Source organism: Allobosea sp. 2KB_26 (assembly GCF_052115715.1).
GTDB lineage: Bacteria > Pseudomonadota > Alphaproteobacteria > Rhizobiales > Beijerinckiaceae > Allobosea.
Genome location: NZ_JBFRHE010000001.1, coordinates 1,406,269 through 1,462,328 on the forward strand (window position 1 = coordinate 1,406,269; position 56,060 = coordinate 1,462,328).

Annotated in this window: 56 protein-coding genes (2 of these 56 only partly in view); 26 read left to right on the top strand and 30 right to left on the bottom strand. The window is 64.6% G+C overall.

Annotated features, from left to right (window positions below):
• Positions 1-677: the 5' portion of an aspartate aminotransferase family protein gene (locus AB4099_RS06800; RefSeq protein ID WP_441477466.1), read on the bottom strand. 640 nt of this gene lie to the left of the window's left edge; 677 of the gene's 1,317 nt are visible here — the first part of the coding sequence; it begins with the start codon at positions 675-677; its stop codon lies beyond the left edge, outside the window.
• A 135-nt stretch (positions 678-812) separates the two neighbouring features.
• On the opposite strand from AB4099_RS06800, the gene AB4099_RS06805 reads away from it, so the two are divergent.
• On the top strand, positions 813-1,604 hold the full coding sequence (locus tag AB4099_RS06805; protein WP_113516173.1) for an IclR family transcriptional regulator: 792 nt from the start codon (positions 813-815) through the stop codon (positions 1,602-1,604).
• Positions 1,605-1,669: 65 nt separating this feature from the next.
• Here the strand turns inward: AB4099_RS06805 and AB4099_RS06810 are convergent, their stop codons facing one another.
• The 11 genes from AB4099_RS06810 to AB4099_RS06860 form a co-directional block, all read right to left on the bottom strand.
• Positions 1,670-2,617, bottom strand: coding sequence for an ABC transporter permease (locus AB4099_RS06810; protein ID WP_113516172.1), 948 nt, complete (start codon positions 2,615-2,617; stop codon positions 1,670-1,672).
• Entirely contained in the window at positions 2,614-3,483 is an 870-nt protein-coding gene (locus AB4099_RS06815) for an ABC transporter permease (RefSeq protein ID WP_113516235.1), read from the bottom strand. Before AB4099_RS06815 ends, AB4099_RS06810 begins: the two co-directional genes overlap by 4 nt.
• Positions 3,484-3,562: 79 nt before the next feature.
• Positions 3,563-5,104 (bottom strand): ABC transporter substrate-binding protein, encoded by a 1,542-nt coding sequence (locus tag AB4099_RS06820; RefSeq protein ID WP_113516171.1) that lies wholly within the window; start codon positions 5,102-5,104, stop codon positions 3,563-3,565.
• Between the two features lie 33 nt (positions 5,105-5,137).
• Positions 5,138-6,646 carry a M81 family metallopeptidase gene (locus tag AB4099_RS06825; protein ID WP_113516170.1) on the bottom strand — a complete coding sequence of 503 codons (1,509 nt, stop codon included), beginning with the start codon at positions 6,644-6,646 and terminating at the stop codon, positions 5,138-5,140.
• Between the two features lie 243 nt (positions 6,647-6,889).
• Positions 6,890-7,870 (bottom strand): ABC transporter ATP-binding protein, encoded by a 981-nt coding sequence (locus tag AB4099_RS06830; RefSeq protein WP_113516169.1) that lies wholly within the window; start codon positions 7,868-7,870, stop codon positions 6,890-6,892.
• Positions 7,867-8,685 carry an ABC transporter ATP-binding protein gene (locus AB4099_RS06835; RefSeq protein WP_113516168.1) on the bottom strand — a complete coding sequence of 273 codons (819 nt, stop codon included), beginning with the start codon at positions 8,683-8,685 and terminating at the stop codon, positions 7,867-7,869. Before AB4099_RS06835 ends, AB4099_RS06830 begins: the two co-directional genes overlap by 4 nt.
• Positions 8,685-9,548, bottom strand: coding sequence for an ABC transporter permease (locus tag AB4099_RS06840; RefSeq protein WP_441477467.1), 864 nt, complete (start codon positions 9,546-9,548; stop codon positions 8,685-8,687). The genes AB4099_RS06835 and AB4099_RS06840 overlap by 1 nt, the downstream gene beginning before the upstream one ends.
• A gap of 8 nt (positions 9,549-9,556) precedes the next feature.
• Complete coding sequence (locus tag AB4099_RS06845) at positions 9,557-10,498, bottom strand: ABC transporter permease (protein ID WP_113516167.1); 942 nt, start codon at positions 10,496-10,498, stop codon at positions 9,557-9,559.
• A 37-nt stretch (positions 10,499-10,535) separates the two neighbouring features.
• Positions 10,536-12,134: an ABC transporter substrate-binding protein gene (locus tag AB4099_RS06850; protein ID WP_441477468.1), complete on the bottom strand. Its 1,599-nt coding sequence runs from the start codon at positions 12,132-12,134 to the stop codon at positions 10,536-10,538.
• Positions 12,135-12,357: 223 nt separating this feature from the next.
• Positions 12,358-13,668, bottom strand: a complete 1,311-nt coding sequence (locus AB4099_RS06855; protein WP_113516165.1) for a type III PLP-dependent enzyme domain-containing protein — start codon at positions 13,666-13,668, stop codon at positions 12,358-12,360.
• Positions 13,659-15,122, bottom strand: coding sequence for a M81 family metallopeptidase (locus tag AB4099_RS06860; RefSeq protein ID WP_441477686.1), 1,464 nt, complete (start codon positions 15,120-15,122; stop codon positions 13,659-13,661). Before AB4099_RS06860 ends, AB4099_RS06855 begins: the two co-directional genes overlap by 10 nt.
• A 191-nt stretch (positions 15,123-15,313) precedes the next feature.
• On the opposite strand from AB4099_RS06860, the gene AB4099_RS06865 reads away from it, so the two are divergent.
• Positions 15,314-16,828, top strand: a complete 1,515-nt coding sequence (locus AB4099_RS06865) for a M81 family metallopeptidase (protein WP_441477469.1) — start codon at positions 15,314-15,316, stop codon at positions 16,826-16,828.
• Positions 16,829-16,943: 115 nt separating this feature from the next.
• The gene (locus AB4099_RS06870) at positions 16,944-17,138 is read left to right on the top strand and encodes a DUF6494 family protein (RefSeq protein ID WP_113516162.1); all 195 of its coding nucleotides are present in this window, start codon (positions 16,944-16,946) and stop codon (positions 17,136-17,138) included.
• A 185-nt stretch (positions 17,139-17,323) separates the two neighbouring features.
• Here AB4099_RS06870 and AB4099_RS06875 read toward each other — a convergent pair whose 3' ends face one another.
• The gene (locus AB4099_RS06875; protein ID WP_441477470.1) at positions 17,324-18,298 is read right to left on the bottom strand and encodes a LysR family transcriptional regulator; all 975 of its coding nucleotides are present in this window, start codon (positions 18,296-18,298) and stop codon (positions 17,324-17,326) included.
• A gap of 68 nt (positions 18,299-18,366) precedes the next feature.
• Here AB4099_RS06875 and AB4099_RS06880 point away from each other — a divergent pair, with 68 nt between their 5' ends.
• From AB4099_RS06880 to AB4099_RS06930, 11 genes are all read left to right on the top strand, one after another.
• Complete coding sequence (locus AB4099_RS06880; RefSeq protein WP_441477471.1) at positions 18,367-19,524, top strand: NAD(P)/FAD-dependent oxidoreductase; 1,158 nt, start codon at positions 18,367-18,369, stop codon at positions 19,522-19,524.
• On the top strand, positions 19,521-19,784 hold the full coding sequence (locus AB4099_RS06885; RefSeq protein WP_441477472.1) for a 2Fe-2S iron-sulfur cluster-binding protein: 264 nt from the start codon (positions 19,521-19,523) through the stop codon (positions 19,782-19,784). The genes AB4099_RS06880 and AB4099_RS06885 overlap by 4 nt, the downstream gene beginning before the upstream one ends.
• Positions 19,777-21,063, top strand: coding sequence for an FAD-dependent oxidoreductase (locus tag AB4099_RS06890; protein WP_441477473.1), 1,287 nt, complete (start codon positions 19,777-19,779; stop codon positions 21,061-21,063). The genes AB4099_RS06885 and AB4099_RS06890 overlap by 8 nt, the downstream gene beginning before the upstream one ends.
• 3 nt (positions 21,064-21,066) lie before the next feature.
• Positions 21,067-22,473, top strand: coding sequence for an aldehyde dehydrogenase family protein (locus tag AB4099_RS06895; RefSeq protein WP_441477474.1), 1,407 nt, complete (start codon positions 21,067-21,069; stop codon positions 22,471-22,473).
• 23 nt (positions 22,474-22,496) lie between these two features.
• Complete coding sequence (gene dapA, locus AB4099_RS06900) at positions 22,497-23,405, top strand: 4-hydroxy-tetrahydrodipicolinate synthase (protein ID WP_441477475.1); 909 nt, start codon at positions 22,497-22,499, stop codon at positions 23,403-23,405.
• Positions 23,406-23,526: 121 nt separating this feature from the next.
• Entirely contained in the window at positions 23,527-24,354 is an 828-nt protein-coding gene (locus AB4099_RS06905; RefSeq protein ID WP_113516157.1) for a transporter substrate-binding domain-containing protein, read from the top strand.
• 49 nt (positions 24,355-24,403) lie between these two features.
• Positions 24,404-25,066: an amino acid ABC transporter permease gene (locus AB4099_RS06910; protein ID WP_113516156.1), complete on the top strand. Its 663-nt coding sequence runs from the start codon at positions 24,404-24,406 to the stop codon at positions 25,064-25,066.
• 13 nt (positions 25,067-25,079) lie between these two features.
• A complete protein-coding gene (locus tag AB4099_RS06915) occupies positions 25,080-25,877 on the top strand; it encodes an amino acid ABC transporter ATP-binding protein (RefSeq protein WP_113516155.1) in 798 nt (265 codons plus the stop codon).
• A gap of 7 nt (positions 25,878-25,884) precedes the next feature.
• Positions 25,885-27,033, top strand: a complete 1,149-nt coding sequence (locus AB4099_RS06920) for a saccharopine dehydrogenase family protein (RefSeq protein WP_441477476.1) — start codon at positions 25,885-25,887, stop codon at positions 27,031-27,033.
• Entirely contained in the window at positions 27,030-27,764 is a 735-nt protein-coding gene (locus tag AB4099_RS06925; protein WP_441477477.1) for an aspartate/glutamate racemase family protein, read from the top strand. Before AB4099_RS06920 ends, AB4099_RS06925 begins: the two co-directional genes overlap by 4 nt.
• Before the next feature lie 181 nt (positions 27,765-27,945).
• Positions 27,946-28,503: a L,D-transpeptidase gene (locus AB4099_RS06930; RefSeq protein ID WP_441477478.1), complete on the top strand. Its 558-nt coding sequence runs from the start codon at positions 27,946-27,948 to the stop codon at positions 28,501-28,503.
• Between the two features lie 122 nt (positions 28,504-28,625).
• Here AB4099_RS06930 and AB4099_RS06935 read toward each other — a convergent pair whose 3' ends face one another.
• From AB4099_RS06935 to AB4099_RS06950, 4 genes are read right to left on the bottom strand one after another with little or no spacing between them, the layout of a single operon-like run.
• Positions 28,626-29,369: an SDR family NAD(P)-dependent oxidoreductase gene (locus AB4099_RS06935; RefSeq protein ID WP_441477479.1), complete on the bottom strand. Its 744-nt coding sequence runs from the start codon at positions 29,367-29,369 to the stop codon at positions 28,626-28,628.
• A gap of 10 nt (positions 29,370-29,379) precedes the next feature.
• A complete protein-coding gene (locus tag AB4099_RS06940) occupies positions 29,380-30,672 on the bottom strand; it encodes an ABC transporter substrate-binding protein (protein ID WP_441477480.1) in 1,293 nt (430 codons plus the stop codon).
• A gap of 54 nt (positions 30,673-30,726) precedes the next feature.
• The gene (locus AB4099_RS06945) at positions 30,727-32,022 is read right to left on the bottom strand and encodes an ABC transporter substrate-binding protein (protein ID WP_441477481.1); all 1,296 of its coding nucleotides are present in this window, start codon (positions 32,020-32,022) and stop codon (positions 30,727-30,729) included.
• A complete protein-coding gene (locus AB4099_RS06950) occupies positions 31,994-32,785 on the bottom strand; it encodes a FadR/GntR family transcriptional regulator (RefSeq protein WP_441477482.1) in 792 nt (263 codons plus the stop codon). Before AB4099_RS06950 ends, AB4099_RS06945 begins: the two co-directional genes overlap by 29 nt.
• Positions 32,786-32,890: 105 nt before the next feature.
• Between AB4099_RS06950 and AB4099_RS06955 the strand changes: the two genes are divergently transcribed.
• From AB4099_RS06955 to AB4099_RS06975, 5 genes are read left to right on the top strand one after another with little or no spacing between them, the layout of a single operon-like run.
• Positions 32,891-34,015 carry a mandelate racemase/muconate lactonizing enzyme family protein gene (locus tag AB4099_RS06955; RefSeq protein WP_441477483.1) on the top strand — a complete coding sequence of 375 codons (1,125 nt, stop codon included), beginning with the start codon at positions 32,891-32,893 and terminating at the stop codon, positions 34,013-34,015.
• Positions 34,016-34,020: 5 nt separating this feature from the next.
• On the top strand, positions 34,021-34,896 hold the full coding sequence (locus AB4099_RS06960) for a carbohydrate ABC transporter permease (RefSeq protein WP_441477484.1): 876 nt from the start codon (positions 34,021-34,023) through the stop codon (positions 34,894-34,896).
• On the top strand, positions 34,889-35,722 hold the full coding sequence (locus AB4099_RS06965; protein ID WP_441477485.1) for a carbohydrate ABC transporter permease: 834 nt from the start codon (positions 34,889-34,891) through the stop codon (positions 35,720-35,722). Before AB4099_RS06960 ends, AB4099_RS06965 begins: the two co-directional genes overlap by 8 nt.
• A gap of 35 nt (positions 35,723-35,757) precedes the next feature.
• Positions 35,758-36,627 carry a DUF6772 family protein gene (locus AB4099_RS06970; protein ID WP_441477687.1) on the top strand — a complete coding sequence of 290 codons (870 nt, stop codon included), beginning with the start codon at positions 35,758-35,760 and terminating at the stop codon, positions 36,625-36,627.
• The gene (locus AB4099_RS06975) at positions 36,627-36,962 is read left to right on the top strand and encodes a hypothetical protein (protein WP_441477486.1); all 336 of its coding nucleotides are present in this window, start codon (positions 36,627-36,629) and stop codon (positions 36,960-36,962) included. The genes AB4099_RS06970 and AB4099_RS06975 overlap by 1 nt, the downstream gene beginning before the upstream one ends.
• A gap of 114 nt (positions 36,963-37,076) precedes the next feature.
• Here AB4099_RS06975 and AB4099_RS06980 read toward each other — a convergent pair whose 3' ends face one another.
• Positions 37,077-38,276, bottom strand: coding sequence for an aminotransferase class V-fold PLP-dependent enzyme (locus AB4099_RS06980; protein WP_441477487.1), 1,200 nt, complete (start codon positions 38,274-38,276; stop codon positions 37,077-37,079).
• A gap of 65 nt (positions 38,277-38,341) precedes the next feature.
• Here AB4099_RS06980 and AB4099_RS06985 point away from each other — a divergent pair, with 65 nt between their 5' ends.
• Entirely contained in the window at positions 38,342-39,151 is an 810-nt protein-coding gene (locus tag AB4099_RS06985; RefSeq protein WP_441477488.1) for an IclR family transcriptional regulator, read from the top strand.
• Between the two features lie 2 nt (positions 39,152-39,153).
• On the opposite strand, the gene AB4099_RS06990 is transcribed toward AB4099_RS06985, so the two are convergent.
• The 6 genes from AB4099_RS06990 to ybaK form a co-directional block, all read right to left on the bottom strand.
• Complete coding sequence (locus tag AB4099_RS06990) at positions 39,154-39,657, bottom strand: RidA family protein (RefSeq protein ID WP_441477489.1); 504 nt, start codon at positions 39,655-39,657, stop codon at positions 39,154-39,156.
• Between the two features lie 44 nt (positions 39,658-39,701).
• Positions 39,702-40,496, bottom strand: coding sequence for an amino acid ABC transporter ATP-binding protein (locus AB4099_RS06995; protein WP_441477490.1), 795 nt, complete (start codon positions 40,494-40,496; stop codon positions 39,702-39,704).
• A gap of 14 nt (positions 40,497-40,510) precedes the next feature.
• Positions 40,511-41,146 carry an amino acid ABC transporter permease gene (locus AB4099_RS07000; RefSeq protein WP_441477491.1) on the bottom strand — a complete coding sequence of 212 codons (636 nt, stop codon included), beginning with the start codon at positions 41,144-41,146 and terminating at the stop codon, positions 40,511-40,513.
• Positions 41,147-41,152: 6 nt separating this feature from the next.
• The gene (locus AB4099_RS07005) at positions 41,153-41,821 is read right to left on the bottom strand and encodes an amino acid ABC transporter permease (protein WP_441477492.1); all 669 of its coding nucleotides are present in this window, start codon (positions 41,819-41,821) and stop codon (positions 41,153-41,155) included.
• A gap of 103 nt (positions 41,822-41,924) precedes the next feature.
• Positions 41,925-42,797: a transporter substrate-binding domain-containing protein gene (locus AB4099_RS07010; protein WP_441477493.1), complete on the bottom strand. Its 873-nt coding sequence runs from the start codon at positions 42,795-42,797 to the stop codon at positions 41,925-41,927.
• Positions 42,798-43,202: 405 nt separating this feature from the next.
• Positions 43,203-43,676 (bottom strand): Cys-tRNA(Pro) deacylase, encoded by a 474-nt coding sequence (gene ybaK / locus AB4099_RS07015; protein ID WP_441477688.1) that lies wholly within the window; start codon positions 43,674-43,676, stop codon positions 43,203-43,205.
• Between the two features lie 280 nt (positions 43,677-43,956).
• On the opposite strand from ybaK, the gene AB4099_RS07020 reads away from it, so the two are divergent.
• The 3 genes from AB4099_RS07020 to AB4099_RS07030 all read left to right on the top strand — a co-directional run bounded on the left by AB4099_RS07020 (position 43,957) and on the right by AB4099_RS07030 (position 45,223).
• Entirely contained in the window at positions 43,957-44,175 is a 219-nt protein-coding gene (locus AB4099_RS07020) for a hypothetical protein (RefSeq protein WP_441477494.1), read from the top strand.
• A gap of 218 nt (positions 44,176-44,393) precedes the next feature.
• The gene (locus tag AB4099_RS07025; RefSeq protein ID WP_113516134.1) at positions 44,394-44,603 is read left to right on the top strand and encodes a hypothetical protein; all 210 of its coding nucleotides are present in this window, start codon (positions 44,394-44,396) and stop codon (positions 44,601-44,603) included.
• Positions 44,604-44,743: 140 nt separating this feature from the next.
• Complete coding sequence (locus AB4099_RS07030; RefSeq protein ID WP_441477495.1) at positions 44,744-45,223, top strand: Ros/MucR family transcriptional regulator; 480 nt, start codon at positions 44,744-44,746, stop codon at positions 45,221-45,223.
• A 143-nt stretch (positions 45,224-45,366) separates the two neighbouring features.
• On the opposite strand, the gene AB4099_RS07035 is transcribed toward AB4099_RS07030, so the two are convergent.
• Genes AB4099_RS07035 through AB4099_RS07045 form a run of 3 tightly spaced genes read right to left on the bottom strand, consistent with a single transcriptional unit; the run spans position 45,367 to position 48,588 of the window.
• Positions 45,367-46,446, bottom strand: a complete 1,080-nt coding sequence (locus AB4099_RS07035) for an HlyD family secretion protein (protein ID WP_441477496.1) — start codon at positions 46,444-46,446, stop codon at positions 45,367-45,369.
• A gap of 16 nt (positions 46,447-46,462) precedes the next feature.
• A complete protein-coding gene (locus AB4099_RS07040) occupies positions 46,463-48,133 on the bottom strand; it encodes an MFS transporter (RefSeq protein ID WP_441477497.1) in 1,671 nt (556 codons plus the stop codon).
• Positions 48,134-48,144: 11 nt separating this feature from the next.
• On the bottom strand, positions 48,145-48,588 hold the full coding sequence (locus tag AB4099_RS07045) for a MarR family winged helix-turn-helix transcriptional regulator (RefSeq protein WP_441477498.1): 444 nt from the start codon (positions 48,586-48,588) through the stop codon (positions 48,145-48,147).
• A gap of 209 nt (positions 48,589-48,797) precedes the next feature.
• Between AB4099_RS07045 and AB4099_RS07050 the strand changes: the two genes are divergently transcribed.
• Entirely contained in the window at positions 48,798-49,889 is a 1,092-nt protein-coding gene (locus AB4099_RS07050; RefSeq protein WP_441477499.1) for a tartrate dehydrogenase, read from the top strand.
• Between the two features lie 45 nt (positions 49,890-49,934).
• Here AB4099_RS07050 and AB4099_RS07055 read toward each other — a convergent pair whose 3' ends face one another.
• Complete coding sequence (locus AB4099_RS07055) at positions 49,935-50,951, bottom strand: PdxA family dehydrogenase (protein WP_441477500.1); 1,017 nt, start codon at positions 50,949-50,951, stop codon at positions 49,935-49,937.
• 80 nt (positions 50,952-51,031) lie between these two features.
• Between AB4099_RS07055 and AB4099_RS07060 the strand changes: the two genes are divergently transcribed.
• Positions 51,032-51,994: an alpha/beta fold hydrolase gene (locus AB4099_RS07060; RefSeq protein ID WP_441477501.1), complete on the top strand. Its 963-nt coding sequence runs from the start codon at positions 51,032-51,034 to the stop codon at positions 51,992-51,994.
• Positions 51,994-53,559 carry a rhodanese-like domain-containing protein gene (locus AB4099_RS07065; RefSeq protein WP_441477502.1) on the top strand — a complete coding sequence of 522 codons (1,566 nt, stop codon included), beginning with the start codon at positions 51,994-51,996 and terminating at the stop codon, positions 53,557-53,559. Before AB4099_RS07060 ends, AB4099_RS07065 begins: the two co-directional genes overlap by 1 nt.
• A 61-nt stretch (positions 53,560-53,620) precedes the next feature.
• Here the strand turns inward: AB4099_RS07065 and AB4099_RS07070 are convergent, their stop codons facing one another.
• A complete protein-coding gene (locus AB4099_RS07070) occupies positions 53,621-54,688 on the bottom strand; it encodes an isocitrate/isopropylmalate dehydrogenase family protein (RefSeq protein ID WP_441477503.1) in 1,068 nt (355 codons plus the stop codon).
• A 2-nt stretch (positions 54,689-54,690) separates the two neighbouring features.
• Positions 54,691-56,060, bottom strand: partial view of an MmgE/PrpD family protein gene (locus tag AB4099_RS07075; protein WP_441477504.1) — the 3' portion only. 49 nt of this gene lie beyond the right edge of the window; 1,370 of the gene's 1,419 nt are visible here — the last part of the coding sequence; its start codon lies off the right edge, out of view; the stop codon is at positions 54,691-54,693.

The following is a 56,060-nucleotide window of genomic DNA, read 5'->3' on the forward strand; positions in this document are numbered from 1 at the left end:
TGGTTGCACATGGCCGGTTCCATCATCACCGCCGCGACGTCGCCACGGGCAAGGCGTGCCTCGAGCGCAGCGAGGTCGTTCCAGCCGAGGATCGAAAGACCGTCGCCTGCGCTGGGGTCCTGTCCTCGGCTCCCCGCGACGGGTGTCGGCGCATCGCTAGGACCAGCCGCATTGAGGCCGGGCGCCGTCGACCACAGGATGTTGTCGAACCAACCGTGATAATGCCCCTCGAACTTGACGATGGTGCTCCGGCCCGTCGCCGCGCGAGCCAGGCGGATCGCGGCCTGCGCCACCTCGGAGCCCGATGAACCGAAGCGAAGCCGCTCGGCACTGGGAATGCGCTCGCAGATCAGCTTCGCCGCTTCGTGCTCGATCGGCGCCTGGCCGGCAAACAGGATGCCTCGCTCCGCTTGGCGCTGCACTGCCTCGATGACCCGGGCCGGGGTGTGGCCGAGCACCGTTGCCCCCATTCCGCAGTAATAATCGATGATGCGGTTGCCATCGACATCGATGAGATAGGCGCCCTCGCCCCGCTCGAAGACGAGCGGGCCCGGCGCCATGCCCAGCCTGAAATTGCTGTTCACGCCGCCAGCGATGTAGCGCGCATTCGCAGCGATCTGCCGCGCCGATTCCTCAAAACGCAGTGTTGCTGCTGGTCCGCTTCCGTTCGCTCGCACGTGCCTGTTCTCCACTGCCGATCTGTTGAGCAGACCAGAGCGCCTGAACCGTGTAAAGGAACGCGGGTTTCACCTTGCGGAATTTCCAGGAACCGGCTATCCGAAGCCTCACGACAGCCAGTATGCGGGGCGACCATGCCGAAGAGATCGGGCAACCCTTACGTCGTGCAGCCCGTGATGAAGGCACTCAAGGTGCTGGAATTCGTCGCGCGCCACGGTCACGAGATCGCGCTCACGACCGTCGGACGAGAGCTGCGGATTCCGAAGACGACGACCTTCCGCTATCTGCAAACGCTGACTGAGGCCGGCTTCGTCAGCCACAACCGCGAGACCGACAAATACAATCTCGGGCCACTGCTGCGCTCGATCGCGCGTGCCGATGCGAGCTTCAGCAAGATCCGCCAGCTCGCGCGCCCGGCGATGGTCGAGCTGATGAACGAGTTCAACGAAACGGTGAATCTCGCGGTGAAAGGGAACGGCACGATCGTCTATATCGACCTCATCGAGGCCAACCGCTCGCTGCGCATGCAGGCGCGGATCGGCGACAGCCATCCGATGCATTCGACCGCGCTGGGCAAGGCGATCCTCGCCTTTCTTCCCGAAGCAGAAAAGCTGCGCCAGCTCGACCAGCCCCTGACCGAACGAACCGGGCGCACGCTGCTTGAGCGCGAAGAGATCGAGCGCCAGCTTCGGCAGGTTGCGAAGCTCGGCTACGCGACGGAAATCGGCGAGAACGAAGACGGAGCCATGTGCGTCGGCGTGCCGATCTTCGACGACAATCACTATCCCGTCGCGGCACTCAGTATCTCGGCACCGTTGATGCGAATGCCGCGGCCCCTCGCGGCGAAAGCGGGAATGCGACTGCGCGAGGTCGCCGCGCATATCTCCAGCCATCTCGGCTCGCAGGCCGCCATCGCGTCGACCTGACAGGCATTGCCGGCGTCCGCCCTGCAGACCCAGGGCGGGGTGGGATCTCGCCATCCGCACCATCGTCAATGATATTCTATGCGCGGATCGATCCACGCATAGAGCAGGTCGATGATCAGGTTGACCAGCATATAGCCGACCAGGATCACCATGATGCAGCCCTGGATCAGCGGGTAGTCGCGGGTGCTGATCGCCTGGATGACCAGGCGTCCGAGCCCGGGATAGGTGAAGACCGCTTCCGTCACCACCGCACCGCCGATGAAGTTCGCCATCATCAGGCCGACGATTGTAACGAAGGGGAGCAGCGCGTTGCGCATGATGTGCAGGCCGACGACGCGGCTTTCGGGCAGCCCCTTGGCTCGCGCCGTACGGACATAATCCTGCTTCGCTTCGCCGATCAGCGACGCGCGCAGAAACCGCGCGAAGATCCCGGAGACATAGATACCCAGCGTCAGCGCCGGCAGGATGAGACTGCGCAGCGCATCCACCGGCGATTCCCAGAACGGCACGTAGCGCGAGGCGGAAGGCAGCCAGCGCAGTTCGACGGCGAAGAGCAGGATCAGCAGGATGCCGAGCCAGAACGTCGGCACGCCCAGCGCCAGCGCGCTCCACCCACTGAGCAAGCGGTCGAGCCAGGAATTGGGCCGCACGGCGCTTCCAACCGCGACGGGGATGCCGACAAGCAACGCCACAAGGATCGCGGCGACCGCCAATTGCAGCGTTGCCGGCAGGCGCTCCCCGATCAACGCCAGAACCGGCTGGCGGCTATGCAGCGACAGGCCGAAATCGCCGCGCACCGCCTGGCCGAGCCAGTCGAAATACTGGATCAGCATCGGCCGATCGAGGCCATAGCGCGCAATGGTGGCTGCTATCTCCTCCGGCGAGGCATTCTCGCCAACGAGCACCGCCACGGGGCCCCCCGGTACAGCGTAGATCATCGCGAATATCGCGAATGATGCGAGGAACAGCACCGGCAGCATATGCAACAGGCGGCGCAGCAGATAGCTCGTCATCGGCCCCTGCGCTCCGGCACGCCGGTATCATGCCTGTCGAGCAGGGCCGTCAGCGCACGGCCGATCGTGTCGAAGGAGAGGATCGTCAGCGTCAGCACGAGACCGGGCAGCACCGCGTAGGTTGGCGCCTCGTGCAGATAGGACTTCCCTGTTCGCAGCATTTCGCCCCAGCTCGGCGTCGGCGGTGGCACTCCGACTCCGAGAAAAGCGAGCGCCGCCTCCAGCAGGATCGCTATCGAGGCGAGCACGATCGCCTGCACGACCAGCGGACTCAGCGCGTTGGGCAGGATGGTGCGGAACATGATGTAGGACGAGCCGCCGCCGAAGCTGCGCACGGCCGTGACGAAATCGAGCTGGCGCAGAGCCATGACCTGCGCACGCGCGATCCGCGCGAAATTCGGTATTCCAGCAATGCCGACGGCAACCAGGGCGGCCGCCTGACTGCGGCCGAGCACCGCAATGAGCGCCATGGCGAACAGGATGTTCGGTAGCGCCAGCAGCACATCGATGCAGCGCATCAGCACCGAGTCACGCCAATCGCCGAAAAAGCCGGCGACGAGCCCGATCGGCACGCCGATCAACGCAGCGATAACGACAGCGCCGAAGGCGGTGACGAGTGACGTCCGTGCGCCATAGACCACCCGCGCCAGGATATCGCGTCCAAGCTCGTCGGTACCAAACCAGGCGGAAGACGATGGCGGCATCAGCGAGTCCGCCAGGTTCTGCGTCAACGGATCCAGCGGGAGCACATCGGCAAACACGGCCGCCAGTGCCACTAGCAGCAGGAAGGCGAAACTCAATGACGTGCTGCGACGGGCCGAGAGCCGGCGCAGCACCTGCAAGGTCGATCCCAGCATCGCGCTCATCGCATCGCGCCGCGCAGCCATGGGCTGCGTGACGCCGCGATTGCAGCCGGGCGAAGGCGTCCCGCCTCGCCACCCCCCATTACTTGAACCCGATCGTCCGCGCGACGAAGAGGTTGTCGATCTCGAGCGTCACCCCGGCGACCTTGTCGGAGGCAACGATCAGGCCGACCTCGTAAGAATTGGTCGGTATCGCGAAGGCTTCTTCCACCAGCACCTTGTTCAGATTGTCATAGGATGCCTTGACCTCAGCTGCTCCGCCCGACGCACCATCAACCTTGGCAATCGCCGCGACATAGGTCGGATGCGGGTGCGGGTCCTTGAGAATCGGATTCTGGGAGGTCCGGTAGATCGAGTTCGTCGTTACCCGCGACGGGAATTTCTGGACATTGCCGACCGCGCCGAAGACCGCAGCGAAATCGCCGCCCAGCAGGGCGCTGACGAATTCGGCCCCCTGGCGGATGTCGAGTTCGATCGGAATCCCGACCTTGCCGAGAGAGGCCTGCACGATCTGGCTGATCTGAACGGAGGCCTCGTCGCTGCCGTTGACCAGCATCTTCCAGTCCTTCATCTCGGCTGCCGAGAGGCCGGATGCGGCAAGCAAGGCCTTCGCCTTGTCGAGATCGTAGGCATAGGCCTTGGTGTAGCTGGCGTCGAAGGCAGGACTTGCCGGTGCCCAGGGCTGCGCCACAACCTCGCCCATGCCGGCATAGCCGACGCGCAGGATGCCCGCTCGATCCATCAGGTGGTTGAAGGCCTGGCGGTAGGATTTGTTGCGGAAGGGGCCGCGTGTCGAGTTGATACGGAAAACCTGAACGAGCTTGCCCGGGCCGGAAAAGACCTGGTAGCCCGCGCTTTTGAGGCGCGCGGCGCTGCGCGAGGAGCCGTTATAGATGATGTCGACGGCGCCGGACTCCAGCGCCGCGCTCGCCGCCGCATCCTCGCTGAAGACAGTGAAGACGAGATCCTGCACGATCGGCTGCTTCTCGCGCCAGTAGTTCGGATTGGCCTTGAGGCGCAAGCCCTGCCCGACTGCGCGGCTTACCAGGGTGAACGGTCCGGTACCGGCCGGAACCGTCTCGACCGTATCGATGCCCTTGGCCTCGATCGGGATCAGGAACTGCAGCAGATCGAGGATCTGCCGTTCCGGAACCGGGGCCTTGAAATTGATCACCACGGTCCGGTCATCGGGCGCCGACCAGTCCTTCACGATCGACATGGTCGAGAAGACGTTCTTGCCGCGCTTGGGGTCGGCTCCCTTCTGCAGCGTCGCCAGCACGGAATCGGCCTTGAACGGCGTGCCGCTATGAAAAGCCACGCCATCGCGCAGTTTCACGCTGACCGAGGTCTTGTCAGGCGCGATCGTCCACTCGGTCGCCAGGCTCGGCTCCGGCTTTCCCTCGGGCGTATACTCGATCAGGCTGTCATAAAGGTTCTTGATGACATGGAAATTGACAGTCGAGAGCTGCTGCGGATCGTAGTTGGCGAGCTCGCTCAGCACTGCGACACGCAAGGTGCCACCCTTCAGTTGCTGCGCGGCGGCCGGGAGTGACATCGCCAGGGGAGCTGCTGCAGCCAGGGCGATGCCCCCTATGCAGAATTGACGTCGCGATACGGTGGTCATCCGGCACACTCCCCTTTTTGGTTGGTCTTGGTGTCAGCTCGTCCCCGCTCCTGGCTGGGTCGAATGCGCCCGCCAGTCGCTTATTGTTTCAAGTGGATAGACGGGGCGCGGAATCCGCGCCCAAGGCAAGGTGAAGACGTCCGACTGCCCGGGCCCGCGCGTATCGGCACGAATGACCTGCGAGGAGATCGGCGCGAAATACTGGAAATTCGACGCCGTCTTGAGAACGGCCATCTTGTAGTCCGCGAGGTCGACGCCGAAGGCTTCGTAGACGCCCGGCACATTGCCCGCGACACCGCGCAATTCGCTGATCAGGAGCGTCACGGGCCCGACGTCGAAAACGACGACACGGCCCATGTCGACCTCATTCTGGTGGTTGTAGATCAGCGGCACAGGCCCGCCTCCGATCCGCCGGACCGTTCCGGTGACCTCGAGCGGCGTAAAGAAGGCCGGCGCCGCATCGCCCCCCAGTGGCAGGGTCACCCGTGCGCCCTCCCCGGCCGCGACCAGCGTCGCGACGGCCTGCGGCGAGATCAGCGGGATCAGGGCGCGGCCGCCGATGCCGAGCCTGAGGATCGCTTCCAGGATCAGGTTGCTGTCGCCGGCAGAGCCGCCGAAGACAGTATCGCCGGTGTCGCTGAGCACGACCATGCCGCGCTCCGCAGCATCGGCCTTGCGCACGGCCTCGTCGACCGAGACCGCCTCGCGGACCTGGAAATCATCGCGCATCGACCAGGCCAGGTCGGCGAGCTCGTCGGCCAGCGTCTCGGCCAGTATCTCGTCGCCATCCGTGACGATGATCGTCGACCATCCGCCCTCGGCGACATCGAGCCAGGGCTGCATCGGATAGTTCGACGCCTGCAGCACGCGTTCGTCGGCCTCGAGCTCGCGAGCCCGATCGAACCAGCGCTTCATCGGTCCCTTCGAAGTCAGGAACTGCTCTTGATGCGAAAGCAGCGGAATCTTGCGCCAGGCCATCACCGGCCGTCGCTTCTCGCTCAGGATCTTGAGCAACAGCGCCGTCCCGATCTTGCCGGTATCGAAGACGTCGTGCGGCTGGGTCCGGTGCCCGACGATCGCCGTGCAATTGGCCACGATCTTGTGGGTGATGTTGGCGTGGTGATCGAGGCCAAGCAGGATCGGGACATCGGGTCCGAGGATCGAACGGCAGAGCTCGGCCTGCTCGCCCTCGACATCGTCGATTCCCTCGGCCGCGGCGGCACCGTGGAGCTGCAGGACGAGCCCGTCGATCGGACCGACGTCCGCAAGCCCGGCCCGAATCTTGTCCTGAAAGAAATCGAACGCTGCGCGTGTGATCCGGCCGCCGGCGACGCTCCAAGCCCTTATGATCGGGATCGTCTCGACCGGAAGACCGGATTCAGCGACCGCTGCATAGTGACCGCCGATCTGCCCGATCTCGCCGAACTGATGCGCGATCTCGGCCCCTTCGTACAGGCCGAACGCTTCGAAATCCGCGAGCGTGGTCGGGACAGGATTGAAGTCGTTCGTTTCCTGCACAATGTGAATCAAGGCCAGGCGCACAGATTCCCTCCCGGAAAACGACGGTTCGCCGGCCGCAGCGGCAGACGATGTCTATTGGTCGCACACCTCGTTATTGAGCGCTCACGCCAGTTGAACCTGCCGCAATCCGCGAAAACACGGGAAAAACGTACTGACCGCATTATTCCGGGTCAAGGATTCCCTGTTTCGCAAGAAGAAACCGCCCGATCTTCACGCGGTGGGTGAAACGGCCTCCTCGACCTCATCTCGCTCGCCAGGCCCTGCCTACCTGCTCGGCCAGTAGCGGCACGAAACGCCGTGGCCAGCCGCGACTTCGTGCCACTCCGCAGTGTTGCTGCTGGCATGATCAGTGCCATGGACGCAGCCCCCGCCATCGCCCTCGAGAAAATGCAGGTCCGGGGGCGCCCGCCGGAGCCGCTCGCGTTGGCGGACAGGATCGGGCACCGGCACCGCATCCAGCAATACGCGCGTATAGGGGTGGGCAGGACTGTCATAGACTTGAGCGGCGCTGCCCATTTCGACGATCCGGCCGCGGAACATGACCGCCACGCGATGGGCGACTTCGCGAACGATCGCGAGGTCATGCGCGATGAACAGATAGGACAGGCCGAGCCTTTCCTGCAGCGACTGCAACAGGGTCACGATCTGCGCCTGGGTGCGGACGTCGAGCGCCGAGACCGGCTCGTCGCACACGATGAAATCCGGATTGACCGCGAGTGCCCGGGCGATGACGACACGCTGGCGCTGCCCACCGGAGAATTCGTGCGGATAGCGTTGCATCATTCCCGGGTCGAGGCTGACGAGGTCCAGAAGCTCCGCAACGCGCTCCTGCAGCCGGGCAGGAGGCACCGAACGATGCACCAGAAGCGGCTCGCGCAGGATCTGTCCGATCGTCATCCGCGGGTGCAAGCTCGAATAGGGGTTCTGCAGCACGAATTGCATATGGCGCCGCATCTGCCGCAATCGCGTGGCCGACATCGTGGTCAGCTCCTCGCCGAGCAGTCTCACCGAACCGGAATGCGCCTTCTGCAGCTGCAGGATGGCCCGGCCTGTCGTGCTCTTGCCCGAACCGGATTGGCCGACGAGCCCCAGCGTCTGGCCAGGGCCAATATCGAAGGACACGCGATCGACCGCCTTCAACGCCTTGCCCTCCCCCCGCGCCGGGAAGCGCACCGACAGATCGCGGACCTGAAGCAGCGGCCGCGGCAGCTCCTCGACGATTGCAGCGGGATCGAGAGCGGTCATCGCACCTGCCCGGCGCTCTGGAGACGCGGCACGGCATCGAGCAGGGCGCGCGTATAGGCATGCTGTGGTGAGGCGAAGACGCTCTCGATCGTTCCCGCCTCGACGATCTCACCGCGATACATCACATTGACCCGGTCGACCATGCCGGCGACGACGCCGAAATCATGGGTGATCAGCATCAGGGCCATGCCGCGCTCCTCCTTCAGCCGCAGCAGCAGGCGCAGGATCTGCGCCTGCACGGTCACATCGAGCGCTGTCGTCGGCTCATCGGCGATCAGCAGGTCCGGCTCGCAGGAGATGGCCATCGCGATCATGACACGCTGGCGCATCCCACCCGAGAACTGGTGCGGATAGTCGTCGAGGCGTCGCGCCGCATCGGGTATCCCGACCTGGGCGAGCAGGTCGATGCAACGTTCGCGCGCCGCCTTGCCGGACAGGCCGGTATGGTGGCGCAGCATGTCGGTCATTTGCGCGGCGATGCTCAGCACCGGATTGAGCGACGTCATCGGATCCTGGAAGACCATGGCGATGCGCCGCCCACGCAGGGCGCGCATCTCGATCTCGCTCTTGGCCAGGATATCCTGCCCCATGAAGTTGACCTCGCCGCCAAGCACGACAGACGTGCCTTCGGGGGTGAGCCGCATCAGCGCCTTGGCCGTGACGCTCTTGCCGCAGCCGGATTCGCCGACGAAACCAACCGCTTCATCGACGCCGATATCGAAGGAGATGCCGCGTACGGCCTGGATGACCTCCCGGCGCGTGGTGACGCTGGCGGTAAGGCTGCGCACGCTCAGGAGCGGGCCGGTGCCGATCATCACACGCTCCCGACATCGAGCACGTCGCGCAGGCCATTGGCCAGGACGATGAAGGTCAGGGTCGCGAACACGATGGCGGCGGCGGGTCCGATCACGGTCAGCGGCGCCAGTTCCATGAATTGGCGCGCCTCGGACAGCATGCCACCCCAGTTCGGATCCGGAGGCGGTGGACCGAGCCCGAGGAAGGAAAGGGCCGTGACCGTGAAGATCGTCTGAGACAGGGTCAGGCTGGTCGCAACAAGGATCGGGGAAACCACAAGCGGCAGGATATGGTGAAGAACCAGCCGGAATTCGCTCATGCCGATGCTGCGCGCCGCTTCGACATGGTCCCATTGCTTCACGCTGAGCACGGGCGCGCGCACCACCCTGGCCATTGCCGGCGTATACACGATGGCGATGGTGAGGATCAGATTGGGAACGGTCGGTCCCAGGGCCGCAACAACCGCGATCGCGAGAAGGAGCACCGGGAAGGCGAAGACAACGTCCAGAACGCGCATGATCACGTCATCGACCAGGCCGCCCAGATAGCCGGAGAGCAGCCCGAGAACGAGCCCCCCGACGAGTGCGATAAGGACGGCCGTGATCGTGATCAGCAGCGTCGTGCGGCCGCCGACGATCAGCCGGCTGAGGACATCGCGACCAATCGAATCCGTGCCGAGCCAGTGGCGCGCGCTGGCTCCGGCAAGCGAGTCGGGCGAGGTCGCGGAAGGATCGAACGGAGCGATGAAGGGCGCGAAGATCGTGACGATCAGCATCGCCGCCAGCATCGCCAGCCCGATCCCAAGCAGCAGGCCGCCTTGCGTGATCCGCGGTGCCTTGACCGCGCGCGACCCAAAAGCCTGCTTCTGAACTTCCTCCTGCAACCCGGCCCTCACAGCTGCACCCGCGCATCGACCCGCGCATAGGCGATGTCGATCATGGTATTGACCACGACCACGATGGCGGCAGCCGTCAGGACGATGGCCTGGATCACCGGATAGTCGCGGCTGTTGATGGAATCGAACAGGTATTGGCCCATTCCGGGAATGGCGAAGATGGTCTCGACCAGGATGCTGCCGCCGAGCAGCGCTGCGATCTTGAGGCCGGTTGCGGTGATGACCGGCGTCAAGGCGTTGCGGACGAGGTAGTCGCGCAGGATCCTGCCGGGAGGCAGCCCTTTTGCGCGGGCGACCATGACGAAGTCCTGGTTGGCCACCTCGAGGACGGCAGCGCGCGTGTTCTCCGAGATCGTGACCGAGACCGCCAGCGCCAGGGCAAGCGCCGGCAGCAGCAGGCTGCCGATATTGGCGAGCGGATCCTCGAGGAACGGCGTGTAGCCGAAGATCGAGATCTGCGGGAAATAGAGGCCGAAGAGCAGCACGATCAGCGTTGCGACCACATAGTTCGGCACAGCCAGCATCACGCCATTGTAGAGCCGGACGATCCAGTCGATCGCGCCCCGCATTCGGGCCGCGGCAAGCCCCGTCGCTACTCCCATCACCATCGAGATGATCGCGGCGAGCAGCGTCAGCTGGAAGGTCACCGCAAGCCGATCGAACAACTCCGCCCGAACCGGTTGGCGCGTCACGAAGGACGTGCCGAGATCACCGAGGAGGGCATGCCCGAGCCAGCCCCAATATTGCGCCAGCAGTGGCCGATCGAGCCCAAGGTCCTGGCGGATCGCCGCCAGAACCTCCGGCGCAACGCTTTGCGAACCCGCGGCGGCGATAGCGAAGTCGCCTGGCAGAGCCCGCATCATCGCAAAGGCGATGAAGGAGACTGCCAGCAGGATGGCGAGCATCCAGGCCAGGCGGCCCAGGACAAAGCGCGTCATTGGCCGGCGCCCAACGTGCCGAGAGGGAACACGGAAGCTATTTTTTCAGCCATGCGGTGCGCACGAAGGAGCGGATATTGGCCGCGATCGGGACGTAGTCCCTGACGTAGTTCCACCAGATCTCCCAGCGGAGCGGATACTGGTAGACCTGGATGATGTAGGCTTGGTCGGCGATATGGCGCTGGATCGCCATGTTCTTGGCCGCACGCAGGCCGAGGTCGAGTTCGGCGCGGGCTTCCAGGATCATCCTGTCGAGTTCGGCATCGTTCGATCCGGTACCCTTGCCGGTAGCGCTGTCCGACTTGATGTATTGAAGAGTGGCGTCCGAGTCCGGCGTCCAGGACAGGGCGACCGAAAGCAGTGTCGGCCACGTACCGGTGTTCCACATGGTCAACAGCGGCGCCGTCTCCATCGGCATCAGCTTGACCGTGATTCCCGCCACCTGCCATTGCTGCTGCAGGATCTGCGCGCAGGCGACGTCGAGCGGATTGGCGGCGACGATGATGTAATTGCCGAGATCGATGCCGTCGGGATAGCCGGCCTCGGCGAGCAGGGCCTTCGCCGCAGCCGGATCATGCTTGTAATAAGGCAGTTCCCCGGTGCCGTCATAACCGCCGACCTGGCTTTCCGGGATCATCGCGCCGATCTTGCCCGAACCACCCAGGATCGTGTCGAGGCAGGCCTTGCGGTCGGTCGCGAGGCTGAGCGCGCGCCGCACCCTGACATCGTTCAGGGGCTTGGCCTTCATGTTCAGCCAGACCGGAAAGGTCCGCGAGGTCTGCCCGGGAGCAGAGACCAGATTGGGAGAGGTCCGTGCGATCGCCGCCGCGACCTTCGGGTCCTTCAGCCAGGTCATGTCGATCGCGCGGGATCGCAGCGCCGAGGTCAGCGTGGCCTGGTCCTTGTAGAACTTGAACACCACCCTCGAGAGATGCGGCTGCCCCTTCTCGTAGTAGCCCGCATGCGCGGTCAGCGAGAATTGCAGGTTCGGCTGATAGGCCTCGAATGCGAAGGGGCCGGTCCCGACGGGCTGAGTGTTGAGATTCTCGACGCCGGCCGGGACGATCGCACCGTTGGGGCTGGTCGCCAGATTGCTCAGGAACGCCGCATCCGTCGCGTTCAACTGGAATTTGACGGTGTAGGGGTCGATGACGGTGACCGCCTCGATGCTGGAATAGAACGCCCGCAAGCGGCTGCCGGAAGCCGGGCTCAGGATGCGGTCGAAGGTGTGCTTCACATCATTGGCCGTGAAATCCTGGCCGTTATGGAATTTCACGCCCTGACGCAGCCGGAAGACATAGGTCTTGGGATCGGGCTGATCGTAGCTCAGCGCGAGGTCCGGCTCGATCTTCATCTGCGCGGTCCAGCGCAGCAGCCCCGTATAGATCAGGCTGGTGAAATCATAGGAGGAGAACGCCGTGAGCGTGACAGGGTCCAGCCCGATCGGGTCGGCATCGGCGCCGATGGTCAGCGTTCCACCCGAAACAGGCGCCTCGGCCGCAGCCTCGCCGGTCATGATCGCTGGCGAAAGCGCCATCGCACCGCTGGCGAGGACAAGCCGCAGGAGACTGCGGCGCGACAGCTCCTCCGCCATCTCCGGCTCGGGGGCGATCATCGGGAATGACGGAGGCTTCACGAACGATCCTTCCACACATGATCAGAGGGCATGATTTCGGCCTGAAGCCTGCAAGACGCTGATCTCCCATCAGCGCCCGCCGCATGAAGCGCGGCACCTGTCGGCGCCCGCTTCTGTCCATCCGCAGACCATCCCTCTCTCAAATCGAGGCTATGAGTCACCCGAATTCACGTCAAGGATTCCTGGTTTCACAACAAGAAACACAATGTCCACAAAGGGCCCATCAGAAGAACGTCCTCACGCCGCCGCGCACACCGTAATTGTCGTCGACGAGCATCAACAGGGCCCATTTGTCGAAGGTCGTGCAGGGATGCCCGATGCCGAAGCCGACCATGTCCCCAACTTGCAGCGGGCTGTCTTCCGGCGTGCCGAGATGACAATGCTGATCATTGAGCGCGAGAACCGTGTGCGCTGCCGGCATTGGCTCGGGCTTGCTCATGCCGTGACGGAACCAGTGCAGCGGGACCGGCATGCCCGCATCGTAGCTGATGTCGCGCTTTCCGACGGTAAGCAGGCTACGCCCGCGCTCGGGCCGGGACTGCACATAAGCCCAGACCTCCAGAGCCGGCTCGAGGCCGCCCGCCGGCAGGGTCAGGCTGGTTTCCATGACGATGCGCCGGAATGCATTGGCATAGGCTGTTGAATCATGTGTCAGGTAGCATCCCGAGCGCAGCACTTTCACGATCGGTCGCGCAAAGGACGCCGCGTTCAGTTTCTCCCCGACACGGTCGAACAGAGAGGTTCCGCCAGCGCTCAAAACCATCGGATCGGCACCGAGGAGCCCCTCGGATTCAGCCGCCAGCGCCACCCCGATCATGTCGTCGAGCAGACGGTCTGCACCGGCGGCGACACTATGCAACCCCTCGAAACACTCGAAGCCGGCGAGCTGCAGCCCGTCCGCCCCGCTGATGGCACGGGCAACTGCAATCGCCTCGTCTCGGCTGCGCGCGCCGGTCCGGCCGCCCATGAAACCGATCTCCACAAGGATACGCAGCGGATTGCCCGATGGCGGCGGAGCGCGTCTGGCCGCCTCCGCCAGCAATCCAACGCCTTCGACGCTGTCGGCGAGGCAGTACAACGCAAAGCCTTCATCCATCACGGCGTCGAGGCAGGCGGCGATCTCCAGGCGCCCAACGGGCTGGTTGGCAAGGACCACGCGCCTGACACCGAAATGGCGGCATACCTGAAGTTGCTGGATCGTCGCCACGGTGATGGCCCAGGCGCCGTCGGCGATCTGCAGATCGAAAAGCTGGGGCGCCATGGTGGTCTTGCCATGGGGCGCGATCACGAGGCCATTGCCCGCCGTGAATGCGCTCATCCAGTCGCTGTTTCGCCGCAACACGCTCTCGCGGATCACCGCGAGCGGAAGCGGCAGGTCGCCGGCCAGAATATTCCAGCCCTGCGTCCCGATATCGCCCAGGCGCAAGGCCGACATGCCGGGCGGCAGCCCCTTGCTCAGCCCATCGAGGCTTTGATTGTCGATATCGGTGAGTGACAAACGCGGCAGCGCGCGGCCGGGAGCAGTCAAAGCCATGGGTTCGGGTCCAGCGGCGAGAACGGGCGGCGGAGCTTGGTGTAGGGGATCTTGCTGGCATCCGGCGGATATGGGCCGCCGCTGTCGAGATAGAGAATGCTCGCCGCGATCGGCGCAAAGGCCGCATGAAAGTGGTTAGAGGATTTGACGACCACGACACGCTTTGCGGCCAGATCAATACCGAGATTGGTGAAGACCGGAGGGCTGAAGGTCTGCGCGCGGGTCGATGCGAGGACGATATCGAGAGTACCGATACGGATCGCCGCAGCCGCCCCGAGCGAAACCCAGCTCTGCGCGAAGGGCACCACCAGGTCGGGCGTCGTGCCTGTGACCAGCACCGTCGCATCGATCGGCCGGCCCGACGACGGCGCAGCCTTTCCCGCAAAGCGCAGGGAAATCTCGGCTCCGACCCCGGCCGCCCGGCACAGGCTCACGGCGACAGGGTCCCAGAGCGCTCCGATCGCGGCCGGCACCTCCGGCCGCCCGAGCAGCGCCTCGACCATCACCGAGGAATCGCCAGCGACGCCGCCGCCGGGATTGTCCCAGCGATCCGCGAGGATGACGGGGCGGCCATCCCGCGCCAGTGCCAGCGCCGCCTCGATGCCTTCGTCGGGCTTGTAATGCTTCGGCGCCGCACCGCTTGGGCCCCAGCGCAGGATTTCCAACCCGAGCGTCTTGGCAAGCGCCGCCGCCTTGTCCGCGTCACCATCCGCGATGACCAGCACTTTCGTGCCGACATCCGCCACATCCGCCGCCTGGAAGCCGTGAGCGACCGAAATGCTCAGGATGCCGTCCCGACCTTCCATCGCCTTGATACGGTCGACGAAACCGCGGCCGGGTTCGCGGCTTGTCATGAAGCTCGCAATTCCGCGGCAGTCAAAGACAGCGCTGACCGGTTTCACCTGCGCACGCGCTGCCCGCAGGCAGAGATCGAGCAGATCCTCGGCCCGATCGAGAAAGTCCGTATGTGGAAACTCCTTGAAGGCAACGATGATGTCGGCGGCATCGACCATCTCAGTGGTCAGATGGCAATGCATGTCGAGCTCGGCCCCGATGATGCAGTCGGGACCGGCAAGCGCTCGTGCGCGCGCCATCAGGTCGCCCTCGCAATCGTCGTAGTCGCGCGCGACCATTGCACCATGCAGCCCCAGCAGCACGATATCGACGGGAAGCGCGGCTCGAATCTGGCTAAGGATTTCATCCCGCAGGCTTTCGTAGCCTTCGCGCGAAACGAGCCCTGCAGGCTCCGCCCATGTCGCCGTACCCTCGATCAGGGTGTAGCCCTCGCTGGCGGCGCGGCGGCGGGCGGCGACCATCGGCGCCGAGCACAGCGTCGGCGTTTCCGGATGCGTGCCGGGCGGACAGTAGAAGGCCGCCTCAAAGGCGCTGCGATCGACGAAAAGCGGAGCGAATGTGTTGGTTTCTGTCGCCAGCGATGCAACGAAGACGCGCATGCAGATAGCCCCCGGCTCGGCGACACGAAGCAACCGCACCGTCCCGCTCTCCACGCCGATCTAACGGGAGGTCGCTTCCCCCTGTCAAAGCAAGCTGGTTTCTCCAGACGGAATAATGGCGCCTTGATCCGGAACGATCCGGCGTCCGAAATGGCGCCACGCCGCTTCCTGTCGAGATTGGTTTCGCCCGCATGCCACGACCCCGCCGCATCCTGCTCGCCGCGCTGTTCCACGAGACGCACAGCTTCGTCGACGAGATTACGACTCTCGCCGACTTCACGATCCGGCGCGGCGGCGAGGTGTTGCAGCGGCGCGGGGACGGTTCCACCCTCGATGGTTTCCTCGAGGTGGCCGAAGCCGAGGGCTGGGAGGTCGTGCCGACGATCGACTACACGGCCCTGCCCTCGGGCACCGTCGAACAGGCTGTCTTCGACCGCTTCCGAGACGAGTTCGACGCAGGGCTGAGGGCAGCGCTCGCGGATGGCGGTCTCGACGGCATCTGGCTCGCGCTGCACGGTGCCATGGTGACCTCGAAATGTCTCGACCCGGAGGGCGCCTTGCTCGCCCATATCCGTGCAGTGCCCGGCTGCGAGAGCCTGCCGGTCTTCGGCGTCTTCGACCTCCACGCGAATTTTACGGCGGCCATGGCTGCACATGCCAATGGCCTCGTCGCCTATCGCGAGAACCCGCACACCGATGCACGGGAATCAGCCACGCGCTCAGCCCAACTGCTCGCGCGCGCCCTCAACGAAAAGAGCCTTCCGCGCATGTTTTCATGCAACGCCCCTGTCGTCTGGCCGCCGACGGGGACCGCAACAGCCGACCGGCCGATGCGCGAGCTCGAAGCCATGGCTCGCGCGATCGAAACCGAACACCCCGCAATCTGGGCAGTCAGCGTCATCGGCGGCTATTCATTCTCCGATGTGCCGGAGGTCGGCGTCGCATTCTGCGTGGTCACCACGGGAGCCGAAGCCGAAGCACGCGAAGCCCTGGCGCGGCTCACTGAAACGGCTGTGAGCTTGCGCGCATTCGGCCTGCCGAGCGAATGGGATCTCGACGGCGCCGTCGCGGAGATCCAGCGTCTGCCGGGCGGCCCCTATATCGTCGTCGAGCCGGCCGACAATATCGGCGGCGGCGCGCCGGGCGACGGCACATCCGTGCTGCGGGCCTTCTTGCGCCATGAGGTCGAAAACTGTGCCGTCGCCGTTGCCGACGCGGCGGCGGTTGCTGCGCTCACCGGCGCCAGGCCGGGCGATATCCGCAGGATCTCAGTGGGCGGCAAGGGGAGCGCCATCGCCGAAGGCCCGGTCGAGATCGAGGCCCGGTTCGTCAGTTCAAGCGATGGCGAGTTTGCGCTGGAGGACCTGAACAGTCATCTGGCAGCCTCCCAGGGCGCCCATTTCAGCATGGGGCCCTGTGCGGTGGTGACCACTGGACGCGGGATCAGCGTGCTGCTGACCAGCCGCAAGACGCCGCCTTTCGACCTTGCGCAGTTCCGCTCGCAGGGCATCCATCCGGAGACGCTGAAGGCGATCGGCGTCAAGGCGGCCGTGGCGCATCGGCGTGCCTACGACAAGATCGCCAAGGGCAGCTACACGGTTGCGACGGCCGGCCCCTGCACCAGCAAGATCGCGTCGCTGCCCTACACACAGCTCCGCCAGCCCGTGTTTCCGATTCATGGGGATGACGCGCCGGACGATCGTTGACTGGCGCCCCGATACCAGAGGCCGACGCGCGCTCAATGCGCGCGTGCTGCCGATAGGCTCATCCGGGTGTATCACCTATGGACGCGGCCCTTGGCAGCGAGTTTGGAGAACGATCATGGATGAGGACCGTTTCAACATGGCCGTCCGGAAGTTCCTGAAGGAGGTCGGGGTGACCTCGCAACGGGAGATCGAGCGCGTCGTACGCGAAGGAGGCGTGCAAGGACGCGTTGTGCGCCTGCGCATGTCTCTCACGTCAGACGATGTGCCCTCGCTTCAGCATAGTGTCGAGACAACCATCGACCTCCGCTGAAGTCGGCTGGCGGAGTGACCCAGAAGTGCCGCCAGGGGAGCATCGGTAACCCATTGCTTCCCCTTGGTTGCCGAGGTCAATGCGCTCGCTTTCGCGAGCATTCGCCCGTTCAAGGCGTAACCCGGTGATCGCGGATGGCCTCATGCCATACTCCAAATCTGTGATAACTAAGCAAATTTCGACCTCTAATAGAATTTAATCAGTTCCGTACACAATTGCCTCAGCGATTTGACATAGGCATTATTGAATAGAAAAATTGCCTCCCCAAAATAAATCGGAATCTCCGGCAATCCATCTATATCGACCTTTGTTACATTTGGCTCCTGCTCCCCCAGGCACCATTCCGGAATGATCGCAAAGCCGAGGCCGGCCTCGACACATCGCTTGACGCTCGAACTGCCCGACGTCGAGATCGCGATCTCCATTTCGGAATCCTGTGGCCTGAGATAATCGACCGCGAGATTGCGAAGGAGCTGGCCTGGCTCATAGGTCACGAACGGCCGGCCTGTGGCCCAATCCTTGATGCTGTTCGGCGAAGGAGGGGCCCCCCAGGACGTCGGGAAGATCAGCGCCGGCCGATAGGTGCAGACGAGGTGCTGCGGAACGTTCGGGTCCCCGAAATACCGTTCGGTGATGCAGACATCCAGGCTGCCGTCCTTGATCAGTTCCGGGAGCGACGTGTCGCGCTCATAAGCCACGATCTCCACCTGGGGGTAACGCTCACGGAAGCGGGCCAGGACCGGAGGCAGGAGATAATAGAAGATGGCTTGCGGAAGCCCGATGCGCAGGACCGGACGCTCCTTGTCCAGGGTGCGGTCGAGTCGGGCGAGCATCGTGTCCAGCTCAGGCAGCAGCAACTTGTAGAGGCTGCGTCCGCGCGGCGTCAGGATGACCGTCTTCGCGCCCTGCTCCGAGACCACAAGGCGCTCTCCCAGAACCTGCTCAAGCCGCCGGACATGATTGGCGGCAGACTGATAGCTCATGCCGAGCTTGCGCGCGGCTGCGGAATAGGAGCCGTCACGCGCAACGATGAAGAACGTTTGGATGAGTGTCAGGTTGGCGTCACGCATGGCAGCCCTTCCCAGGAAAGCGACCTGCATGTCCCACAGCCAAAAGCTTTCCGCCACTTTCAAACAATGAGGCAAGTCGGGCCCGATCATTTGGATCGACCGGCGGGGCGAAGCGGAAGAGGTTCGGCGCACGTCTTCCGGGAAACAAGATCGCCGTCATGGCCCGCCCTTCCTCAATGCATGTCGCCGTAGTTGGCGCAGGAATCGTCGGCGCTGCCGCCGCCCATTTCCTCGCAGCCGCGGGCGTAAGGGTCACGTTGCTGGATGCATCAGGCCCGGCAGCCGGAGCGACCGGCGCATCCGACGGCGCGGTCTCGGTGGCGAGCAAACGCCCGGGGCCCATGATGGACCTGGCCCGTCATGCCAGGGCCTTCTATGGCCAGTTGGAAGCCGAAGGCCTGTTCAACGGGCTGTTCCATCGCCGTTCCACCTTCCTGATTGCGCAGAACGCCCTTGAAGCGGAGCTCGTGTCGCAGCACGGCGCCGACCTCGCCCTGGCCGGCGAACGCGTGATCGAGGTCGCGCGAGCCGACCTGGTGAAGCGCATCCCTGGACTTGGCGACGGCGTGACGGCTGCACTCGAAATTCCCGATGACGGCCACGCGCTTGGTTACCAGATCACCGCGCGCCTGCTGCAGCGGAGCGACATCGACGTGCGGCGCCGGGCACCGGTGTCCGAGATCGTGGTGCGGGATGGTCGTGCCGTCGGCGTCGCGCTCACGGACGAAATCCTGTCGGTGGATGCTGTCCTTGTCGCGGCCGGTATCGGATCGGCCCATCTCTTGAATCTCGGCGACATTCTCATCCCCCGCAAGGGACAGATGATCGTCACCGATCGGGCAAGCACCGGGCGCCCCGCCATCGACGGGCATCTCATGGCCGCATCCTATCTTGCGGCCAAGCGTGGCATCGTTCTGGACAGATCGCATATCGGCCTCGTCATCGATCCGCTGGTCACCGGCCAGTTCCTGCTGGGCGGAAGCCGCGAGGACAATCGCAGCGATCATCGGACCGACGCGGTGACCGTGTCGGCCATCCTGCGTGCAGCGCTCGCTCTCTATCCACCGCTCGGAGCACGGCGCGTGGTGCGAACATTCGCAGGTGTGCGCACCGCCTCCCGCGATGGGTTGCCGATCATCGGCAGGCATCCGCATGTCGATGGGTTCGTGATCGCGACCGGTTTCGAGGGCGACGGCATCTGCCTTGGCCCCTTCATGGGCGAGTCAGCGGCGCGAATGATCCTGGACCGGCCGCCCGCCGCGGATCTTTCGATGCTGACGCCCACTCGCTTCGCCAAGGGCGGGAGCACCGCATGATGACGCGGATATTCTGGAACGATTATGTCGTGCCCTTCCGCCCTGGCGAGACGATCGCAGCTGCGTTGGGCCGGGCTGGCATCATCAACCTCGGCCCGGCGGGCGGCCCGGCACGCGGGCGTGTCTTCTGCGGCATCGGCGCGTGTCAGGCTTGCGTCGTCGCCATCGAAGGAGGTGCACCGGTCGAAGCCTGCCTGACGCTCGCCCGGGATGGGCTGAGAATCGGGTCCATGCCTGCGGTGGTGGTGTCGCATGAGTGACGCTCCGATTCTCGTCGTCGGCGGCGGACCGGCAGGAACCAGCGCCGCGGCCACTCTGGCCGAGGCTGGATTGCCTGTGCTTCTGGTCGAGCAGCGCGATCAACTGGGCGGCGCGATCCATCGCCAGGCAGCCCGCGGCGCAACCCACGCCGTGCATGCGCCCGCGCGGCACCGACGCAACTGGGCCGAGCTCGCACAGCGTGTCGACGCTGCCGGCAGCCGCATCGAGTTGTGCACTGGCACCGTCTTCCTCGGTGTCGACGGAGATGGCCGCCATCTCTTCGACGATCGGGAGTCTGGTAGGGTTGTTGCCCGCAGCGTCCGCGCGGCGGTCATTGCGGTCGGAGCGGTTGAGAAGATCCACCCGTTCGAAGGCTGGGATCTGCCGGGTGTCATGACCGCCGGCGGCGCCCAGGTCCTGCTCAAGGAAACCGGCGTTCCGCCGACCGGGCCGATTCTGGTCGCCGGGACAGGCCCCCTCCTTCTTGCCGTGTCCGCACAGCTTGCCAAGGCCGGTAACCCGCCGGTCGCGGTGTTGGAGCGGGGCCGTCCGTGGGTTCGCTTCAACTCGTTGCTGCGAATGGCCTGGGCAGGACCGCAACTCGGCGAGGCGGTCTCTTATGCCGCCACGCTCCTGTCCCATCGGGTCCACTACTGGACAGGAGCCGACATCCTCTCCGTTCGCGAGGATGATGCGGGGTTGGAGATTCGGGTCAGGCGCAATGGCACGGTTCATCGCCTCCGCGCCCGGCATATGCTGGTCCATGACGGCATCGAACCCAACCGGGTCGGCATACCCCTTTCTGATCCTGGCGGGGCCGTTCCCGTTGTCCTTGCCGGCGACGGGCGTGAAGTCCTCGGCGCGGACGCAGCCATTCTGGATGGTCGCCGCGCAGCTCGCGAAATCCTCGCGCGTCTGGGAATGCGGCTTCCCGACGAGCCAGGCGAGGCCAGGCTCACGGCAGCGCGGAATGTCCAGGCCGCCCTCTCCGACCTGTTCCGTTCTGCCTTGCCGGAGCCCACGCCGGAGACGCTGATCTGCCGCTGCGAGGCGCGTCGCCTCTCCGACTTCAGATCGCTCCCGGACGATGCCTCGACTCGGGAGATCCGCCTCATGGGGCGGTTCGGGATGGGTGTCTGCCAGGGGCGTTTCTGCGGCCCGACGATCGCTGCCCTGCGCGGCGAGGCCGTGCCTTCGGCCATCCCACCACGTTGGCCCCTGCGGCCGGTGTCCTTGGCAGCACTTGCCGACCTGAAAACAGACGATCTGGAGTCCTAGACCGTGACCATCACCCTTGTGAAACGTCCCGCAGCCGCAACCGCATCCTCACAGATCGAGGTGTTCAATCCCTACTCGGGCGCCAGAATTGGTCAGATCGCGGTTGCCGATGAGGTCGCGGTCGCAAAGGCCCTGCAAGCCGCGCGCAGGGCGTGGCGGGAGTTCCGCTTCAGCACCCCGGCGGAACGCAAGGCCTTGCTCTATCGCCTCGCGGAGCTTCTCGCTGATGAAGCCGACGATATGGCCAAGATCATCTGCGCCGAAGTCGGCAAGACGATCGCGGAGGCTCGCAATGAGGTCCGCCGCGCCCAGAATACGTTGCGCCTGTCCGGCGATGCAGTGACCGTGCTGCACGGCGAGGTGCTGCCGACGGCGATCCTGCCCGGCGCGCCCAGCAAGCTCGCGTCCATCACCTACGAAGCCGCCGGCGTGGTCGGGGCGATCACGCCCTTCAACTATCCGCTCAACCTGCTCTGCCACAAGCTCGGTCCAGCGATCGCGGCCGGCAACGCGGTCGTTGCCAAGCCGTCACCGAAGGCGCCGCTCGCAGCGGAGCGCCTGGCCGAACTCGCTGCCAAGGCCGGCTTTCCCGCAGGCCTGTTTACCGTCGTGCATGGCGGGGCCGAGGTGGCCGCGACCATTGCCGGCGGCGATATCGACATTCTGAGCTTCACGGGCGGCCCCGCGGCCGGGCTGGCGCTGAAGAACGTATCCGGCCTGGTTCGATGCCTGATGGAGCTTGGCGGCAACGATCCGCTGATCGTCATGCCCGATGCCGATCTGGATCGCGCAGCCGAAGTCGCCATCGGCCATCGTTTCGAAATCGCCGGGCAAAGCTGCGCTGCGGTGAAGCGCCTCTTCCTTCACGACTCCATTCGCGAAACCGTGCTGGAGCGGATCCGCGAGAAGATGGCAGCCGTCCGTACGGGCGATCCGGCCGATGCGGACACGGTCATGGGCACCGTCATCGATGAGCCGGCTGCCATGGAAGTGGAGCGGCGGGTCAGGCTGGCCATCGCCGAGGGCGCAAAGCTTCTGGCGGGCGGCGTCCGGAAGGGGACGCTCTTTGCTCCGACGCTCCTCGACGACGTGTCGGAAGGCACCGACCTCGTGCGCTCCGAAACCTTCGGCCCGGTTCTGGCAGTCCGTCGCTTCAGCGATGTCGGCAGCGTCATCGCCGAGGTCAGCGACAGCATCTACGGCCTCCAGGCCGGCGTCTTCACCAACGATCATGCATTGGTGAAACGCTTCTCGCGCGAACTGCGCGTCGGCGGCGTGATGATCAATGAGGGCCCGGATTTCAGGGCCGAGAATGTGCCGTTCGGCGGGATCAAGTCCAGCGGCCTGGGGCGCGAGGGCATCCACATGACCTTGCGGGAAATGAGCGAGACCAAGGTCGTCATCGACTGAGGCTTCGGGGAAAGGACAGTACCATGATCGATAAGCAATTTCGCCAGCGCATGGCTGGCGTCTTCACGGCCCTCGTCACGCCATTCAGGAACGGCGCCGTCGATGCGCCCGCGCTCGAAGCCCTGATCAAGAAGCAGCTGGAAGCGGGTGTGGCCGGCCTCGTGCCGGTCGGCACGACCGGCGAGGCCGCGACCCTGAGCGACAGCGAGGCGGAGGACGTCATTCGCACCACGGTCGCAGCAGCCAAGGGCCGGGCCTTCGTGATGGCTGGCGCAGGCTCGAACGCGACGAACCTGGCCATCGGGAAAGCCCTGCGCGCGCAGGCGCTGGGCGTCGACGGCCTCCTGATCGTCACGCCCTATTACAATAAGCCCTCGCAGACTGGTCTGTTCGACCATTTCTCCGCCATTGCCGCGGCAGTGGAGATCCCGATCATGCTCTACAGCGTACCGGGACGCACCGGGGTCGAGATCGCGCCGGATACGGCGGCGCGCCTCGCGAAGGCCCACGCCAACATCGTCGGCATCAAGGAGGCCGGCGGCAAGGTTGAGAGGATCACCGAACTGCGCCGCGCCCTCGGTGAGGAATTCGTGATCCACTCGGGTGACGATGGGCTCACGCTTCCCTTCCTCGCGGTCGGTGCCGACGGCGTGACGAGCGTCGCCTCGAACCTGCTGCCCAACGACATTGTCGCTCTGCACAAAGCCTGGGTCGCTGGCGAGACAGACAAGGCGCGGCGCCTCCACGAGGCTCTCTTCGACGTCGTCGGACACCTCTTCATCGAGAGCAATCCGGCTCCCCTGAAGGCAGCACTCGCACGCGCCGGAGACATCAGCGCCGAAATGCGCGCGCCGCTTGCTCCGTTGCGGCCGGAGAGCCTGGCGGCCCTCGAGGCGAGCCTCAAGACCTATGAGGCGGCCGCCAACATATAAAAAAACCGGTAGGACACGGGGCTACTCTCGCATTGTTCGCGAGGGTGGCTCGCCTACGCTGCCATCAATCCGGTTATCGGAGCAAGGCCGAGCATATCGGCGGGGAACGGAGCTAGACCACATGAAACAAGTCGTTCGGGCCATCTGCGCCGCCGGCCTCTCGCTGCTGGCACTTTCAGGAACCGCCAGAGCCGAGGACACCGTGGAAGCCGTGCGCGCTCGCGGCGTTCTGCGTATCCCGGGAATCCTCAATGAGGATCCCTATTTCAACAAGGATCCCCGGACCGGCGAATGGCGCGGCTTTGCCATCGAGATGGCCAGGGACATCGCCAAGACGCTGGGCGTCAAATTGCAGGTCGTGGAATCGACCTGGCCCAATTCGATCCTGGACGTGCAGAGCGGCAAGGCCGATCTGGCCCTGGGCGTCACGGCAACGCCACAACGGGCGCTGTCGGTCGCGTTCTCGCAGCCGACCTATTTCAACAGCTTCGTCATCGTCTCGCCGAAGCCCGAGTTGTCGAAGCGGAGCTGGGCCGAGCTCAACGATCCCAAATACACTTTTGCCGTCGATCTCGGCTCCTCCCAGGATCTCATCGCGCAGCAATACCTGCCGAAGGCAAAGATGCTTCGGTTCAAATCCCGCGATGAAGCGATCGTCGCCGTTGTCACCGGCAAGGCCGACGGCCTCGTGAATACGATGCTCAACGGCCTCGTCATGGCCAAGAAGGCGAGCGGCATCGGTAAGGTCATGGTGCCACAGCCCGTGCTCTCCACTCCCTCGGTCGTGGCGATGAACTGGGGGACCGACGAGAAATGGAAGGCCTTCATCTCCTCCTGGGCCGAGTACAACCGTCGCATCGGGAACAACCAGACCTGGATCGTGAACAGCCTCGAGCCGTTCGGCATCACGCTGGACGATATGCCCGAAGGCTTCGGCTTCGGCGGCTGAACTCCCAGGCGGCCCGCGAGGGCCGCTTCCACGGAAGGCTGGAGAGAACATGTACACGTGGAGCTTTGCCCCGATCCTCCAGGCGAGCGATCTCTTCCTGCTGGGGGCGTGGATCACCGTCGTCTATACGATCGGCTCGATCGCGCTTGGCCTGGTCCTCGGCCTGGCGGTCTGCTTCGCGCGGCTGTCGGGCAATGGACCGCTGAACTGGTTCGCGCAGGGTTTCCAGGAGCTGTTCCGCTGCACTCCCCTGCTCGTGCAGCTTCTCTGGATCTATTACGCCTTGCCGCTAATCCTCGGCATCGACATCCCGAACTGGGCAGCGGCGATGACGACGCTGTCGCTCTACGCGGCCGCCTTCTATGCCGAAGTCTTCAGGGGCGGCATCGTCTCGATCGACAAGGGGCAATCCGAAGCAGGCGCAGCGATCGGCATGTCGGGATGGCAAGTCATGCGCCGGATCGTTCTTCCGCAGGCGATCCGCAGGATGATGCCCGCCTTCATCAATCAGTCTGTCACGCAGTTCAAGAACACCTCGCTCGTCTCGGTCATTTCGGTCGCTGACCTCACCTATATGGCCACCGTTGTGAACGGGCAGACCTATCGCCCGCTGGAGGCCTATACGGCCGTCGCGATCCTCTACTTCGTCATCCTGTTCCCGATCACGAAATTCGCCGACGTCGTCGAGCGCCGCATGCGCGCGGGCAATTGAGGAAAGGCGTTCCATGACCTCCAAGCCTTCGTCGACCTCGACGCCCTCGTCTGCTTCGTCCGGCTCCCTCCTGGAAGCCTCCGGCATCACCAAGAACTTCGGTGCCCTGAAGGTGCTCCACGGCATCGACCTGGCCGTGAAAGCCGGTGAGGTGCTCTCGATCATCGGCCCGTCCGGCTCGGGAAAGTCCACCTTCATCCGCTGCATGAACATGCTGGAAAGGCCTGATGCCGGCGATATCATTTTCCGCGGCCGGCGCGTCGGTCCCAAACATGTCGGCGACGCCCATTTCATGGGTCAGGGCGAGCTGCGGCGCCATGTCGGTATGGTATTCCAGCACTTCAATCTGTTTCCCCACAAGACAGTCCTGGAGAACGTGATCGAAGGACCGGTCGTCGTGCAGCGCAAGTCGCGGGCCGAGGCCGTCGAGATCGCGATGGACTATATCGCAAAGGTCGGGCTCGCCGAGAAACGGGATGCCTGGCCGAACCAGCTTTCCGGCGGACAGAAGCAGCGCGTCGCGATCGCGCGGGCCCTGGCCATGCAGCCGGATGCCCTTCTCCTGGACGAAGTCACAAGCGCGCTCGACCCCGAATTGGTCGGAGAGGTTCTCGGCGTCGTACGCAGCCTCGCTGATCAGGGAATGACGATGGTCATCGTCACCCATGAGATCTCGTTTGCTGCCGACGTCTCGGAGCGGATCGTCTTCATGGAAGCCGGGCGCATCGCAGCGGAGGGCTCACCGACCGATATTCTGCGCAGCCCGAGCAATGAGCGCCTGAAGGCGTTCCTGTCGCGCTTCCATGCCTGATGCGCCGATGACGAGGCTTGAGGAGAAACACCGCCCGTTCTCTGTGGTGATCGTTGGCGGCGGCAGAATTGGCTCGGCACTGGCGGTCCTGCTGCGCGAGGCGCCGGAGTTCGACGTCGTGATCGTGGATCCGACGGAGCCGGCTCGGGTGAACGCTCGCACTCTCAATCTGCGCCTGGTGGATATCGATCCCGGGAACGCATCAAAGCTCGACAGCCTGCTGGCCCGATCCGACGCGGTGGTGGCCGCACTGCCATCATCCGCGACGCCCCCCATAGCTGCGGCCGCCCGGCGCAGCGGCGTGCATTACCTCGATCTGAGCGATGATACGCCCGGCCTCGATGCGGTTCGACGCGAGGCCGGGTCGGCCTCCAGCTGCTTCGTTCCGCAATGCGGTGTATCGCCAGGACTGATCTCGCCGCTGGTGCTGGACCTTTTGTCCAAGGGTGCGATGCACGGCGAGGTGAATGTCCGGATCGGCACCTTGCCACGGCATTCGACCAATCGGCTCGGCTACGGCCTGACATGGGATGTCGATGCCTTGCTGCGGGAATATCTGCAGCCTTCGGCGGCGTTGATCAATCGCAAGGTCACGAGCCTGCCTCCCCTGTCCGAACAGGAGCAGCTCCGTCTCGATGACAGTCTCTACGAGGTCTTCGTCTCCGGAAACATCCCCCTGAGCCTGTGCACCTATCTGGAGGGGCGCGTCGACAGCCTGGTCTCCCGGACCATCCGCTATCCCGGCCATCTCGACCATATGAAGTTCCTGCTGGACGATCTGAAGCTGCGGCATCGGGTCGATCTGCTGCGGAACCTGTTTCTGAATGCGCTTCCCGAAATCGACGACGACCGGCTCCTGATCTTCATCACGGCTGCAGGGATGCGGAACGGACGGCGTATCGAACACAGGTTCGCGCGCCACGTCGTTCCCACGACGATCGGCGCCGTGTCGTTGAGCGCGATGCGGCGCACAGCAGCATCTCATGTTGCAGCCGTCCTGGACCTGATCCGGGAGGGGCGGCTGGGTGGCGCTGGGCTGATCGCTCAGGAGGATATCCCGATGGACGCATTGCGCGCCAATCGCTTCCTGTCATGGTTCTTCGACGGGATCACGACCGCCTCCGCCGCGCACTCGAGCATGGAGACGGCATCGTGAACGGCACTCTCACTCCCCCGCGGACAAACGGCGTCGTCGCCGATCTCGGGATCGGCGTGCTCATGCTCGACACGCAGTTCCAACGCCTGCCCGGCGATATCGGCAACGGGACGACATGGTCGCTTCCTGTTCAGTTTCGCGTCGTGCGCGGCGCGAGCCCGACTGCGGTGGTCCACGGGCAGGCCGCCGGATTGCTTGAACCCTTCATCGATGCAGCGCTCGAACTCGTCGCGACCGGGGTGCGCGGCATAACCACGAGTTGCGGCTTCCTGGCGCTCCTGCAGAAGGAGATGGCCGCCGCGCTACCGGTGCCGGTCGCGACAAGCAGCCTGCTCCAGGCGCCGGTGATCGAGGCGATGCTGCCTGCCGGCCAACAGGTCGGTATTCTCACCTTCGCTGCGGAAGCGCTGACACATAGGCACCTCGCCGCAGTTGGAGTCAGGCCGGACACGCCAATTGAAGGCCTCGCGCGGGAGAGCCTGTTTCGCCGCGTCTATGGCGGCCAGGGCGGGATCTCGGATTTCGCGACGCTTGAGCGCGAAGTCGTCGATGCGGCGTTAGCCCTCGTGGCCAGGCACCCCAATGTCGGAGCGATCCTGTGCGAATGTACCAACCTGCCGCCTCACGCCGCTGCGATTGCGGAGGCAACCGGACGCCCGGTCTTCGACATCATCGGCTTCATCGACTGGTTCGCGCGCAGCCTGACGCCTCCAAGATATGTGCGGCGTTGAGAACCGGCTCATTTCTCCTTTGGTTCTGACGAATCATCGTCGGCGGGGTTCGCCGTGGCCGCGAGGCACAACGGACGCTCGGCAACGATGCGTCTCAAGAGAGTTGTACTCGCGCATTCCGTCTTGACGTCTCCTCCGTTTCTCCCTTGAATCTCCAGGCGGGGGCGTTGCAGGGCCGGTCATGCTGCGCGCTATTGTCGTTTTCGTTATGGCGCTGACACTCGCGGCGCCCGCCCAGGCCTACGACAATGCGGTGAGCCGCGGGCTTGCCGATTTCCTCAACATCTTCAGCGAACAGCCGATCCCGCGCCAGATCGTGCCCTGGGGCAGGCAATACCCGCCTGGCACGATCATCATTTCAACGAGCCAGCGGCGGCTTTTCTACGTGCTCGGGAATGGGCAGGCGATCCGCTATGGCGTCGGCGTCGGGCGGCAAGGCTTCAGCTGGTCAGGGACCAAGATCGTCACGAGAAAGCGCGAATGGCCGGATTGGCGGCCCCCGGCACAGATGCTGAAACGCCGGCCCGATTTGCCGCGCTACATGCCGGGCGGCATCGACAATCCCCTGGGCGCGCGGGCGATCTATCTCGGATCAAGTCTGTATCGCATCCATGGCTCCAATGAGCCCGATACGATCGGGGCTGCCGTGTCATCGGGCTGCATCCGGATGACCAATCGCGACGTCGTCGACCTCTACGACCGCGTCAGGACTGGAACCAAGGTCGTTGTGCTGCGGTGACGGGATGCCCCCTAACCACAGCGTCACGAGTTCCCGGCCGGCCGGGAGGGCAAGCACGCGGTCGCCACGCTGCGCGGTGGGAAGTGTCCCGCATGCTTCACGAGAGCCGCCGGCCGCAGGAGCTACAATCGCAATCCGCCGTCGACCGCGATCTCGGCACCGTTGATATAGGCTCCCTCGTCGCCGCAGAGCAGCAGCGCCACTCCGGCGCAGTCCCGTGGCGCGCCAATCCGCCCGAGCGGGATACGCTCCTGGACCACCGCTTCATAGACAGGGTCTGCCAGCACGGCGCGGTTGCGATCGGTCAGGATCGCGCCCGGCTTGATCACGTTGAAGGTGACATCCGGAGCTCGGACGGTGCGCGCGAGATTCAGGATCATGCTGGTCTGCGCCGCCTTGGTGGCGGCATAATAGAGGCAATCGGCATTAGGCCTTGCCTCCTGGACGCTGCCGATCGCGATCACCCGGCCAAAGCCGCCCGCGATCATGCCGGGCAGGAAGGCCTGGATCAACCGCACCGTGGCATGGAGATTGACTTCGCTCTGCACCGCCAGGGCGCGATCACTGACAGCGTCCCACCGCTCCCTGAGCTCGGCTGAAGCACACAGTACCAGGATGTCGGGCGCAAGGCCTTGTGCGCTCAGGTCATCCCGCATTCGGCCCGGCGCGGCCGTGTCTGCAAGGTCGGCGATGAGGCCGCTCGCCCTCAGCCCGCTTGCATGGAGTGGGGCAAGCGCCGCCTCGTTTGCCGCCGCATCACGATCATGCAGCACGGCATGCACCCCAGCCCGCGCCAGTTCCGACGCCACAGCCAGCCCAATCCCCCGTGCCGCGCCGGTGATGAGCGCGACGCGACCTTGAAGCATTTGCACCCGCCTAGCCGAGCAGCGGGCGAACGCGCTTCACCGCGTCGTCCATCGCCTGTTGCGGCGGCTTGATGCCGAGCACCGCGGCCTGCGTCTCCTCGATGAAGATGTCGTGGGCACGCGCCTGCTCGTCGAAGGCCGGAAGGTGAATGCGAGAGGCTTTGAGCGCGGCCGCCTCGTCGGCCGCATAGGGCATCGCGGCAATCAGCGCCGGGTCGGCATAGGTCGAGATCCGGACCGGACCGTTGCCATTCAGTGCCATCGCCTTGGTGCCGGCCTTCGACGAGAGAGCCCGGATGAAATCCCAGGACAGCGGCTTCTGCTTGCTGTTCCTGGGGATCACCAGAGACCAGAACTCGACTGTCGGCGCAAACGCGACCTTGCCGACGAGGTCCGAGGCCATCGGCGGCGGCAGCGACTTGAAGCGCCCGCCATATTTGCCCTTGGCCGGATCATTGTAGGTCACCAGCCGGGCGAAGGGGTTGATCGTCATCGCCGCCCGGCCCTGCTGCATCCAGGTGGTGATCTCCTCATTGTTGACGGTCGCGAAATTGCGCGGCAGCACGCCCGTCTTGTAGAGATCGGCAAGTACCGTCAGGGCCTTCACCATCGGCGCCTCGGCCGCGACGAGCTTGCCATCGCTGGTCATGTAATCGCCACCGAGACAGCGGGCGAGCGTCAGGAAATTGGACGCGAAGACCGCGGTGAAGGCGAGACCGTTGACCTGCGTGCCGTCCTCGCGCTTGAAGGTCAGCTTGCGCGCCGTCTCGATCAGTTCCTCGAAGGTGGCGGGCAGCTTGGTGATGCCGCGTTCTTCCAGCAGCGCCTCGTTATAGATCAGCGCATTGGTGGCATGGCGAACAGGAATGCCGTGCAGGGCGCCGTCGACCTTCAACGGATCGACCAGCCCAGGAGCAAAATCGGCGAAATCCTCGATCGGCGCGTCCTTCAACAACGTATCCAGCGGCTCGAACAGCTTGAGATTGCGCGGCACGGCGCGGCCATTGAGCAGATAGGCGACATCGATCGAGGTCTCGGCCAGCGTGACCTCGCGCAAGAGACGCTCATGGATGGCGTTGACATCGCCGAAGGTAACCCAGTTGACCGTTGCACCTGCCTGCTTGCGCCAGGCTTCAGTGGCATCGCCACCCGGGCCCGTCGTAGCCGAGGTCTGATGGACGCGGTGCCCGAGCGACGTCACCGTCCGAGCCTGAGCGAAGGTTCGCCCCGGCAGGGCCAGCGACGTGGCGGCTCCGCTGGCGAGCAGGCCGAAGCGGCGGCGCGAAAGAGTGCGAATGTCCATGGCGTTCCTCCTGATGGTGCTCCCGCGCTGTGCCGCGCGGTTGTCAGAGATGGTTCAGGCCGGCAGCAGGGGCTGCACGCGCTTGACGAGCGAGGTCATGGCCTCCTCCGGCGTCTTCATGCCGAGTACGGCGGCTTCGGCCTCTTCCTTGAACAGGTCGCCGGCACGGGCCGCCTCGTCGAAGGCCGGCAGCGGCACACGGGCGACCTTGAGCACCTTCAGCTCTTCCGCCGCATAGGGAACGGTGTTGGCGAATCCGGCATCGGCATAGGTCGAGGCGCGCACCGGACCATTGCCGTTGAGAGCTGCCTTCAGGGTCGCATCCTTCGCGGTCATCGCCTTGATGAAGCTCCAGGTGAGATCCTTGCGCTTGGCGTTCCTGGGGATGACCATGCCCCAGAACTCGACCTTGGCCGGTGCAGCTTCATATTTGCCGGCCAGTGTCTTCGAGGCTGGGACAGCGACCGTCCTGATCTTGCCGGGGAATTTCGACTTCTGCGGGTCGTTGTAGATGCGATTGCGGCCCATGCTCTGCAGGCTCATCGCGGCACGCCCGGTCTGCATCCAGACATTGACGTCCTCGGGCGAGAGCGTCGCGAAATTGCGCGGGAAGGCACCGGTCTCGAACAGGGCGCGCAGGAGCTTGATCGCGTTCAACATCGGCGGCTGGTCGGCGACGCATTTGAAGTCCTGCGTGATGAAGTCGCCATCCCAGGCACGAGCGATATCGATCACGTTCGGGTAGGTGACGCCGGGCATGCACAGGCCGACGACCGCGGTGCCGTCGCTGCGGCGATAGGTGCAAGCCTTGGCGATCTCGACCAGTTCCTCGATGGAGGCCGGCGGCTTTGAAAAGCCCTTCTCGGCCAGCAATTCCTCATTGTAATGCAGCCCGGATGAGGCGTGGCGGAACGGAACCGCGAGCTGCTTGCCGCCAACCTTCATGCCCTCCATCAGGCCAGGGAAGATATCCGCCGGGTCTTCCAGCGGATCGCGGCTCAGGTAGCCGTCGAGCGGCTCGAACAGGTTGGCGGCACGCGGGATCACTTGCGTGTTCAAGACGAAGCCGACATCGACGGTGCTTTCCGAGAGGCTTGCCTCACGAAACAACCGCTCCTGCAGCGGACCGGTATCAAAGGTCGTCCACTGGATCGTGGCGCCGTTCTTCTGCGCCCAGTCCTTCGTGATGTCGCCGCCCTGGGCACCGGTCGCGACGGTCTGCATCACGCGATGCGCGAAGACGTTGAAAGGACCGCCCTGCTGCGCCAAGGCCGGAGCGGCGCCGGCAAAGCTCAGGCCGATGAAGCCGCCCAAAACCTGCCTACGGTCCAACCCTGTTCCTGCCGTCATGAGTATCCTCCCCGAGTGTCGCGAGTTCCGCGATGGCGGCTTCTGCCGCTTCGAAATGCTTGTTCATGGCCGCTTCCGCCGCCGCGGCATCACCCGCGCGGATCGCCTCGACGACACGGACATGGCGCTCATAGGTCTTGCGCCAGTCTGCCTGCGTGCGGGCACTGCGCGAGTTGAAGATCTCCATGACTTCGCGGATCACCGGACGAAGGCCCTGGATCTGGAGGTCGAGCAGCCGGTTGCCGGAAGAGGCGGCGATCGCCTCGTGAAAGTCGAGATCAGCCTCGATCCAGCGCGGCACGTCGCCAAGCGACGCCTCCATGCGCGCCAGGATACCGGCCAGGCGCTCGATATCGGCAGGCGAGCGACGCTCGGCGCTATAGCGGGCGATCGGCGGCTCGAGAATGCGGCGCAGTTCGACAGCCTCGGTGAGCCCGGTCTTGCTGCCTCTGACGGCGAAACGGAAGAAACGGTCGAGCGGAGCGGCATCGAGCGCCTGGACGCGTGTGACCTTGCCCTGCTGGATGTTGACGACGCCCATGGCCGCAAGCTGGCGGATGGCCTCGCGCGCGATCGGCTTGCTGACACCGAAGGAAGCGGCAAGGCGCGCCTCGGACGGAAGCGCATCGCCCGGTTTCAGCCTGCCATCATGGATTGCCTGAGTGATCCGCGCGATCAGCGCATCACCCAGCCGCGTCGGCACGACATCGGAGGCGCCAAACGGGTCGCTGTCGATTTCGGGCAGTGTCGCGGCTTCGGTCATTCGTATCCTCCACTTTCATGATTGACAGATACAGAGCAGGTTTGCAACTGATCAACCTATCAGTTAGGTTGATCAGCCTTCGCGCAAACCAGGGACCGATACCAGATGACCGGCCGCAGCATTGCCAGGATCGTGTCCCATCCCCTGAGAGCGACACTCGAGAAGACGCAGCGCACCTCGCAAGGCGACTATCCCGCGATCGAGCTCGTTGTCGTCGAGGTGACGACCAGTGACGGCATCACCGGCTACGGCGAGGCGCTCGCGCGCCGCGGAGCCGCCGGCTATGCGCGCCTGATCGACGATGCACTGAGCCCGCGACTGATCGGCAAGGATCCGGCAGATCGGCGGGCATTGTGGAAGCTGATGCGCAACGCCCTCTCTGGGCGGCCCGGCGGGCAACTGGTCGAAGCGATATCCGCTGTCGACATCGCTCTCTGGGATATTGCCGGCAAGGCAGCGGGCGAACCGATCCACAAACTGCTCGGCGGCATGGGCCGCCGCCGCGTGCCGGCCTATGCCTCATCGATCAACTGGCTCGACGACGCGACGGTGGAAGCAGAGGTCGCAGCTGCGCTGAAAGCCGGATTCCGCGAGATCAAGATCAAGCTCGGCCATCCCCTGAGGGACGCGATCGCGCGCGCAAAATTCATCCGCACGCTCGCCGGTGACGATATCGCCCTCTATGTCGACGCCAACTGGGCCTATGACGTCGACGACGCCATGATCGTCGGGCGGGCGCTGGTCGATCTCGGCTATGGCTTCTTCGAGGAGCCGATCGCGCCGCATGATCGCGCGGGCTATGCCCGCCTCGCGCAACACCTGCCGATCCGGCTTGCGGCCGGAGAGAGCGACTATGTCGCGAGCGAGGCGCTGATGATGCTGCAGGACCGCTCGCTCGGCCTGATCCAGCCGGACGTCACGCGCTCGGGCGGCATCACCGAGACCTGGCGCATCGCTGAACTCGCCGCGAGTTTCAACACGGCCTATGCGCCCCATGTCGGCTGGTCCGGCGCGATCTGCGTTGCCGCCAGCCTGCAGCTCGCCGCCGCGGCCGAGAGCCTGCGGACCTTCGAGTGCATGGTCTACGCCAATCCGCTGCGGGACAGCTTCACCATACCGGTCGTTGGCGAAGGGTATCAGCTCGTCGACGGCATGCTCGATGTGCCGCAAGGTCCAGGACTCGGCATCGAAATCGACCGCGAGATGCTCGCGCGCCACCGTATCGCCTGAGCGTCATGGCAAGCCGCACACCCCTCTCCGCCCTCGCGCTCGTCACCCCGGTCCAGTTGATGGTCGGCGGTATCATCTTCCTGCCGGCGATCTACGTGTTCTGGCTCAGCCTGAACCAATCCTCCTTCGGTCAGGCCGCAAGCTTCGTCGGCCTCGCCAACTACGCCAAGGTACTGGGCGATCCCTATTTCTGGCGGGCCCTGATCAACACGGTCATCGTCGTTGCCGTCGTCGTGCATGTCGAGCTGCTGCTCGGCCTGCTCATGGCGCTGTTCTTCGCCTCAGGAGTGCCCTTCCGGCCGCTTCTGCTTGCCATCGTGCTCGCGCCCTATGCGGTCAGCGAGGTCTCTGCGGTGGTGATGTGGCGCTATCTGTTCGAACCCGATGTCGGAATGATGAGCCAGGCGCTCGCCTGGTTCGGGCTGCCACCGATCGAATGGGCGGTGAAGCCGTCGCATGGCCTCTTCATGGTCTCGCTGCTCTCGATCTGGCTGCATCTGCCGTTCAGCTTCATCATCATCTACGCTGCAAGGCTCTCCGTCCCCGACGAACTCTACGAGGCCGGCGCCATCGATGGTGCGACCCGCTGGATCGCGTTCCGCCGCATCACCTTGCCACTCCTGATGCCGGCGCTGCTGATCGCCGCCCTGTTCCGCTACATCTTCGCCTTCCGGCTGTTCTCCGAGGTCTGGCTGATGACCGGCGGTGGCCCGGCGCGCACCACCGAGGTGATGGCGGTTTATCTCTATCTCGAAGCGTTCCGGTACAACTCCTTCGGTGCCGCGGCCGCGACCGGCTGGTTGCTGGTGCTCGCTTCGCTCCTGCTGGCGCTGTTCTACCTGCGCTCTCTCTATCGGGAGATGTTCAGAAAAAATGCGTAAGCGCTCGCTTCCCCTGGCGATCCTGAAGGCCTTCGGCGTCCTCGCGATCGCCGCCTGGTCGATCCTGCCGATCGCGCTGATCGTGATGTCGTCCTTCAAGTCGGACCGGGACATCTTCTCGTTGACCTCGCGGTTCAGCTTCACGCCGACCCTGGCCAATTACGAACTGCTCTGGAGCCGCTGGGGCGACTTCTTCCATGGGCTCTGGAACAGCTTCCTGGTCACCTCGGGAGCGACCGTGCTTGCCGTCGCGGTCTCGCTGCTCGCCGGGTTCGCCTATTCCCGTCACGCCAGCCGAGGCCTGCAGGCCAGCGCCTTCTTCCTGATCTTCATCCGCCTGATCCCGCCGATCGTGATCACCCTGCCGCTCTTCCCGGTGGTGAACTGGCTCGGGCTCAACGACACGCATCTGATCCTGATCGTGCTCTATGCGACCTTCTTCGTCTCGCTCGGCACCATCGTGATGCGCACCTTCATCGACCAGATCCCGCGCGAACTCGACGAGGCGGCGATGATCGACGGAGCCTCGCAGTTCCAGATCATCCGGCGCGTCATCTTCCCGCTGGCCGCGCAAGGCATGCTCGCAGTCGCGGTCTTCGTCATCGTCTATGCCTGGAACGAGTTCCTCTTCGCCTTCATCTTCACCACGACCAAGGCCAAGACCGCGCCGCTGGTCGTCGCCGAGATGATCGGCGCGGTCGAGGGCGTCGAATGGGGTGTGCTCTTCGCCGCCTCGGCCGTCCAGCTGCTGCCGGTGCTCGCCTTCGTCATCCTCATGCAGAAGCACCTCGTCGCGGGCCTGACCGCCGGCGCGGTGAAGGGGTAGGACCAATGACCTCGACCAGTTCCCAACTCGACGACATGCGCCGTGCGATCCGCGAGGCGGATCCGCAGCTCAGCCGCTTCGATCCCTTGCCCCGCATCATCTGCCTCGACGATTTCGACCGCGGCATGTGCGGCTGGACCCAGCTCGTCGGCAATTACGAGGACACGCTCGATGCCATGCTGCCGGGCTATGCCCAGCATTCGCACGCCATGCTCTCGACGCTGCCGAACTGGGATTTCGGTTCGCATGGCGGCGTCGACGGCTCCTATGCCCTGAAGATCGCGACACGGCCGAAGAAGGGCGCGCAGAACGTCGCAATCAAGCGCCTGACCTTCCGCAAGCCCGGGCCGATCCGGCTCGAGGCCTATTTCACCTTCAAGCCGGAAGCGACGGAATTGCAGCTCTCAGAGACCGATATCCGCTCGTTCGGCTTCCTCTACGATCTCCAGGTCGGCGACCAGCATGGCGCGGGCGGCGAGCGCGTCATGCCGCATCTGCGCTTTCTCAATGCGCTCAACGGAAAACATGTCCAGAAATGGCAGTTCAAGCGCCGTACCACGCCGATCAAGCCGATCGGCTCCGCTGGCAAGACGATCTCGCATTACCATCTTTCGCCGGATGACTGGGAGGACCTGCCCGGCGGCGAGCAGCGGCTCTGCTACAACGAGATTCCGACCAAGGTGAACTGGCACTATCTGCGCTTCGATTTCGATCTCGCGACGATGCGCGCCACCGGCTTCCAGGTGAACGACCGCAGCTTCGACATGAGCACCTACGAGTCGATCCGCATTCCGGCGATGAAGAACCTCTGGTGCATGCTCAATCTCGGCTTCTTCGCCGAGACCGACACCGACAAGCGCGCCTTCGCCTATCTCGATTCCGTTTGCCTGTCGGGAGATTTCTGATGCTTCCCGAGAACCTCACCGCCATCGTCGCCCGCAACGAAACCTGGATGGGCGAGGCCGCGACCGAGCCCTACGAGGCCGGCTGGGCAAAGGAAGCCATCGTCTTCGTGAGGGCCCTGAAGCCACCCAAGGGTACGCTGCCGCAGGCCCGTATCGAGATTTCGGCTGACGGGCTGCATTGGGCTCCCGAAGGTTCGCTCTTCGATCTGCCTGCGAGCGAGAACGCCGTGACCTTCCAGCGGCTCGCGCATTTCGGGAACTTCCTGCGCGTTGCGGTCTCCCTCTCGACCGGAGCGGAAATCACCGTGCTGGTGAGCCTGCATTTGAAGGCGTGACCGCACTGTCCGCCGCCAACGGCCCCTGCACAGAGCGCTGATTGTTCCTGGCGCAGGGTCGAAGGTCGGCCTTCGGTCCCCGCGAACGGAAGCTTGAGAACAGCAGGTTGGCCGTCAATCCGGCCAACGCTTGAGATACGCAGCCCGGCGGCCCCGGCGCTCCTGCAGCGACGTGGCGATGATCTCATTGCTGCGCAGGGCGGCGCCGAGCTCGTCGGCCAGTCGATCGGCGACGATATTTTCCTGGCCTGGGTGAAGGTTGCAGGGATCAAGATAGAAGAATCCGTGCTCGACCTCGTGATCGCGCACAATGACCGGCGGCTCCCCGCGTGCAAGCGCATCGGCAAGGTCCCAGGCCGTGATATGGGCGACCTGCGGTTCGACGGAGAGCTTGAGCCGGTCGAGCGGATTGTTGGTCGGATCAGGCTCGATCTCGACTCGGATGCCCGGCCTGTCGGCCAGCCGTTCGCGCCACAGCGTAAGCGCGGCCTGCTCGCGCTCCCGGATGGCGGCGTGGTCCCGCTTCTCCCAGGCCTCCAGCGCAGCGATGGTGCCGACAATGCTCTCCTTGCCGACCTTCATGCCGCGGCCGATGCCACCGTTCTGAAGAAAGGCCGACCGTACGAGTTCCTTGCGACCGGCGACGATGCCGGCTGTCGGGCCACCGAGGAATTTGTGAGCGGAATACAGCGCGATGTCCGCGCCGGCGGCCAGGAAGCCCTGGAGATCGTATTCCGAAGCGGCATCGACGATGACCGGAACCCCCCTCGCCCGGCAGATTGCAGCAAACTCTTCGAGCGGGAGCTGCCCGTAGCTCACCGTGTGATGGGACACGACATAGACCGCAGCAGCGGTCCGCTCCGAGATCGCCCCTGCCAACTGATAGGGCCGCACACTCGTGGCCTGCCCGACGGGCACCACCCTGGCGCCAGCGAGCGCAATGCCTTGCTCGACGGGAGCGCCATAGCTCACCATATGCCCGGTCATGATCAGGACTTCATCCTTCAGGCCAGCCGTATCGGGCAGTCGTTCGACGGCATAGAGGTCGCTGCCCGTCATCGCCGCCGCCACCGCAAGCGTGATGCCGGCCGAGCAGGAGGCCGTGACGAATCCAGCCTCGGCTCCGCACAATCTGGCGATGACGCCGCTCGCGATCTTCTGAAGCTCGTCCACTTCGACGAATTGCGGCATGACCCCGGCCATGGCCTCGATGGCCTGCGGGACGATGATCGAGGCGCCGAGCCCCGTCATCGTTCCCGACACATTGATGATTGGGCGGAGACCGAGCGCCTTTCGGGTATCGGGTTTGTTCATGGCGTTCCTCCGGGAGCATGGTTACGGTAAGGGGTCCGCGGAATCGCGTGACGGAGAGCTGGCAGATGAAGGACAGTGAGATTGGCGTGGCGTCCGCGCCATCCGCCACTGGGCCGCGGCGCACGCGGGTCAGCGGAATCGAGCGCTCGGTCCAGATCCTTGACTATCTCCAGGAGACGGCGCGGCCGGCGACGGGCTACGATATCGCCCGCGCGGTCGGGGCGCCCCTGTCCACGGTCTATTCGATTGTCGAGGAACTGGTCGCCAGGGACCTGCTCTCGCGCAATGGCAGCGTGGTCTGGCTCGGCCCCAAGCTCTATCATTACGGCCTCGCCTACGCGCGCGATCTCGAGATCATCACGGTCGCCACCCATGAGATGCACGTGCTTTCCCGCGAGGTCGGGGAGACGGTCCAGATCTGTGGCCGCGACGGGGACATGATGGTCGTGGAGGCGATGGCCGAGGGGCCCGGCCACTTCAGGGTCACGTCGCGGATCGGAACCCGGGTGCCCCTGAACTGGACCGCCTCGGGCCGACTCCTCGTCGCCCATCTCGATTTTCAGGACCGGCTGGCGCTGTTCCGGCGCTGCGCCAAGGCCTCGCCGACGGGGCGGGCAACGGTCGACCCGGTCTCGCTCGCCGAGCAATCCGACGAAGCGCTGGCCGCCGGCATTGCTGTGCAGGCGGGCGAATCCGACTATGCCGTGGCCTGCATCGCGGCGCCCGTGCGCAACAATTCCGGAGATTGCGTCATCACCATCTCGATCGTGCTGCCGGAATTCAAGGTCCAGGAAGAGCCCTCCCGCTTCGCCGATGCAGTCCGGAGCGCGGCACAGCGCATCGAGGCAAGCCTTGGCTGGCAATTCCGGCAATAGCATCATGAGACTGCGACGACCGCTTCGATCTCGACGGTGATGCCGCGCGGCAGCGAGCCGAACCCCACGGCTGAACGGGCGTGCCGGCCAGCATCGCCAAAGACCGCAACGAAGAGGTCCGAGCAGCCATTGATGACGGCGGGATGATCGGTGAAATCTGGCATGGCGTTGACCATGCCCAGCACCTTGACGATGCGCCTGACCTTTCGAAGGTCTCCGAGCGCCGTATGCAGCACCGCGATGAGGTTCAGACCTGTCAGGCGCGCATGAGCGTAGGCTTCCTCCACCGAAACGTCGGCGCCGACCTTGCCCGTGTGGATGCGGCCGTCCTCATGTGTCGGGCCCTGACCGGACAGGTAGAGCAGCGTGCCTTCCCGGACATGTGTCGTGAAATTGCCGATCGGCATCGGCACTTGCGGCAATTCAAGACCGAGTTGTGCCAGTTTCTCGTAGGGCGAGATCACAAGATCGGAGTGAGGAGCAGGATCGGACGGAGGAGACGGCATCGCTGAACTCTGTCGGAGTGGGTTCCGGGGCGCTGGCCGGCCGCTCAATGAGCATGCCGAAAGGCGGCGAAGCGCGAGAGGAAAGCCCGCAATCGTTCGTTCGACTGCTCGTCGAAAACGGCCTTCGGCGGCGCGTCGATCGCGATCAGTCCCTGGTCGGTGAACACCACACGGTCGGCGACCTCCCTGGCGAAGGCCATTTCATGGGTGACGAGGATCATTGTGCGGCCCTCCGCGGCCAGTTCCTGGACGACCTCCAGCACCTCGCCGACGAGCTCGGGATCGAGCGCGGAGGTTATCTCGTCGAGCAGCAGGACCTTGGGCTCGATCGCAACCGCTCGCGCGATGCCGACCCGCTGCTGCTGCCCGCCGGACAATTGCGAGGGCAGCGCATCGAGCTTCTCGGCGAGGCCGACGCGCACGAGCCATTTCTCGGCAATCTGCCTTGCCTCGCCTTTGCTCTTGCCGCGCGACTTCATCAGCCCGAGCATGACGTTCTGGGCAGCAGTCAGATGCGGAAACAGGTTGAACTGCTGAAACACCATGGCCGCGTCGACCCGGATGCTGGCGAGTTCCCGGTCGCTGCGCCGGCGCCGGCCGGCGCCGCCATCCCGATAGCCGACCTCCACGCCATCGATCCGGACCGAGCCGCCATCATATTCCTCGAGGAAGTTGATGCAGCGCAGCAAGGTCGTCTTGCCACTTCCGGACGGACCGATGACGGCGATCACCTGCCCCTTGCCGACATCAAGATCGATGCCCTTCAGCACCTGGTGCGCGCCGAAGGATTTGGTCAGGCCCTTGATGCGGATCACCGGCTCGTCGGGCGTCGCGATCATGATCGTCCTTCCGCTCAGATGAAGCGCTTCTCGAGACGCCGGCTCAGCGTCGAGAGCGGATAGTTGATGGCGAAATACATCAGCGCCCCCATGACATAGAGCGGCAGTGCCACATGGGTCCGCCCGATCACCTGCTGGAGCGCGAGCATCAGGTCGACGATGCCCAGCAGGGACACGAGGGACGAGCCCTTCACGGTATCGACGACGCTGTTGACGAAGGGAGGCAGGAAGCGTCGGATCGCCTGCGGCGCAAGCACATGGACGAAGCGGTCGACGAGGCCAAGCCCGATGGATTTCGCTGCTTCCGTCTGTCCTGTGGGGATGGACTGGAAAGCGCCGCGGGTGATTTCGATGACCTGGGCGGTCTTGAAAGCCGTCAATGCCACGATCGCGGCGGTCAGGCTCGGCAGGTTCACCTTGATCGCCGGCAGCCCGTAATAGACGAAATAGAGCAGCACCAGGATGGGAACGCCGCGCACGAAGTCGGCATAGATCCGGATCGGAAATCGCGCCCAGAGCGGCCCGAATGCCAGCACGCAACCGAGCGGGACGCCGATCAGCAGCGAGAGCATAATCACGCCGGCCGAGACCAGGAGCGTGATGCGCAAGCCATCGAGCAGAAACGGAATCGTCTGCAGGAACAATGTCATGGGCGCTCACCGCGTGATCGCATAGCGCCGCTCGGCCAGTCGCAGCAGCAGCAGGATGGCGTAGCTGGTGACGAGATAGATCGGCGTCGCGAGCAGGTAGACCTCGACCGTACGGAAGGTCTGGGTCTCGATCCAGCGCATGCCATAGGCAAGTTCGGGCACGGCGATCGCGGAAGCGATCGAGGTGTCCTTGAACAGCGAGACATAGGTGTTCGAGAGCGACGGCAGCGCGATCCGCAGCGCCGTCGGCATCCGGACATGGACGAGTACGCCGGCGGGCGTCAGACCGATTGCCTTCCCGGCCTCGATCAGCCCTTTCGGCACGGCCTCGAACCCGGCGCGCAGGACCTCGACCAGATAGGCGCCGGAATAGATCGCCAGCGTCACCACGAACGAGGTGGTGGCGTCATATTGCAGATCGATGGCGCTCGGCACGCCGTAGAAGACGAGATAGACGAGCAGCAGCAACGGGACGTTGCGGATGAACTCGACATAGCCCCGGATGAACGGCCTGGCCCAGCGCGGCCCATCCATTTCGACGAGCGCCAGGACCAGTCCGATCACCATGCCGATCGCAATCGTCGCGATTGCGAGCTCGATGCTGAGCAGAAGACCTTCAAACAGCTTGGCGGAATAGCGCCAGACGATCGCGAAATTGAAGTGGTAATTCGTCATGCGGGAAACCGCCTCGTCGCGGGCCGTGCAGGCGACTTCGCCGCCCGGCTGCACACGAGCGGCGAGCGCACAGGCCGGCGAAGGGTGACCGCGAAAGCCGCCGTCAGAATTTCGGCAGCCCCGTCTCGCGGACTGGCGGCGTCAGACCGAAATAGTCGTTGATCGCAGCATCGAATATCTCGTTCTGGTGGCCATACATGGCGATCCCGAAGGTGGTGTCGACGAAGCGCACCCAGTCCGGATCGCCCTGGCGCATGGCCGCGCCATAGAGCATCGAGTTCCAGGACTTGCCGGCATCGGCATATTTGTCGGGATGGCGCTTCGCGAGCCACCAGACGGTCGAGAGATCGACGGCCGCGGCGTCGGCACGCTTTGAATCGAGTGCCAGCACGACATTGGCCTGGCTATCGAGCTGCATGACCGTCGCCTGCGGCAGGACCTTCTTCACCGATGCTTCGGCATCGACATTCTGCAGAATCGAGACCCGCGCCGCGGATCCCGCCTTGAGCAGGGCGTCGAAGCTCTTCTTGTCGCTGTCGGGGCGCGTCAGCAGGGCGATGCCCTCGACATAATAGGGTCGGGAGAACGCGACGAGCTGCGCGCGCGCCGGCGACATCGTCATGAACTGGATGACGATGTCGACCTTCCCGGTATTGATGTTGGGAATGCGCTGAGCCGCGTCCTGACGGACGAACTCGACCTTCTTGTCGTCGTCGAAGAGCCCCTTCGCGAGGATCCGCCCCATGGCGATATCCATGCCGACGAGTTGGCCCTTCTCATCTTCGAAATGCCAGGGAGCGTTGGTCGAGCCCGTGCCGACGATCAGCTTGCCACGATCAAGAACTGTGCGCAGCAGGCTGTTGGGCGCGGCCTGAGCGGCCGCCTGCCGGGCCGAACTGGATGCGGCGGCAAGCGCAAGACCACCGACAAGGCCGGCCTTGAGCAGGTTCCGTTTGCTGTCGACGACATCTGTCATAGCGGCACGCTCCCCTTGCGCGAGGCGGTTGGCCTCGTTTGGTATTTATTCTATAATTACAGAATAAGAAGCATAACTATGTTAGCCTAATTTTGATCGACGGAGCCTGTCAAGCGACGTTCGGAAGTCGCCGGCTGAAGTGGTGCGAGGAGGCCAAGAGGAGGCGAGGAGCAGGCCTCGGCACGCCAGAGTCCCAAGGCGCACGTTGCGGCGCTTCTAAAGGCGTTCGGCCGTTTGATTTCGAGCCCGAGACCAGATCCGCGGCCGGCTGAATTCAACGTCGCGTTCGACACCACTGAGCGGCCCGGGATTGCCGCGCCGGGTCGTCAGGCCGGCTTCTCCGGGAATAACGCTTGATGCCTCAAGCCCGAAACGTCGCAGAAGCCGAACCAAAGACCATCGCCGCTAGGAAACAATCGCGGCCGTCAGTGCATTGCTCGCGCGGACGAGTTCGGCCGGCGCCAGCCTGACCTGCAGGCCACGGAGTCCTCCATTCACGAATACATAGGGCTCCGAGACGGCCGTGATCTCGACAAGGATCCTCAGCTTGCGCTTCTGACCGAATGGGCTGACACCCCCAACCTTGTACCCTGTCAGCCGCTCCGCATCGCTCGGCGCCAGCATCCGCGCGCTCTTGCCTCCAAGGGCAGCAGCCACCCTCTTCATGCTTGCCTCGCGGTCTGATGGGAGAACCAGGCAAACTGGTATGGTGTCGACCTGCGCAATCAGTGTCTTCAAGACGCGATTTGGTGGTTCGCCCAGAGACTGGGCCGCCTGAAGACCGACGCGATCGCTGTTCGGGTCATATTCATAGGTTCGGAGTTCGAAAGAAACGCCGCCCGCTTTCAACGCCACCGTGGCAGGTGTGGATTGTCCCATAGCCTTCAAACCCTGGGCGCTTTGGCCGCGCCGGAAATCCACCTCCATATAGGATCCAGGGCCCCGCGAGCATCCCTTCTTGTGAGCCCAGGAGGCAATGCGGGCATGACTGGAGGAGGTGTTTCCATGCGCGCTTCTACTCGGCAAGCCGTACGAAGCCCGCGCCTTTACGGTCGCCTTCGAACGCAAGCACGGCGAGCTTCGCAACAGCGCCACACCCTCTTGAAACCCCAACCGTTCAAACTAGCTCTCTGGGATCAGCCACGGAAGGAGAGATCCGATGACCGCGGTGACTGAACTCAAACCGGAAACACCCAGCGTCTGCATCACCTGCCATGAGGATTATCGGTACGCCCTCCTGCGCATCGGCCAGATCGAGGATGCTCAGGCCAATTCGGCGAAAGCCCGCGAATTGCAAGCTCTCAGGGCTGCGATAGTTGACTATGAGATGCGCAAGGCATCGCGCACGAAGGGACCGGAGGTGACTGTCGCGAAGTGACGGGCTCGGCAATCACCGGAACAACGCCCGCGCCCTCGAACGCGTCCAGGGCCTGATCGGCTGCATCAAGGATTCTGGCGAGGAAGGCGTGTTGAGGCTCGTCGTCACATCAACCGGTCGCGAGGACCACGTATCAAGGGCGCGTGACGAGCCGGCTGTGAATACGTTTCAAACTGATATCGAATGATGAGCACAGATCAAGGAACGGGGGTGAGAGAATGCCGCAGAAGCCGACACGCGAGTTTGCAGTGATCAAGGTGAAGCACGTTACAGTCAGCGCAGACACGACGCTGGGCGCCGTAATCGCCTTGGAAGTCGATGGGAAGAACGAAATCTCGCTTTTCATGGTGCCAGAAGTTCTTGCCTCGCTGGAGGCCATGTTGGCTAAGGCCAGTCTCGAACAGGCGCGTCACCACCCAGTTCAGTAGGCAGCCGTGCCGCTGCCTCACCAGAATAAACCCGGCCCGCAAGCATCGGAACTGGGCAAACCACCGCGACGAGTATTGCAAATAGAACGTTCGGCAGGTTAAATGAGACCCAGGCGCAATATTCTGATTTGGAAAAAGCCATGGCCAACGAAGATGAAAATTATATTGATCTCACGGCGATGGTTATTTCAGCCTACGTCGCGCACAACAATGTCCCTCGCAGCGATCTCGTGGGCTTGATTGCGAGCACGTATTCCGCGTTCGCGCAGCTCAGCGCCAGACCCGAAATACCGCCAGCACCGGTCGCGCTCGTACCAGCGGTTCCGATCAAGAAATCGGTAACGCCGGACGCCATCATCTGCCTGGAAGACGGCAAGTCTTTCAAATCCCTCAGGCGTCATCTGGGTACGGCCTACAATCTCACTCCCGAGCAATATCGCACCAAGTGGGGCTTGCCCTCGGACTATCCGATGGTCGCACCGAATTATTCCGAGGCCCGGGCCGCTCTTGCAAAGGCATCAGGCCTGGGTCGCAAGGCCAAGGCGCCCTCGCCGGCCGCGCCTGTCGTCGCGAAGCCGCCACGGGCAAAGCGTAGCCCGCGGTCGGGCTCCAGCGCCTGACCCAGCCGGCGAGCCTGTCCGCCATTGGCACCTGCCATTTCGGCGCTTTCGGAACCTTGGATTTCTGGATGACCGCAGCCTTTTGGAGCGCGGGCGATCCAGAAATCCGGAATTCGGCATCGCCGGTCTCTGGCCCGCCGATGTTATCGCTTGTCGGCGCTGGATAGTTTGACAGCAGCCTCAGCGGGCGTGGCGGTGTCGATGCTGACAATGACCGACATGCCGGGCGCCAGATCCTCGGCCAAAGGCTGGTCCTGGTCGATGGCGATCCGAACCGGCAGCCGCTGCGCAATCTTGGTAAAATTGCCGGTCGCGTTGTCGGCCTTCAGGATGCTGAACTCGGAGCCCGTGGCTGGCGAGAACTCCTGGACATGCCCGGTCAACGGGGCGTGATGCAGCGCATCGACCGTAAAGGTCACCGGCTGGCCGATCTTCATCCCGGAAAGCTGGTTTTCCTTGAAGTTCGCGATCACCCATTTCCTGGCCGGAACCAGTGACGCCAGTTGCGTGCCAACAGCAACATATTGCCCGAGCCGCACGCCGATCTCGCCCATCTTGCCGTCCTGCGGGGCCAGGATGCGGGTGTTCTGCAGATCGATCGCGGCCAGTTGCACCGCTGCCTCGGCATTGCGCACGGCGGCCTCCAGCCCGGCACGCCCGACGATGATGGACTGCCGATCCTGCCGGGCGACATCGAGGGCTGCTTCGGCCTGGCGTAGGCTGGCGCGGGCCTGGTCGAGCACCAGACTGGCCTGATCGGCGGCGCTCTGCGTCGAAATCCCCTTCTCGCGCAGGGCGAGAATGCGCCCGGCATTGGCTTCCGCGGTTTCGACCGCCGCCTGCGCACTGGCGATCTGGGCCTCGCCCGAGCGCTGGCGCGCTTCCGCAGCGCGCTGGGATTGATCAGCATTGGCCAGATTGGCGCGCTGGCCGGCAAGAGCAGCCTGCGCCTGCCACAGGCGCTGCTCGTAGATCCGGTCGTCGATCTGCACGATGAGGTCACCGGCCTTCACCGTTTCGAAGTCCTGAACAGCAACCTCCTTTACGTAGCCCGCCAGTTGCGGGCTGATGATCGTGACCTGGCCTTTGACATAGGCGTTCTCGGTGCTCTCGACCGAGCTCGCGAAGGGCGGCAGCCGCCAGGCGTAGAGCACGAGCAGCACACCGGCTGCTGCAACCAGCAGCGCAATCAGGGCTCGAGGTGAGCGAATGGCTTTCGACATGATGGCTGGTTTCGGTTCAGAGGGCTTCGGCCGGGCGCGAGAAGAACCAGGCGCTGCGCAGTCTTGCGTAGAGCAGATGGATGATCAGTCCGCCGAGCGCGGCTCCTGCCAGGGCCGCGATGAGCAGGAATGCGTCGTTATAGGCGAGGATATTGGCTTCGCGGCTGGCCTGCTGGGCGAACAGGGCGACGCCCTCGGCATTCAGCAGCCGCCCGTCGGTGAGCAGCTTTCCATAGACTGCCGAAAGCTGCCTCACCCGCTCCGCCACCGCCGGGTCGGACAGCGAGAAATGTTCGACGAGAAGGCTGGAATGGAACTTCTCGCGGAGCGTGACGAAGCTGCCGAAGAAAGCCGAACCGATCAGGCCGCCCAGACTCTGCGTGAAGAGGAAAACCACGATGAAGCTGGTAATAAAGGCCGGCCCCTGCCGGAGCGCAGCCATGAGACCGGTCAGCATCGCCGGAGGCAGGAACAGCGCGCCGCCAAACGCGATCAGGGCCTGGCTCAGATACATGTTGTCCGGCCGCGTCAGATTGGTCGCCTGACTATCCATGGCGGCACCGGCGCAAATGCAGAGCAGCGCGACGCCATGCAGCAGCGGCACGCGCTCGGGCTTGAGAGTGGCGCCGCAAAGGAGCCCGCCGCACAGCGAAGCCAGCAGGATCACCACATATAGCCCCCTGCTCTGCTCATTGAGCAGGCCAAGATTCTGGAACAGGGCGAGTGCACCCGAAGTCTGCTCGGACAGCACGATGCGGAAGACCAGCAGCACCGTCGTGATATGGAGCATTTCCCGGCTCATCAGCCAGCGCACATTCAGCAGCGGCGTCTCGCGATTGATCTCGATTGCCACCGCAAGCCCGAGCGACAGGATTGCCAGGGCAAGGCACCAGCCGATCCAGGGTGCTTCTAGCCACCAGACCAGGCGGCCCATCACCAGGATGACCGCGAGCAGGCCAAAGCCGATCGCGATCAAGGGGTAGCTGATGAAATCCAGCCGCTGCAGGACCTTCGCATGGGGAATCGGCGTCAGCGGCAGATAGAAGATCACGGCAAGCGAAATCAGCGCGAGGCCGATCGCCATCGTATAGAGGCCCTGCCATTGACCGATATCGAGCAGCATCGGCGAGATCAGCCGCGCCAGCGTAGGGGTGATCGCGGAGCAGGTCAGCGTCAGGCTCAAGCCCCATGACATCTTCCTGGCCTGAGGAAAGGCCTCGAGCATGTAGAGGAAGCCGAGTGTCGATATCGGCGAGGCGGCCATGCCCGCGAGGAAGCGGACCCCGATCGCCGAATGCAGATCATGCGCGAACAGATGCAGAAGCGAGGCGGCGACGAAGATGCAGATGCCGAGCTCGGCGAAGCGGCGCAGCCCGAACTGCGTCCGGACCTTGGTCAGGATCAGGGTCAGGCTGACATTCGGCGCCATATAGGCGGCGATCAGCCAATTGATCTCAAGCTGAGTCGCCCCAAACGCCCCCTGGATCTGATTGGTATTGGCAGCCACGAAGTTCATGCCGAGGCCCTGTGTGCCAATCAGAAGGGCGGCGGCCGCGACATAGGCCGCGGCAACGGCAAAGGACTTTGCCGGCAGCAGAGCCGGGCTCTCAGGGCGGGAAGGCTCTTGGACGTTCGCAGATGAAGGATCTGCTTCGGGCCGCGCTTCCGTTTCGTTGGTCGTAGCCATGGCCATGGGCCTCAGGACTGAGGCTCCATATTGCGGATCATCTGCCGAAGCACGCGGATCGCGATCTCGAGTTCGGCAGGATCGATCTCGCGCAACACGTCGCGGCCGATCTCGCCGGAGATCTCCTCGATCTCCTCGACCTGATGCTGCGCGGCGGGGGTCAGGCTGATCTGTTTCGCCCGCCGATCGCCGTCGATGGCGCTTCGCTCGATCAGGCCGTTCTTCTCCATCCCGTCGAGCAGGCGCACGACGGTCGGGCCCTCGACCTCCAGCAGACTGGCGAGTTCCGTCTGATTGATCGCCGGACAGCGCGAGAGATGAAGCAACGCGCGCGCACGCGACAAGGTCAGGCCGCGCTGGCGCACAAGGCGATCGAACAGGGTTCGCAATTTGCGGCCGGCCGTCGACAGCTCCGTCAGGAAGCTGCGCTCGAATCCAGGTTGGGCATCGTCCATAGAACGCATATATGTAGTATACTATCTATTAGTCAAGCACCCAACCAAAAGACATTCGGACGAACCCAGGCGCAGGCCGACAATCCGTCGGGGATACCCGAGGCTATGAGCGCAGCGGTTTTCCTTGCCCAGCCGGTAGACTATTTCCGACACAGCTCTATAATTGTCGACAATAGGCAATAATTCGAACGCAAGGGCGGAGCCGTCTGATGAAAACCTACAGGATTGCCGCCATTCCCGGCGACGGGATCGGCGCCGAGGTGATCGAGGCGGGTCTCGAAGTCCTGTCGCTCTGCGCCGTCCGGTCCGGCAGTTTCGCGTTCGACTTCACCCATTTCGATTGGGGTTCGGACTACTTCAAGCGCCATGGCCGGATGATGCCCGAAGACGGGCTCGACCGCATCCGCGATTGCGACGCGATCTATTTCGGCGCCGTCGGCGCGCCCGATGTGCCCGATCATGTCACCCTATGGGGCCTGAGGCTGGCCATCTGTCAGCCCTTCGACCAATACGCGAATGTGCGCCCGACGCGCATCCTGCCGGGCATCGAGCCGCCCCTGCGCGGGGTGGCTCCGGATGATCTCGACTGGGTGATCGTGCGCGAAAATTCGGAGGGCGAATATGCCGGCCAGGGCGGGCGCTCGCATCGCGGGCTACCCGAGGAGATCGCGACCGAGGTCTCCATCTTCACCCGCGGCGGGGTCACGCGCATCATGCGCTTCGCCTTCGAAATGGCGCGCTCTCGTCCCCGCAAACTCTTGACCGTCGTCACCAAGTCGAACGCACAGCGCCACGGCATGGTGATGTGGGATGAGATCGCCGCCGAAGTGGCGCGCGAGTTTCCCGACGTGACCTGGGACAAGATGCTGGTCGACGCCATGACCATCCGCATGACACTGAAGCCGCGGAGCCTCGACACGATCGTCGCGACGAATCTTCATGCCGACATCCTGTCCGACCTCGCCGCAGCCCTCGCCGGCTCGATCGGCATTGCCCCCACCGCCAATCTCGACCCCGAGCGCCGCTTTCCCTCGATGTTCGAGCCGATCCACGGCTCCGCCTTCGACATCACCGGCAAGGGCATTGCCAATCCGATCGCCAGCTTCTGGTCCGCCGTGATGATGCTCGACCATCTCGGCGAGGCGGACGCAGCCGCGCGGCTGATGCGCGCAATCGAGCGCGTCACGGCTGACCCGGCAAACCACACGCCGGATCTCGGCGGCGCGGCGATCACGCGCTCGGTGACCGATGCAGTGCTGGAGGCACTCCGCGGCGACAATCTCGCTCACGCCGCCAGCTGACCGGCGCCCTGCGGATAGCGGCATCGTCGCGACCCGCCCGGCGGTTCAGGCGGCGACGCGGACTGTCGCCAGTCGGCTCGCAAGTTCGACGGCGCTCTGGAGCGCGCCGGGCGAGGCCACTCCCTGGCCGACAATGTCGAATGCTGTGCCATGCGCTGGCGTCGTGAAGACGACATCGAGCCCCGCCGTCACCGTGACGCCGCGATTGAAGCCCCTGAGCTTCGTCGCGATCTGGCCCTGGTCGTGATACATGGCCACAACGCTGTCGAATTCGCCGGCGAAGGCACGAATATAGACCGTATCGGCCGGATAGGGCCCGGTGCAGCTGATGCCTCCAGCCGCGATCCGCTCCACGGTCGGCCGGATTAGCTCGATCTCGTCGCGGCCGAACAGGCCGTTCTCGCCGGCGTGAGGATTGAGTGCGGCCACCGCGATGCGCGGGCTGACGATCCCGGCGCGCTTCATCATCCGGTCGACAAGTTCGACCGCATCGGTGATCGCGCGCGCATCGATCAGGTCGAGGGCTTCGCGCAGCGAGACATGCGACGTCACCCGCGACATCCACTGGCCGTCGAGCACGTTCATTTCCGAGAAATAGCCGTGATGCCTGAGCAGATGCGCGAACAACTTGTGCTCGTCGGGAAAGCGCCAGCCACCTGCGAACATCGCGGCCTTGTTCAGCGGCGCGAAGGTGATCGCATCGAGCTGCCCAGCCTGCGCCATGCTGATGGCACGGGCCAGCGTCTCGCCTGTGATCCGGCCGGATTCCGCCGATATCTGCCCGCGCCCGAGTTGAGCCGGATCGGCATTGCCGAGATCGACGAGCGGGATCTCGGGAGCATCCCAGTCGATCTCGTCGCGTTCAGTCACGCCGGTCCAACGGAGCTGAACACCGGCATCGCGCGCGCCCTGCTCCAGCACGCGACGATCACCAATCGCAACGAGCCGGACATGCTCGCGATAGCGGCCTGCGGCGAGAACCTTGGCCGCGATCTCGGGACCGATGCCGGTCGCGTCTCCGAAGAGGAAGCCGAGGCGAGGCTTATCCTGCATGGCGGCCATGACGTCCCTCAGATTAAAGATGCTTATTGTCGACAATATGATATTCATCGCATGGGATCCGATGAGGAGCAATGCCGATGATGCTGGAACGATCAGAACCCGGGGCGAACCTGCCGCCACTCCTGCCGCATGGCAGCGTGCTGATGGCAGGATTCGAGCGGCGTAAACTGCGCACCCGCGGCGCCGAAATCGAGGTGGCCATAGCCGGAAGCGGGCCGCCCTTGCTGCTGATCCACGGCAACCCGCTCAATCTGTCGAGCTGGCACAAGATTGCGCCATCGCTGGCTCAGAGCTTCACGGTGGTCGCGACCGACCTGCGCGGGTATGGCGACAGCTCCAAGCCCGACGGCGGCGAGGATCATGCCGGCTACAGTTTCCGCGCGATGGGCGAGGACAATTTCGACGTGATGGACGCGCTCGGATTCGACCGTTTCGCAGTCGCCGGGCACGACCGGGGCGCGCGCGTCGCCTTCCGCATGGCTCTCGACCAGCCGGACCGCGTCACCGCGCTGGCCGCTCTCGACATCGTGCCGACCCATCATGTCCTGACCAATGTCAGCCTCGGCTGGGGGCTTGAATCCTACCACTGGTTCTTCATGGCGCAGAAAGCGCCGTTTCCCGAGCGGCTGATCTGCGCCGATCTCGACTATTACATCCGCTACAAGCTCAACAAGAAGGGTGTCGGGCTCGAGATCTTCACGCCCGAGGCGCTGGCTGACTACGCGCGCTGCACGACCCCGGAGCAGATTCACGCCGTCTGCGAAGATTATCGCGCCACCGTGACCCTCGACCTTGCCATGGACACGGCGGATTACGGCAAGCGCAAGATCGCCTGCCCCGTCCTCGTCCTGTGGGGCTCGAACAGCCATTGCGGCCGGCATTTCAAGCCGCTCGAAGCCTGGCAGGAATGGGCGGACGGCGTGCGCGGCTGGGCCATTCCGACCGGGCACTATCCGGCCGAGCACCGACCCGACCTCGTCTACGCCGCTTTCCATGACTTCTTCTCGGGACGTGAGCCCGTGCCCTACGCCGAAGCCGCCTGATGCCGGCGCTCGATCCGCAGGAAGCGAAGCGGAGGCTGCACGCACCCGGGGAGATCGCCTGTCTCGATTTGCGCGAACAGGGTCAGTACGGCGAAGGCCACCCCTTCCTCGCCGTGCCCTGCCCCTATAGCCGGCTGGAGGCGCTGGTCAGGGTACTCGTGCCCCGCCGCGACGTGCCGGTCGTGCTGGTCGACGAGGGCGATGGGGTGTCCGAGCGCGCCGCAACGCGGCTCACCGCGATGGGTTACAGCCGTATCGACTGGATCGCGGGCGGCGCCCCAGCCTGGGCGGCGGCCGGATACACCCTGTTCAAGGGCGTGAACCTGCCGAGCAAGACGCTGGGCGAGCTGGTCGAGGAGCATTGGCACGTGCCTGCGATCGGTCCCGACACTCTCGACGCCTGGCAGGAGCAGGGCCGCCCGCTGCACCTCCTCGACGGTCGCTCAGCCGGCGAATACACGAAGATGACGATCCCGGGCTCGCGCTCCTTTCCGAACGGAGAGGCGGCGCATCGCTGGGACGCACTCGCCCCGGGGGAAGCCCCCGTCATCATCAACTGCGCCGGGCGGACGCGCAGCATCATCGGCACCGCGGGCCTGGCGCTGATGCAGCCGGGCGCAGTGGTGCTTGCCCTGGAAAACGGGACGCAGGGCTGGGCGCTCTCGGGCCGTGCGCTCGCGTATGACTCTGCCGCCGGTCCTTTGCCGCAGATCGACCGCGCGGCAAGCCGCCTGCGGGCCGACGCCTTCATGCGCACGCATGCTATTTCGCGGATCGACCGCCTCAAAGCCGAAGACCTCGCCGGAGAGCCCGGCCGCACGACCTATCTTCTCGACATGCGCGATCCGGCCGAGCACGCGGCCACGCCGCATGCCGCGGCGGCCTCAGCGCCAGGAGGCCAGCTCATTCAGGCCACGGACCACTGGATCGGCGTCCGCCGAGCGCGCATCATCCTGGCCGACGATACCGGGTTGCGCGCGGCGCTCGCTGCGTTCTGGCTGCGCCAACTCGGCTACGAAACCTATGTGCTTCCCGATATCGAGTCCTGGCCGGCCGACTGGCGCCTGCCGGTATCCGAACCGCCTCCCGACCTTGTCGCACCACCTGCAATCAGCGCCGATGAGGCGATCGAGCGCGCGCAAGCCGGAGACCTGCTGCTCGACCTGCGCGGCTCGCTTGCCTATCGCGCCGGCCATCTGCCGGGCGCCGCCTGGTCGATCCGGCCGCGCCTGCCGGCCGTGGCGGGCCGGCATGTGCTGCTTGCGGGAGACGAGACAGCAACCGCGCTCGCCAGCCGCGACCTCGCGGAATGCGGCGCGACATCGGTTCGCCGGGTCACAGGCGACGCAAGCGATTGGCGCGCGGAGGGGCTTGCCCTCGACAGCTCGCCCGACGCCCCCGCGGACGCCGACGCCATCGACTTTCTGTTCTTCGTGCACGACCGGCACGACGGCAATCTCGATGCCGCGCGGCGCTATCTTGCCTGGGAGCTCGGGCTGGTCGCCCAGCTCGACGCAGACGAACGCGGCGAATATCGGCTCGACACGCTCGACCTCAGAGCCTGATGCAACATTTCGGCATCGGGCTCAGGATCATCGGAGCGGAACGCGTATCCGGCCCGCTGATCTAACCGATCGCCCTGATGATCGCCTCGGTCATGCCACGGGTGCCGGTGGTGCCGCGGATGTCGCGCGTGCGCGTCTCGGACCCCGAGAGCGCGGAGCGGATCGCCTCTTCCATCGTGCGTGCGGCCTCCACCGCCTGCGGCAGGGATCGGACCCGGCCGAGATGCTCGATCAGCATCCGCGTCGACTCGATCATTGCATAGGGATTGGCTACGCCCTTGCCGGCAATGTCGGGCGCCGAACCATGCGTCGCCTGCGCCATGGCGAGGCCGCCCTCGCCGATGCACAGGCCGGGCGCCATGCCGAGCCCGCCGACCAGCCCCGCGGCTTCATCGGTCAGGATGTCGCCGAACATGTTCGTCGTCACCACAGTGTCGAAGCTCTGCGGATCGCGCACCAGGCGCATTGCGAAGGTATCGACGATCACCTCGTCGATCGTGACATCGGGATAATCCTTCGCCGCCTCGTAGCAGCTCTCCACGAACATGCCGCAGCCGAGCTTGAACACCGTGTTCTTGTGCACGAGCGTCAGGCGCTTGCGCCGCGACCGGGCGATGTCGAGCGCGGCACGGGCGACCTTGCGGCTGCCCCTGCGCGAGATGACGCGCACCGAGATTGTCAGGTCGTCATTGGGCCGGAACTCGCCCGAGCCCATCACGACATTGCGGTCCGGCTGGAAGCCCTCGTTGTTCTCGCGCACGATGACGAGGTCGACATCGTCATAGATGCAGCCGATGTCGGGGTAGGATCGCGTCGGGCGGACATTGGCGAACAGGTCGAAATGCTTGCGCAGGATCGGATGCGGATTGATCGCGCCCGGCCCCTTTGGATAGGCCTGATGACCGATCGGCCCGAGGATGAAGCCGTCGAAGGTGGCGAGCGTCTCCAGCGTGCCATCCGGCAGCGTCGTGCCGTGGCTATCAAGCGCGGCGCGGCCGATAGGCATGGGCCGCCAGTCGATGGCGAGTCCGTGCCGGGCGGCCGCTGCGCGCGTCACCTCGACCGCAGCCGGGACGATCTCGTGGCCGATATCGTCCCCGTTGAGGACGCCTATGGTGAGCTTCGCCATGGTCAGAGCCGCAAAGACGCCATCAGGCGCTCGATCGAGGGCAGAGTGTCCAGGTCGCGCACCATGGCGATCACGTCCTCGATCCGTTCCCGGCCGAGACTGGCGAAGCCCGCGGTTTCGCGGAACTTGTCCGAGACCTCCTCGTAGCTCATCGGGTTGGCCGGACTTCCCTTGCCGAAATCGGCCCGGCCCGAGATGGTCCGGCCATCTTTCAGCGTAATGGCGATGAGGGTCGTCATCTTGTCGTAACCGGCGGCCTCGGCCTCATCGTCCACCACGAAATCGACCCGCTCGATCATCGCCTTGACGTCGGCGCGGTTCACCACCCCGTCGGTGAATTCCGCAAGGCCGGCTTTGCCCTCGATCAGGAGGATCGCCATGCAGAACTCCATCGAGAACTTGGCCTGGAGCTCGTTGGTCGGCCGATGGTGGATCAGCGCGTTGGGCATGTTGTGGTTGGTGCCGATGCGGACCCGCTCCACCGCGTCCGCGGTGATCCGGTTCTCGCGGATGAGACGCAGCATCTCGGTCATACCCGGGTGGGTCAGCGAGCCTGAAGGATGCGGCTTGATCGAGATGCCGGGCGCCGCAAAGGTCCAGGGCGCCCCGAGCTGATTCAGGATGGCGCCCGCGTCATAGCCGCCGCCGGCAGCCCGGAAGAAGCCACGCGGCGCCTCCAGGATCTTGTCCGTGGCGCTCCAGCCATATTCGGCGAACTGCGCCGCCGCGACGCCGCTCTCCGACGAGCGCCCGGCATGGAAGGGCTTGGTCATCGTGCCGAAATTCTCGCGCAGTCCGGCCGACTGACTGCCGGCGATGGAGAGCGCTCGCAGGGTCTGGTCGAGGTCGAGCCCCATCAGCCTGGCGCTGGCCGCCGCTGCCGCGAAGGTGCCGCAGGTGGCCGTGGCGTGGAAACCGGTCTGGTAATGCCGCGGGTTGATCGCCTCCGCGATCTTGCACTCCACCTCGACGCCAAGATGGTAGGCGAGCATCACATCGCGCCCGCTGGCGCCTTTCGCCTCGCCCATGGCAAGCGCCGCCGGCAGCGCAGGTGCGGTCGGATGGGTGAGGAGCCCGTAGACCCGGTCCTTGGCCACGGCAAGCTGGGTATCGTCATAGTCGTCGGCGTGAATGCCGACGCCGTTGGCGAAGGCCGCGAAGCGCGGCGCAACCTTCAGCCGCGAGCCGATGACCGTGGCCGGTCCAGCCGCCAGGTTCAGATCGGCGAGATGGCGGCGCACATATTCGCCGCTATGGGCGACCGAGCCCGACAGCGCCAACCCGAGCCCGTCGAGGATCGATTTCTTGCCGAGAGCGACGACATCGCCGGGCAGATCCGCCAGCGACGCATCGCAGATGAAGGACGCAACAT

Bases quoted from the DNA above. Each gene is read 5' to 3' on its own strand.
- AB4099_RS06975 (WP_441477486.1), top strand. From the start codon at position 36,627: ATGCTTCCCGAGAACCTCACCGCCATCGTCGCCCGCAACGAAACCTGG.
- AB4099_RS06960 (WP_441477484.1), top strand. From the start codon at position 34,021: ATGGCAAGCCGCACACCCCTCTCCGCCCTCGCGCTCGTCACCCCGGTC.
- AB4099_RS06890 (WP_441477473.1), top strand. From the start codon at position 19,777: ATGAGTGACGCTCCGATTCTCGTCGTCGGCGGCGGACCGGCAGGAACC.
- AB4099_RS06805 (WP_113516173.1), top strand. From the start codon at position 813: ATGCCGAAGAGATCGGGCAACCCTTACGTCGTGCAGCCCGTGATGAAG.
- AB4099_RS06935 (WP_441477479.1), bottom strand. From the start codon at position 29,369: ATGCTTCAAGGTCGCGTCGCGCTCATCACCGGCGCGGCACGGGGGATT.
- AB4099_RS07020 (WP_441477494.1), top strand. From the start codon at position 43,957: ATGACCGCGGTGACTGAACTCAAACCGGAAACACCCAGCGTCTGCATC.
- AB4099_RS06940 (WP_441477480.1), bottom strand. From the start codon at position 30,672: ATGGACATTCGCACTCTTTCGCGCCGCCGCTTCGGCCTGCTCGCCAGC.
- ybaK (WP_441477688.1), bottom strand. From the start codon at position 43,676: ATGGGACAATCCACACCTGCCACGGTGGCGTTGAAAGCGGGCGGCGTT.
- AB4099_RS06970 (WP_441477687.1), top strand. From the start codon at position 35,758: ATGCGCCGTGCGATCCGCGAGGCGGATCCGCAGCTCAGCCGCTTCGAT.
- AB4099_RS06830 (WP_113516169.1), bottom strand. From the start codon at position 7,870: ATGACCGCTCTCGATCCCGCTGCAATCGTCGAGGAGCTGCCGCGGCCG.
- AB4099_RS06870 (WP_113516162.1), top strand. From the start codon at position 16,944: ATGGATGAGGACCGTTTCAACATGGCCGTCCGGAAGTTCCTGAAGGAG.
- AB4099_RS06920 (WP_441477476.1), top strand. From the start codon at position 25,885: ATGACGAGGCTTGAGGAGAAACACCGCCCGTTCTCTGTGGTGATCGTT.
- AB4099_RS06880 (WP_441477471.1), top strand. From the start codon at position 18,367: ATGGCCCGCCCTTCCTCAATGCATGTCGCCGTAGTTGGCGCAGGAATC.
- AB4099_RS07070 (WP_441477503.1), bottom strand. From the start codon at position 54,688: ATGGCGAAGCTCACCATAGGCGTCCTCAACGGGGACGATATCGGCCAC.
- AB4099_RS06915 (WP_113516155.1), top strand. From the start codon at position 25,080: ATGACCTCCAAGCCTTCGTCGACCTCGACGCCCTCGTCTGCTTCGTCC.
- AB4099_RS07045 (WP_441477498.1), bottom strand. From the start codon at position 48,588: ATGGACGATGCCCAACCTGGATTCGAGCGCAGCTTCCTGACGGAGCTG.
- AB4099_RS07000 (WP_441477491.1), bottom strand. From the start codon at position 41,146: ATGACATTGTTCCTGCAGACGATTCCGTTTCTGCTCGATGGCTTGCGC.
- AB4099_RS06855 (WP_113516165.1), bottom strand. From the start codon at position 13,668: ATGGCTTTGACTGCTCCCGGCCGCGCGCTGCCGCGTTTGTCACTCACC.
- AB4099_RS06885 (WP_441477472.1), top strand. From the start codon at position 19,521: ATGATGACGCGGATATTCTGGAACGATTATGTCGTGCCCTTCCGCCCT.
- AB4099_RS06860 (WP_441477686.1), bottom strand. From the start codon at position 15,122: ATGCGCGTCTTCGTTGCATCGCTGGCGACAGAAACCAACACATTCGCT.
- AB4099_RS07010 (WP_441477493.1), bottom strand. From the start codon at position 42,797: ATGACAGATGTCGTCGACAGCAAACGGAACCTGCTCAAGGCCGGCCTT.
- AB4099_RS06845 (WP_113516167.1), bottom strand. From the start codon at position 10,498: ATGACGCGCTTTGTCCTGGGCCGCCTGGCCTGGATGCTCGCCATCCTG.
- dapA (WP_441477475.1), top strand. From the start codon at position 22,497: ATGATCGATAAGCAATTTCGCCAGCGCATGGCTGGCGTCTTCACGGCC.
- AB4099_RS07055 (WP_441477500.1), bottom strand. From the start codon at position 50,951: ATGGCCGCCATGCAGGATAAGCCTCGCCTCGGCTTCCTCTTCGGAGAC.
- AB4099_RS06950 (WP_441477482.1), bottom strand. From the start codon at position 32,785: ATGACCGAAGCCGCGACACTGCCCGAAATCGACAGCGACCCGTTTGGC.
- AB4099_RS06955 (WP_441477483.1), top strand. From the start codon at position 32,891: ATGACCGGCCGCAGCATTGCCAGGATCGTGTCCCATCCCCTGAGAGCG.
- AB4099_RS07060 (WP_441477501.1), top strand. From the start codon at position 51,032: ATGCTGGAACGATCAGAACCCGGGGCGAACCTGCCGCCACTCCTGCCG.
- AB4099_RS06910 (WP_113516156.1), top strand. From the start codon at position 24,404: ATGTACACGTGGAGCTTTGCCCCGATCCTCCAGGCGAGCGATCTCTTC.
- AB4099_RS06980 (WP_441477487.1), bottom strand. From the start codon at position 38,276: ATGAACAAACCCGATACCCGAAAGGCGCTCGGTCTCCGCCCAATCATC.
- AB4099_RS07035 (WP_441477496.1), bottom strand. From the start codon at position 46,446: ATGTCGAAAGCCATTCGCTCACCTCGAGCCCTGATTGCGCTGCTGGTT.
- AB4099_RS06820 (WP_113516171.1), bottom strand. From the start codon at position 5,104: ATGACCACCGTATCGCGACGTCAATTCTGCATAGGGGGCATCGCCCTG.
- AB4099_RS06985 (WP_441477488.1), top strand. From the start codon at position 38,342: ATGAAGGACAGTGAGATTGGCGTGGCGTCCGCGCCATCCGCCACTGGG.
- AB4099_RS06930 (WP_441477478.1), top strand. From the start codon at position 27,946: ATGCTGCGCGCTATTGTCGTTTTCGTTATGGCGCTGACACTCGCGGCG.
- AB4099_RS07005 (WP_441477492.1), bottom strand. From the start codon at position 41,821: ATGACGAATTACCACTTCAATTTCGCGATCGTCTGGCGCTATTCCGCC.
- AB4099_RS06810 (WP_113516172.1), bottom strand. From the start codon at position 2,617: ATGACGAGCTATCTGCTGCGCCGCCTGTTGCATATGCTGCCGGTGCTG.
- AB4099_RS07025 (WP_113516134.1), top strand. From the start codon at position 44,394: ATGCCGCAGAAGCCGACACGCGAGTTTGCAGTGATCAAGGTGAAGCAC.
- AB4099_RS07030 (WP_441477495.1), top strand. From the start codon at position 44,744: ATGGCCAACGAAGATGAAAATTATATTGATCTCACGGCGATGGTTATT.
- AB4099_RS06945 (WP_441477481.1), bottom strand. From the start codon at position 32,022: ATGACGGCAGGAACAGGGTTGGACCGTAGGCAGGTTTTGGGCGGCTTC.
- AB4099_RS06835 (WP_113516168.1), bottom strand. From the start codon at position 8,685: ATGATCGGCACCGGCCCGCTCCTGAGCGTGCGCAGCCTTACCGCCAGC.
- AB4099_RS07050 (WP_441477499.1), top strand. From the start codon at position 48,798: ATGAAAACCTACAGGATTGCCGCCATTCCCGGCGACGGGATCGGCGCC.
- AB4099_RS07065 (WP_441477502.1), top strand. From the start codon at position 51,994: ATGCCGGCGCTCGATCCGCAGGAAGCGAAGCGGAGGCTGCACGCACCC.
- AB4099_RS06875 (WP_441477470.1), bottom strand. From the start codon at position 18,298: ATGATCGGGCCCGACTTGCCTCATTGTTTGAAAGTGGCGGAAAGCTTT.
- AB4099_RS06990 (WP_441477489.1), bottom strand. From the start codon at position 39,657: ATGCCGTCTCCTCCGTCCGATCCTGCTCCTCACTCCGATCTTGTGATC.
- AB4099_RS06905 (WP_113516157.1), top strand. From the start codon at position 23,527: ATGAAACAAGTCGTTCGGGCCATCTGCGCCGCCGGCCTCTCGCTGCTG.
- AB4099_RS06995 (WP_441477490.1), bottom strand. From the start codon at position 40,496: ATGATCGCGACGCCCGACGAGCCGGTGATCCGCATCAAGGGCCTGACC.
- AB4099_RS06965 (WP_441477485.1), top strand. From the start codon at position 34,889: ATGCGTAAGCGCTCGCTTCCCCTGGCGATCCTGAAGGCCTTCGGCGTC.
- AB4099_RS07040 (WP_441477497.1), bottom strand. From the start codon at position 48,133: ATGGCTACGACCAACGAAACGGAAGCGCGGCCCGAAGCAGATCCTTCA.
- AB4099_RS06815 (WP_113516235.1), bottom strand. From the start codon at position 3,483: ATGAGCGCGATGCTGGGATCGACCTTGCAGGTGCTGCGCCGGCTCTCG.
- AB4099_RS06865 (WP_441477469.1), top strand. From the start codon at position 15,314: ATGCCACGACCCCGCCGCATCCTGCTCGCCGCGCTGTTCCACGAGACG.